At 70.1% G+C, this 55,717-nt stretch carries 50 protein-coding genes, 4 pseudogenes and 1 riboswitch (1 of these 55 cut by a window edge); of the genes and pseudogenes, 23 read left to right on the top strand and 31 right to left on the bottom strand.

Translation table 11 applies throughout. The features are described 5' to 3' along the window. Positions 1–170: 170 nt before the first annotated feature. The 4 genes from ACFYX0_RS27630 to ACFYX0_RS27615 form a co-directional block, all read right to left on the bottom strand. The gene (locus ACFYX0_RS27630) at positions 171–584 is read right to left on the bottom strand and encodes a heme-binding protein (RefSeq protein ID WP_388974022.1); all 414 of its coding nucleotides are present in this window, start codon (positions 582–584) and stop codon (positions 171–173) included. A 130-nt stretch (positions 585–714) separates the two neighbouring features. Continuing rightward, a complete protein-coding gene (locus ACFYX0_RS27625; protein WP_388974020.1) occupies positions 715–1,926 on the bottom strand; it encodes an MFS transporter in 1,212 nt (403 codons plus the stop codon). Between the two features lie 167 nt (positions 1,927–2,093). After that, positions 2,094–2,597: an SMI1/KNR4 family protein gene (locus tag ACFYX0_RS27620; protein WP_388974019.1), complete on the bottom strand. Its 504-nt coding sequence runs from the start codon at positions 2,595–2,597 to the stop codon at positions 2,094–2,096. 337 nt (positions 2,598–2,934) lie between these two features. Then, complete coding sequence (locus tag ACFYX0_RS27615; RefSeq protein ID WP_355923045.1) at positions 2,935–3,426, bottom strand: helix-turn-helix domain-containing protein; 492 nt, start codon at positions 3,424–3,426, stop codon at positions 2,935–2,937. Between the two features lie 108 nt (positions 3,427–3,534). Between ACFYX0_RS27615 and ACFYX0_RS27610 the strand changes: the two genes are divergently transcribed. The 3 genes and pseudogenes from ACFYX0_RS27610 to ACFYX0_RS27600 all read left to right on the top strand — a co-directional run bounded on the left by ACFYX0_RS27610 (position 3,535) and on the right by ACFYX0_RS27600 (position 5,926). Then, positions 3,535–4,233 carry an SDR family oxidoreductase gene (locus ACFYX0_RS27610; protein WP_355923047.1) on the top strand — a complete coding sequence of 233 codons (699 nt, stop codon included), beginning with the start codon at positions 3,535–3,537 and terminating at the stop codon, positions 4,231–4,233. A gap of 141 nt (positions 4,234–4,374) precedes the next feature. After that, positions 4,375–4,935, top strand: a pseudogene (locus tag ACFYX0_RS27605) (SMP-30/gluconolactonase/LRE family protein); the annotation flags it as partial. Next, positions 4,932–5,926, top strand: a pseudogene (locus tag ACFYX0_RS27600) (sugar kinase). The pseudogenes ACFYX0_RS27605 and ACFYX0_RS27600, both read left to right, overlap by 4 nt. Before the next feature lie 36 nt (positions 5,927–5,962). On the opposite strand, the gene ACFYX0_RS27595 reads toward ACFYX0_RS27600, so the two are convergent. Continuing rightward, positions 5,963–6,835 (bottom strand): MBL fold metallo-hydrolase, encoded by an 873-nt coding sequence (locus tag ACFYX0_RS27595; protein WP_388974017.1) that lies wholly within the window; start codon positions 6,833–6,835, stop codon positions 5,963–5,965. 12 nt (positions 6,836–6,847) lie between these two features. Next, positions 6,848–6,917, bottom strand: a riboswitch (guanidine-III (ykkC-III) riboswitch). Between the two features lie 97 nt (positions 6,918–7,014). Between ACFYX0_RS27595 and ACFYX0_RS27590 the strand changes: the two genes are divergently transcribed. From ACFYX0_RS27590 to ACFYX0_RS27580, 3 genes are all read left to right on the top strand, one after another. Beyond that, complete coding sequence (locus tag ACFYX0_RS27590) at positions 7,015–8,157, top strand: ATP-binding protein (RefSeq protein WP_388974015.1); 1,143 nt, start codon at positions 7,015–7,017, stop codon at positions 8,155–8,157. Positions 8,158–8,374: 217 nt separating this feature from the next. Further along, the gene (locus tag ACFYX0_RS27585) at positions 8,375–10,198 is read left to right on the top strand and encodes an APC family permease (RefSeq protein ID WP_388974013.1); all 1,824 of its coding nucleotides are present in this window, start codon (positions 8,375–8,377) and stop codon (positions 10,196–10,198) included. A 60-nt stretch (positions 10,199–10,258) separates the two neighbouring features. Further along, positions 10,259–11,098 (top strand): LLM class F420-dependent oxidoreductase, encoded by an 840-nt coding sequence (locus tag ACFYX0_RS27580; protein ID WP_388974011.1) that lies wholly within the window; start codon positions 10,259–10,261, stop codon positions 11,096–11,098. Positions 11,099–11,114: 16 nt separating this feature from the next. Here ACFYX0_RS27580 and ACFYX0_RS27575 read toward each other — a convergent pair whose 3' ends face one another. Further along, positions 11,115–12,257, bottom strand: a complete 1,143-nt coding sequence (locus ACFYX0_RS27575; RefSeq protein ID WP_388974009.1) for a MalY/PatB family protein — start codon at positions 12,255–12,257, stop codon at positions 11,115–11,117. 294 nt (positions 12,258–12,551) lie between these two features. Here ACFYX0_RS27575 and ACFYX0_RS27570 point away from each other — a divergent pair, with 294 nt between their 5' ends. The 4 genes from ACFYX0_RS27570 to ACFYX0_RS27555 all read left to right on the top strand — a co-directional run bounded on the left by ACFYX0_RS27570 (position 12,552) and on the right by ACFYX0_RS27555 (position 17,326). Continuing rightward, positions 12,552–13,970, top strand: coding sequence for an MFS transporter (locus tag ACFYX0_RS27570; RefSeq protein ID WP_388974007.1), 1,419 nt, complete (start codon positions 12,552–12,554; stop codon positions 13,968–13,970). Between the two features lie 156 nt (positions 13,971–14,126). Continuing rightward, positions 14,127–14,690, top strand: a complete 564-nt coding sequence (locus ACFYX0_RS27565) for a DUF2243 domain-containing protein (RefSeq protein WP_388974005.1) — start codon at positions 14,127–14,129, stop codon at positions 14,688–14,690. Next, positions 14,690–15,523, top strand: coding sequence for a cytochrome c oxidase assembly protein (locus ACFYX0_RS27560; protein ID WP_388974003.1), 834 nt, complete (start codon positions 14,690–14,692; stop codon positions 15,521–15,523). Before ACFYX0_RS27565 ends, ACFYX0_RS27560 begins: the two co-directional genes overlap by 1 nt. 165 nt (positions 15,524–15,688) lie before the next feature. After that, entirely contained in the window at positions 15,689–17,326 is a 1,638-nt protein-coding gene (locus ACFYX0_RS27555) for a TauD/TfdA family dioxygenase (protein ID WP_388973997.1), read from the top strand. 172 nt (positions 17,327–17,498) lie between these two features. On the opposite strand, the gene ACFYX0_RS27550 is transcribed toward ACFYX0_RS27555, so the two are convergent. The 6 genes from ACFYX0_RS27550 to budA all read right to left on the bottom strand — a co-directional run bounded on the left by ACFYX0_RS27550 (position 17,499) and on the right by budA (position 21,572). After that, positions 17,499–18,284, bottom strand: a complete 786-nt coding sequence (locus ACFYX0_RS27550) for a GntR family transcriptional regulator (RefSeq protein ID WP_388973996.1) — start codon at positions 18,282–18,284, stop codon at positions 17,499–17,501. 143 nt (positions 18,285–18,427) lie between these two features. Then, positions 18,428–19,240: a CAP domain-containing protein gene (locus ACFYX0_RS27545; protein WP_388973994.1), complete on the bottom strand. Its 813-nt coding sequence runs from the start codon at positions 19,238–19,240 to the stop codon at positions 18,428–18,430. A gap of 254 nt (positions 19,241–19,494) precedes the next feature. Beyond that, positions 19,495–20,118: a nitronate monooxygenase gene (locus ACFYX0_RS27540; protein WP_388973992.1), complete on the bottom strand. Its 624-nt coding sequence runs from the start codon at positions 20,116–20,118 to the stop codon at positions 19,495–19,497. Between the two features lie 18 nt (positions 20,119–20,136). Beyond that, complete coding sequence (locus tag ACFYX0_RS27535) at positions 20,137–20,406, bottom strand: nitronate monooxygenase (protein WP_388973990.1); 270 nt, start codon at positions 20,404–20,406, stop codon at positions 20,137–20,139. 21 nt (positions 20,407–20,427) lie between these two features. After that, the gene (locus ACFYX0_RS27530) at positions 20,428–20,646 is read right to left on the bottom strand and encodes a nitronate monooxygenase (protein WP_388973988.1); all 219 of its coding nucleotides are present in this window, start codon (positions 20,644–20,646) and stop codon (positions 20,428–20,430) included. Between the two features lie 116 nt (positions 20,647–20,762). Next, entirely contained in the window at positions 20,763–21,572 is an 810-nt protein-coding gene (budA, locus tag ACFYX0_RS27525) for an acetolactate decarboxylase (protein WP_355923751.1), read from the bottom strand. 541 nt (positions 21,573–22,113) lie between these two features. Here budA and ACFYX0_RS27520 point away from each other — a divergent pair. From ACFYX0_RS27520 to ACFYX0_RS27510, 3 genes are all read left to right on the top strand, one after another. Further along, complete coding sequence (locus tag ACFYX0_RS27520; protein ID WP_388973987.1) at positions 22,114–22,611, top strand: GNAT family N-acetyltransferase; 498 nt, start codon at positions 22,114–22,116, stop codon at positions 22,609–22,611. A 106-nt stretch (positions 22,612–22,717) separates the two neighbouring features. Continuing rightward, positions 22,718–23,341 (top strand): DinB family protein, encoded by a 624-nt coding sequence (locus ACFYX0_RS27515; RefSeq protein ID WP_388973986.1) that lies wholly within the window; start codon positions 22,718–22,720, stop codon positions 23,339–23,341. 103 nt (positions 23,342–23,444) lie between these two features. Continuing rightward, positions 23,445–23,798: a VOC family protein gene (locus ACFYX0_RS27510; RefSeq protein ID WP_388973985.1), complete on the top strand. Its 354-nt coding sequence runs from the start codon at positions 23,445–23,447 to the stop codon at positions 23,796–23,798. A gap of 182 nt (positions 23,799–23,980) precedes the next feature. On the opposite strand, the pseudogene ACFYX0_RS27505 reads toward ACFYX0_RS27510, so the two are convergent. Next, positions 23,981–24,221 (bottom strand): annotated as a pseudogene (locus ACFYX0_RS27505) (IS5/IS1182 family transposase); the annotation flags it as partial. A 535-nt stretch (positions 24,222–24,756) separates the two neighbouring features. On the opposite strand from ACFYX0_RS27505, the gene ACFYX0_RS27500 reads away from it, so the two are divergent. Further along, a complete protein-coding gene (locus ACFYX0_RS27500) occupies positions 24,757–25,323 on the top strand; it encodes a hypothetical protein (protein ID WP_388973984.1) in 567 nt (188 codons plus the stop codon). Between the two features lie 143 nt (positions 25,324–25,466). On the opposite strand, the gene ACFYX0_RS27495 is transcribed toward ACFYX0_RS27500, so the two are convergent. The 3 genes from ACFYX0_RS27495 to ACFYX0_RS27485 all read right to left on the bottom strand — a co-directional run bounded on the left by ACFYX0_RS27495 (position 25,467) and on the right by ACFYX0_RS27485 (position 27,219). After that, positions 25,467–25,976, bottom strand: a complete 510-nt coding sequence (locus ACFYX0_RS27495) for a GNAT family N-acetyltransferase (RefSeq protein WP_388974028.1) — start codon at positions 25,974–25,976, stop codon at positions 25,467–25,469. A 186-nt stretch (positions 25,977–26,162) separates the two neighbouring features. Then, a complete protein-coding gene (locus ACFYX0_RS27490) occupies positions 26,163–26,702 on the bottom strand; it encodes a GNAT family N-acetyltransferase (RefSeq protein ID WP_388973983.1) in 540 nt (179 codons plus the stop codon). Positions 26,703–26,775: 73 nt separating this feature from the next. Beyond that, positions 26,776–27,219 (bottom strand): MarR family winged helix-turn-helix transcriptional regulator, encoded by a 444-nt coding sequence (locus ACFYX0_RS27485; protein ID WP_388973981.1) that lies wholly within the window; start codon positions 27,217–27,219, stop codon positions 26,776–26,778. Positions 27,220–27,345: 126 nt separating this feature from the next. Between ACFYX0_RS27485 and ACFYX0_RS27480 the strand changes: the two genes are divergently transcribed. Further along, positions 27,346–27,738, top strand: coding sequence for a nuclear transport factor 2 family protein (locus ACFYX0_RS27480; protein WP_388973980.1), 393 nt, complete (start codon positions 27,346–27,348; stop codon positions 27,736–27,738). Between the two features lie 45 nt (positions 27,739–27,783). Here ACFYX0_RS27480 and ACFYX0_RS27475 read toward each other — a convergent pair whose 3' ends face one another. From ACFYX0_RS27475 to ACFYX0_RS27450, 6 genes are all read right to left on the bottom strand, one after another. Continuing rightward, positions 27,784–29,850 (bottom strand): phosphocholine-specific phospholipase C, encoded by a 2,067-nt coding sequence (locus tag ACFYX0_RS27475; protein ID WP_388973978.1) that lies wholly within the window; start codon positions 29,848–29,850, stop codon positions 27,784–27,786. Positions 29,851–30,138: 288 nt separating this feature from the next. Then, positions 30,139–31,155 (bottom strand): MASE1 domain-containing protein, encoded by a 1,017-nt coding sequence (locus tag ACFYX0_RS27470; RefSeq protein WP_388973976.1) that lies wholly within the window; start codon positions 31,153–31,155, stop codon positions 30,139–30,141. Continuing rightward, positions 31,152–32,483, bottom strand: a complete 1,332-nt coding sequence (locus tag ACFYX0_RS27465; protein ID WP_388974026.1) for a PP2C family protein-serine/threonine phosphatase — start codon at positions 32,481–32,483, stop codon at positions 31,152–31,154. Before ACFYX0_RS27465 ends, ACFYX0_RS27470 begins: the two co-directional genes overlap by 4 nt. Beyond that, positions 32,483–32,953 carry a hypothetical protein gene (locus tag ACFYX0_RS27460; protein WP_388973975.1) on the bottom strand — a complete coding sequence of 157 codons (471 nt, stop codon included), beginning with the start codon at positions 32,951–32,953 and terminating at the stop codon, positions 32,483–32,485. Before ACFYX0_RS27460 ends, ACFYX0_RS27465 begins: the two co-directional genes overlap by 1 nt. Positions 32,954–33,370: 417 nt before the next feature. Next, positions 33,371–34,105 (bottom strand): carbonic anhydrase, encoded by a 735-nt coding sequence (locus ACFYX0_RS27455; protein WP_388973973.1) that lies wholly within the window; start codon positions 34,103–34,105, stop codon positions 33,371–33,373. A 212-nt stretch (positions 34,106–34,317) separates the two neighbouring features. Next, positions 34,318–35,679 carry a glycoside hydrolase family 3 N-terminal domain-containing protein gene (locus ACFYX0_RS27450; RefSeq protein WP_388973971.1) on the bottom strand — a complete coding sequence of 454 codons (1,362 nt, stop codon included), beginning with the start codon at positions 35,677–35,679 and terminating at the stop codon, positions 34,318–34,320. Positions 35,680–36,469: 790 nt separating this feature from the next. Here ACFYX0_RS27450 and ACFYX0_RS27445 point away from each other — a divergent pair. Beyond that, positions 36,470–38,236 carry an ABC transporter permease gene (locus ACFYX0_RS27445; RefSeq protein WP_388973969.1) on the top strand — a complete coding sequence of 589 codons (1,767 nt, stop codon included), beginning with the start codon at positions 36,470–36,472 and terminating at the stop codon, positions 38,234–38,236. 35 nt (positions 38,237–38,271) lie between these two features. Beyond that, the gene (locus ACFYX0_RS27440) at positions 38,272–39,738 is read left to right on the top strand and encodes a nitrate/sulfonate/bicarbonate ABC transporter ATP-binding protein (RefSeq protein ID WP_388973967.1); all 1,467 of its coding nucleotides are present in this window, start codon (positions 38,272–38,274) and stop codon (positions 39,736–39,738) included. A 21-nt stretch (positions 39,739–39,759) separates the two neighbouring features. On the opposite strand, the gene ACFYX0_RS27435 is transcribed toward ACFYX0_RS27440, so the two are convergent. Beyond that, on the bottom strand, positions 39,760–40,173 hold the full coding sequence (locus ACFYX0_RS27435; RefSeq protein ID WP_388973966.1) for an ArsR/SmtB family transcription factor: 414 nt from the start codon (positions 40,171–40,173) through the stop codon (positions 39,760–39,762). 215 nt (positions 40,174–40,388) lie between these two features. Here ACFYX0_RS27435 and ACFYX0_RS27430 point away from each other — a divergent pair, with 215 nt between their 5' ends. The 5 genes and pseudogenes from ACFYX0_RS27430 (at position 40,389) to ACFYX0_RS27410 (ending at position 45,816) form a co-directional block, all read left to right on the top strand. Next, a complete protein-coding gene (locus tag ACFYX0_RS27430; RefSeq protein ID WP_388973964.1) occupies positions 40,389–41,540 on the top strand; it encodes a magnesium and cobalt transport protein CorA in 1,152 nt (383 codons plus the stop codon). Between the two features lie 329 nt (positions 41,541–41,869). Beyond that, positions 41,870–44,116 (top strand): annotated as a pseudogene (tap, locus tag ACFYX0_RS27425) (telomere-associated protein Tap). A gap of 13 nt (positions 44,117–44,129) precedes the next feature. Then, a complete protein-coding gene (gene tpg, locus ACFYX0_RS27420) occupies positions 44,130–44,684 on the top strand; it encodes a telomere-protecting terminal protein Tpg (protein WP_388973962.1) in 555 nt (184 codons plus the stop codon). Between the two features lie 226 nt (positions 44,685–44,910). Next, positions 44,911–45,657, top strand: coding sequence for a hypothetical protein (locus ACFYX0_RS27415; protein WP_388973960.1), 747 nt, complete (start codon positions 44,911–44,913; stop codon positions 45,655–45,657). A 24-nt stretch (positions 45,658–45,681) separates the two neighbouring features. Continuing rightward, a complete protein-coding gene (locus ACFYX0_RS27410; RefSeq protein WP_355920840.1) occupies positions 45,682–45,816 on the top strand; it encodes a hypothetical protein in 135 nt (44 codons plus the stop codon). Here ACFYX0_RS27410 and ACFYX0_RS27405 read toward each other — a convergent pair. From ACFYX0_RS27405 to ACFYX0_RS27385, 5 genes are all read right to left on the bottom strand, one after another. Further along, positions 45,792–46,373 carry a hypothetical protein gene (locus ACFYX0_RS27405; RefSeq protein WP_388973958.1) on the bottom strand — a complete coding sequence of 194 codons (582 nt, stop codon included), beginning with the start codon at positions 46,371–46,373 and terminating at the stop codon, positions 45,792–45,794. The two genes, ACFYX0_RS27410 and ACFYX0_RS27405, sit on opposite strands and share 25 nt — an antisense overlap. A 200-nt stretch (positions 46,374–46,573) precedes the next feature. After that, the gene (locus tag ACFYX0_RS27400) at positions 46,574–47,515 is read right to left on the bottom strand and encodes a DUF6924 domain-containing protein (RefSeq protein ID WP_388973957.1); all 942 of its coding nucleotides are present in this window, start codon (positions 47,513–47,515) and stop codon (positions 46,574–46,576) included. A gap of 165 nt (positions 47,516–47,680) precedes the next feature. After that, a complete protein-coding gene (locus ACFYX0_RS27395; RefSeq protein ID WP_388973955.1) occupies positions 47,681–48,769 on the bottom strand; it encodes a barstar family protein in 1,089 nt (362 codons plus the stop codon). Between the two features lie 72 nt (positions 48,770–48,841). Beyond that, positions 48,842–49,450, bottom strand: a complete 609-nt coding sequence (locus tag ACFYX0_RS27390) for a DUF6817 domain-containing protein (RefSeq protein ID WP_388973953.1) — start codon at positions 49,448–49,450, stop codon at positions 48,842–48,844. Beyond that, complete coding sequence (locus tag ACFYX0_RS27385) at positions 49,450–50,343, bottom strand: ketopantoate reductase family protein (RefSeq protein ID WP_388973951.1); 894 nt, start codon at positions 50,341–50,343, stop codon at positions 49,450–49,452. The genes ACFYX0_RS27390 and ACFYX0_RS27385 overlap by 1 nt, the downstream gene beginning before the upstream one ends. A 187-nt stretch (positions 50,344–50,530) precedes the next feature. On the opposite strand from ACFYX0_RS27385, the gene ACFYX0_RS27380 reads away from it, so the two are divergent. Next, positions 50,531–51,433 (top strand): LysR family transcriptional regulator, encoded by a 903-nt coding sequence (locus tag ACFYX0_RS27380; protein WP_388973949.1) that lies wholly within the window; start codon positions 50,531–50,533, stop codon positions 51,431–51,433. A gap of 12 nt (positions 51,434–51,445) precedes the next feature. Here the strand turns inward: ACFYX0_RS27380 and ACFYX0_RS27375 are convergent, their stop codons facing one another. The 3 genes from ACFYX0_RS27375 to ACFYX0_RS27365 form a co-directional block, all read right to left on the bottom strand. Next, positions 51,446–52,333 (bottom strand): maleylpyruvate isomerase family mycothiol-dependent enzyme, encoded by an 888-nt coding sequence (locus ACFYX0_RS27375; RefSeq protein WP_388973948.1) that lies wholly within the window; start codon positions 52,331–52,333, stop codon positions 51,446–51,448. Positions 52,334–52,338: 5 nt separating this feature from the next. After that, positions 52,339–53,217, bottom strand: a complete 879-nt coding sequence (locus ACFYX0_RS27370; protein WP_388973946.1) for an NlpC/P60 family protein — start codon at positions 53,215–53,217, stop codon at positions 52,339–52,341. Positions 53,218–53,426: 209 nt separating this feature from the next. Next, positions 53,427–55,717, bottom strand: partial view of a helix-turn-helix domain-containing protein gene (locus ACFYX0_RS27365; RefSeq protein ID WP_388973944.1) — the 3' portion only. Its footprint extends 1,594 nt past the window's final position; the window shows 2,291 of its 3,885 coding nt (coding positions 1,595–3,885); its start codon lies beyond the right edge, outside the window — the gene reads right to left on this strand; it ends in the stop codon at positions 53,427–53,429.

The raw sequence follows: 55,717 nt of genomic DNA, 5'->3' as shown, positions 1-55,717 counted from the left end.
GGGGGCGGTGCGATCATGCCCTGACCGTTACACCGGGCGCCCGACACCTCTGACCCCCCGGGGGGGGGGGTCGGGGAATAATGTTCGGCCCGGACCCCGCCGTCACGCTTCCGCGTCACCGCAGCCACGCGTCACCGCAGTTCAGGCGGTGCGTCGCGGTGGGGTGCGAGTCAGACGAGCGACTCGACGGCCGACGTGGCGAAGGAGTGGTCCTGCTCCGGGGCACCGCCGCCGACACCGATGGCGCCGATGAGCCGGCCGTCGCGGTGGACGGGGAGTCCGCCGGCGATGAAGAGCAGCGGCTGGCCCAGGGCGGTGGGCAGGGTGTGGAAGGGTCCGTCGGGCTTGACGGCGTCCACGAGGTCGGCGGTGGGGGCATTGAGCTGGAGGGCGGTGTACGCCTTGCGGGTGCTGGTCTCTCCGGAGATCAGCACGGCCTGGTCGTCGCGGCGGAAGGCGAGGAGGTGGCCGCCCGCGTCGAGGACGGTGATGCTGACGGTGACTCCGGCGGCCTCGGCGGCACCGCGGGCGGCAGCGATCAGGGCCTCGGCGTCCTGCGTGGTCAGCGGCGTGACGGTGCTCATAGGGGTTTCACTCCACGGGTTGTAGATCGGTGACGGGGTGCCAGATCGCTGAGTGGTGATCTGCCGTCGGTGAACGGGTGGTCTGCGGCCCCGAGATTCAGGGGCTGGGTGAGGGGGAGCGCGACGACGCTCAGTGCATCGCGTCGGCCGGCGTATGTGCCGTGCTGCCGGATGCCGCCACGAGGCGGGCGGAAGCGCGTGTGCGTCGATTGAGATGGGCGGCCAGGAAGGACAGCAGGAGCGCGGTGCCGGACAGCAGGGCGCCGACCCAGTTGGGCGAGGTGTAGCCGAGGCCCGCGGCGATGACGATGCCGCCGAGCCAGGCTGCCAGGGCGTTGCCGAGGTTGAAGGCGCCGATGTTGGCCGCCGAGGCCAGGGTGGGCGCGGCCGAGGCCTGGTCGAGGACCCATTTCTGCAGCGGCGGTACGGTGGCGAAGCCCAGGGCGCCGATCAGCGTCAGCGTGATCGCGGCCAGGATCTTGTTGTGCGCGGTCACCGTGAACAGCAGAAGCGTGAGGGCCAGGGCGCCGAGCGAGGTGAACAGCATGGGCATCAGGGCGCGGTCGGCCAGCCGGCCGCCGATGGCGTTGCCCAGGAACATGCCGATCCCGAAGAGAACCAGCAGCCAGGTGACCGCGGCCTCCTTGTAGCCGGCCACCTCGGTCATCATCGGGGTGATGTAGGTGATCGCGGCGAACACTCCGCCGTAGCCGAGCACCGTCATGGCCATGGCCAGCCATACCTGCACGTTCCGGAAGACCGCGAACTCGGTGCGGATGCTCTCGGTCTCGGGTCGGCCCATCGCCGGCACCAGCTTGGCCACACCGAGGAGTCCGACCACGCCGAGCGCTGCCACGACGGCGAAGGTGGTCCGCCACCCGAGGGCCTGGCCGATATAGGTGCCGCCCGGCACGCCGACGATGTTGGCGACGGTCAGTCCCATGAACATCAGGGAGATGGCCGAGGCCTTCTTGTGCGGGGCGACCAGATCGGCGGCGACCACGGAGCCGATGCCGAAGAAGGCGCCGTGTGCGAGCGAGGCGATGACTCGGCCGATGAGCATGGTGCCGAAGGTGGGGGCGAGGGCGGTCAGCGCGTTGCCCACGATGAACAGGCCCATGAGGTACATCAGCATCTTCTTGCGGGAGATGTTGGTGCCCAGCACGGTCAGGAGAGGTGCGCCGATGACGACGCCGAGGGCGTAGCCGGACACCAGCCAGCCTGCGGTCGGGATGGAGACCCCGAAGTCGCCCGCGACCTGAGGCAGGACGCCCATGATCACGAACTCGGTGGTGCCGATTCCGAAGGCCCCGATGGCCAGAGCCAGGAGCGCGATAGGCATGGGAAAACAGCCTTCCAGATGATTGCGCGAGGGATTTACGTGCGAACACAATAATTGCAGACGCGGTATGAATCAAAGCCGAACATGTGGAGTTCGCTGTATATCTTCGTCTGCAACTATCTCAGCGTGCAAGGGTTACGCAACGTGGTCGGGTGTATCCGCGTCGTCTAGCAGTCGGGGCAGTCCGTGGGCGGCGGCTCGGGGGAGGTCCGGTTGCCGTCCAGCCAGTCCGTCAGCCACTGGGCCAAGGTGAACCGCGCCGGGAAGAAGCGGTGCCGCTCGCAGCGGGCGTTCGGTTCCCAGCCCCACATGCGACCTTCTGGCGTGCTGAAGTCAACGAACCACCAGACGGCGCAGCCTAGGGTCGTGAGTGGCACCGTGTGGCGCGGGGGATGCGGAGGTTCCGGCTCGGCCGGCCCGAACGCGCGCGCGAGCTGGAGGAGGGACTCCTCGTCGCTGTACCACCGGCCGGTGTCGGTGAGGGACAGGACTCTGCTGCTGGGGCCGAATCCGCCGTCGGCGACTTCGAGATACAGGCGCCGCAGCAGGGTGGGCATGGGCCACCCGATGATGGCCTCCAGCTCCGCGACTGCCTCCGCGGGTGCTGGGGGAGGCAGTTCGCGCTCCTGGGCGAAGGCCCGAACGCGGTCGATGAGTTCGTCCTCGCTCACCGCCTGATCATCGAGGCGGCGACTTCGCCCTGTCCACTGGGCGACCCCGGCGGTCGGCCTGCAACGGGCCTGTTGCCGGGCCCGGTTGCCTCATACCACCCGACCGTGTCGGCCGCTCACCGCCGGGTTCGTTCGTACCCACCAGGCTCAGCCGTAACCACCGGACTCAGCCATGGTCGCCGGACTCGGCCCTGGCCGCCAAGTTCAGTCGCAGTCGCAGGGCTCGGCCGTAGTCGCCGGACTCGGCCGTGGTCGCCAGCCTCAGTCGTGGTCGCCGGACTCGGCCCTAGCCGCCAAGTTCAGTCGCAGTCGCAGGGCTCGGCCGTAGTCGCCGGACTCAGTCGCTGTCCGGGCTCGTGTGGATCAGGCCCGGCCCGCGGTCCACGACCGTGTCCCCGTACGTGATGTCGTGGCCGTTCTCGCACTGGAGAACCGCGTGGACCGGTGCGCCGCACTCGTCGTGGCGTACGACCACCGAGGGCCCCTTTTCGCTCGCGGCCCAGGTGTCGCCCCACTGCCGCAGTGCCATGAGCACGGGCAGGAAGTCGCGGCCCTTCTCCGTCATCTGGTAGGCGTAGCGGGTCCGCTGGCCGGGCTCCCGGTAGGGGACGCGTTCCAGCAGTCCCGCGGCGGTCAGTTCCTTCAGGCGCGCGGAGGTGGCGGGCTCGCCGATGCCCACGCGCTTGGCGAAGTCGTCGAAGCGGCGAGTGCCGAAGAACGCCTCGCGCATGATCAGCAGCGCCGACTTGGTGCCGACGATCTCCAGGGCGCGGGCGATGGAGCAGTTGGTCGTGGACCAGGCGTCGCGTTCCGTCAGCAGATCAGTCATGCCCTAACACTAACCTGACTTGCTTCATGCGTAGCCAGGCGGTAGCGTCCCAGCTGACTTTTCAAAACATTAGCCAGCTTCGGGGTGCTCCCCCCGGCAGGAGGAATCATGGACATCAGCACAGCCACCGCCCTGGTCACCGGTGCCAACCGCGGACTCGGCAGGAGGATCGCCCAGGAGCTGGCCGCCCGTGGCGCCACCGTGTACGCCGCCGCCCGGAAGCCGGAGACGATCGACCTGCCCGGTGTGAAGGCGATCCGGCTGGACATCACCGACCCCGACTCCGTGGCCGCGGCGGCCCAGGAGGCCGGTGACGTCAATCTGCTGGTCAACAACGCCGGCACCTCGACCGGATCTGATCTGCTGACGGGCAGCTGGGACGACGTCCGCCTCGAGGTGGAGACCCACTACCTGGGCACCCTGCGCATGATCAGGGAATTCGCTCCGGTCATCGAGGCCCGCGGTGGCGGCTCGATCCTCAACATCCTGTCCGTCCTGTCGTGGATCAGCTATCCCGCCGTGGGCCCGTACGCCGCCGCCAAGTCCGCGGAGTGGAGCATGACGAACGCCCTGCGCCAGGAGCTCGCCCCGAAGGGCATCAGGGTCGCCGGACTCCACGTCGGCTACATGGACACCGACATGGCCGCCCATGTGACGACGCCGAAGAGCGACCCCGCGGACGTCGCCCGCGCGGCCGTGGACGGCATCGCCGCCGATGCGTACGAGATCGTCGTCGACGAGGTCAGCCGCAAGGTCCAGGGAGGCTTCCCCGGCGGAATCACGGCTCTGTACCCGCAGCTCGGCTGAGAAGGGGAGTCCGTGCCGGCCACTCCTCCGTCCGCCACGCCGTCGCGCCCGGGCCCGCCCGGGCCCGCCCGGGCGCGACGGCGGCGAACCCAGCGCAGACCCGATCTCCCCGCACCCGCCCCTCCCGGCTCGCCCCGGCCGTCACGCTTGATAGCGTTCGCGACCCCCAACTTCCTGATCCAGGAACAGAGTCGGGGCATCCACTTCAACAAGGACGCCGATCTGCTGTCCTATGTGATCGGCCCCGAGCCGTTCCGCTTCGTCGACGGACACGCACAGCGCGGCGAGATACGCGGCCTCGGCATCACCGTCGACGAGGACGCCGTACGCGCCGCGGACCGCACCGGCGACGCCTGGCGCAATCCGGTGTGGCGGCACGACGACGGCAGCCCCGACGGTATGGCGGTCGACGTCGAGGGCGCGCTGTGGGTCGCCGTGTGGGGCACGGCGACCGTGCGCCGCTACCGGCCGGACGGCACGCTCGACCGTATGCTGCACCTCCCTGCGGCCCGGCCGGCCGGAGTGTGCCTCCAGGGCAGCACGCTCCACATCACCTCGGCCCGCGTGGGCCTGGCCGCACCCGGCCCGTCAGACGGCGGGGTCTTCGGGGTTCCGGTCGACGTACCGGGCCCGCCCACGCCCGCGTTCCGGCCCGATCCGGCCTGGCGCCTGCCCGCGCCGGTCGCGCAGGAGCCCGTATGACGTCCCCATGGTGTCCGCGGGCCGGACGGGTCGTCTTCGTCGGCGAGACCATGGCGGCCCTGACTCCCGACCCGCCCCGGCCGCTGGCCGACGCCGGGACCCTGCGCCTGTCCGTGGCGGGAGTGGAGTCGAACGTGGCGATGTGCCTCGCCGATCACGAGATCCCCTTCAGTTGGCTCTCGGCCCTGGGGGACGATTCTCTGGGGCACCGCGTGCGCACCACCGTCGCCGACGCCGGGGTCGATGTCTCCCAGGTCCGCACCGATCCCCACCGTCCCACCGGCCTCCTGGTGAAGGACCCGGGTCCAGGCGGACACGCGTCCACTACTACCGACGCGGCTCGGCCGCCTCGGCGCTGGGCCCCGGGCTGCTGGACCAGGAGCCGGTGACCACGGCCGCGCTCCTGCACCTCACGGGCATCACTCCCGCGTTGTCCGCCTCCTGCCGGAGCCTGGTGACACAGGCCCTGGCCGTCCCGGCGGACGAGCGGCCGTACGCGGTCAGCTTCGACGTCAACCACCGTGCCGCCCTGTGGCCGGACGGCACGGCCGCGTCCGTGCTGCGTGAGTTGGCCGATCGGGGGGACGTCGTCTTCGTCGGCCTCGACGAGGCCCAGGGCCTGTGGGGCGCCGACGTGACGGTCCCTGGCATACGGGAGTTGCTCCCGCATCCCCGGATCGTCGTCGTCAAGGACGGCGCCCGCGCCGCGACGGCCCTCACCGCCGAAGGGATGTGCACGGTCCCCGCTCTGCGCACGACGGTGGTCGAGCCGGTCGGCGCCGGCGACGCCTTCGCGGCCGGGTTCCTGGCGGGGCTGCTCCGGGGAACGACCACCGTGCGCGCGCTGCGACTGGGACACATCACGGCCGTCAGCGCCCTCCAAGTGACCGGAGACCACGGTCCGTTGCCCGACCCGGCCGAGATCGAACGCCTCCTCGCCCTCTCAGCCGGTGCGTGGGAGCGGCTCAATGAGCTCCGGGCGGACGCGTGAACGTCATCCGGTGCTCGGCACGCCCGCGGACCGGGTTCACGGGCACAGGATGAAGTCGGGAAAGGCACGTCGAGCGGGCCGGTCACCGACCTCCGCGAGCGCCGCGCGGATCTCACGCAGATGGCGGGTGGTCATCTGCAGCGGGGGCTCGTCGGGCTGGTAGGTGGTACGGATCGGGTAGTCCACGCCCGGTTCACGGGTCATCTCGATATGGCAGCCGAGCACATGGGTGACCGGCCGTCCGTCGCTGAACTCGATCAGGCGGTCGATGGTCCGGGTGAAGGCGACCCAGTCCTGGATGTAGAGCCTGCCGGGGTAGACCGTGTCGCCCGTGAGCAGGAACCCGGTCCACGGGTCGTAGAAGGTGACCGCCGCGTCGTGATGACCCGGGGTGGCCAGACACTCCAGCACCCGGCCGCCCAGATCGATCCGCGCCACGGCGCCGGGGTCCTCGGTGAACCCGAAGTACTCCCAGGCGGTGGACCGGTCCGCAGCCACCACCGTGGTGGCGGGACGGTCGGCGAACTGGGCGTCGCCCGCGACGTGGTCGCCGTGTGGGTGGGTGTGCAGGACCAGCAGGCCGTACCCGTCCCGGGGGTTCCGGGTGAGCCACTCCGCGACGAGTTCGTCGACGGTCCGGCGCAAGGGGAAGTACTCCGCGGAGGCGGTGGCACCGGTGTCGATCAACACCGCCCGATCATTGCCGAACAGCAGAAACAGGAAAGGCGCTTCATAGTTGATCGCCATGTTCTGCCGCAGGATGAACGTGTGCTCGTCGTAGCCGTGGACCTGGATGTCCGGGTCCGCGTTGTGCTTGGCCGACGGCGAACCATGGATCCACGGGACGTCGAGCGCACGCGGCTCGGGAACCCCTGCGGCGAAATCGACCCACGACGTGCCCGTATCCATGACGACTCCTTCGGTGCGTCGTCTTGGCAGGCCGGGTACGGCGCACATCTCGTCCGGGGCAGGCACGGTTACGAGCCGCCGCGGCGAAGCTACCACGAGGCCGACCGACTGATCATGACAATGACAGGCGGCCGGGTCGGCGCCGCGTCGGCGCACGGCAGACGGCGCTTGTCGGCCAGGTGCTCGTACGAGTCCAGGCCGGTGGGGTGAATCCGCTGGACACCAAGATCCAGGCGGGCAAGGCCGCTCATGCGCAGAGCCGGCTGCCCGCGGTGCTCGGCCTGGACCTCGCCGGCGAGACCACGCTGGAGGCGCTGCTGGAGAGGGTCCGCGAGACCTTCGGCATGGAGTCGGTTGCGCTGCTGGAGCGCACCGGCGAGACTGCGCCCTGGACCTGCGCCGGCAGTGTGGGACCCGAGCCCGCGGGCGTCCCGGAGGACGCGGACGTCGACGTACCGGTCGGCGACCACATGGCGCTGTCCCTGCGCGGCCGGGTGCTGCCGGCCTCCGACCGGCGGGTGCTGGCCGCGTTCGCCGCGCAGGCCGCCGTCGTCCTGCACCGCCAGCGCCTGCAGCACGAGGCGGACCAGGCCAAGGAACTGGCCGAGGGCAACCGCATAAGGACCGCGCTGCTCGCCGCCGTCAGCCACGACCTGCGCACCCCGCTCGCCGGCATCAATGCCTCGGCGACCTCGCTGCGCTCCGACGACGTCGAGTGGTCCGAGGAGGACCGGGCGGAGCTGCTGGCCGCGATCGAGGAGGGCGCCGACCGCCTCGACCACCTCGTCGGCAACCTGCTGGACATGTCCCGTCTCCAGACCGGCACCGTCACCCCGATCATCCGGGAGACCGACCTCGACGAGGTCGTGCCCATGGCGCTCGGCGGGGTCCCCGAGGACAGTGTGGAACTGGACATCCCCGAAACCCTGCCCATGGTCTACGTCGACCGGGGCCTGCTGGAGCGGGCCGTCGCCAACGTCGTCGAGAACGCCGTCAAGTACAGCCCGCCGGGGGAGAGCGTCCTGGTGTCGGCGAGCGCCCTCGCCGACCGGGTGGAGGTGCGGGTCATCGACCGGGGCCCCGGGGTCCCGGACGAGGCCAAGGACCAGATCTTCGAACCCTTCCAGCGGTACGGCGACTCGCCTCGCGGTGTCGGCGTGGGCCTCGGTCTGGCGGTCGCACGCGGGTTCGCCGAGGCCGTGGGTGGCACGCTGCATGCCGAGGACACGCCCGGCGGCGGCCTGACCATGGTGCTCACCGTTCCGACCTCACCGGAGGGGCGGCCGGAGTGGCCGAACGTGTCGGCGGCGGCGATGTCCTGAGGACCAGGCGTCGGGCGACACGTCTGACGCTCCGTTCCCTGCCCTCCCAGCCGACGTGACCGGCCTGCTCCCTCCCGGCTCCCCGGCGGAAGCAGGCCGGTCCTCCCGTATCCACACCGACCGACCCGCCCGGGCCGCACTGGGAAGCGGACGCCCGCCCCACGGCGGAGACTGACTGCGACCGTTCGACTGTCCGACCGGCCCTGACGAGGTCCCGATGGCGTATGGCCTGGCACGACGTGAGCTGAGACCGAGGGTCCCGCTGCGTCCCGGCGAGGGCGAGAAACACCACCTCACCAGCCTGGAAGGGCTGGCCGCGCTGTCACTGGACGCGCTCAGCTCGGTGGCGTACGGCCCCGAGGCGATCGTGCTGGCGCTCGTGGCCGCGGGCACCGGGGCGCTGAGCGCGACCCTGCCCATCACGCTGGCGATCACCTTTCTGCTCGCGGCACTGGTCATCTCGTACGGCCAGGTCATCGCCGTACACCCGGACGGCGGAGGCGCCTACGCCGTCTCGAAGGCCGAACTGGGCCCGACCTCCAGCCTGCTCGCCGCCGCCAGCCTGGTCGTCGACTACGTGCTCACCGTGGCCGTCAGCCTGGCCGCCGGCGGCGACGCGCTGGCCTCCGCGTTCCCCGCCCTCGCCCATGACAAGCTGCTCATCTGCCTGATGGGCCTCGCTCTGCTGACGGGTGTGAACCTCCGCGGCGTCACCGAGAGCGCCCGGGTGCTGATGCTGCCCACCGTGCTGTTCATCGTGGCCATCCTCGGAGTCGTCGTCCTCGGCCTGCTCCGCCCACATCCCGCGGCCGTCGTCGGCATGGCCCAGTCCTTCCCGGCGCACGAGACGCTGGGTCTGCTGCTCATCCTCAAGGCGTTCTCCTCCGGCTGCTCGGCCCTGACCGGCGTGGAGGCCATCGCCAACGCCGTACCGACCTTCCGTACCCCCAGGTTCAAGCGCGCCCAGCGCACCGAACTCATGCTCGGTGCGCTGCTGGGGATCATGCTGGTCGGCCTGGCCGTGCTGATCCGCCGCGACCATGTGGCCCCGCGCGGCGGCGTCACCGTACTGGCACAGCTCACCGCAGGCGCCTACGGCACCGGCTGGGCCTACTACGCCACCAACATCATCGTCACCCTGGTGCTGCTTCTCGCCGCCAACACCAGCTTCGGCGGACTGCCGGTGCTGATGAGCCTGCTCGCCCGCGACCACCGGCTGCCCCACCTGTTCGGACTGCGCGCCGAACGCCCCGTCTATCGCTACGGCGTCGTCGCCCTCGCCCTGATGGCCGCCCTGCTGCTCATCGCGGTCAACGCCGACACCCACCGGCTGATCCCCCTCTTCGCCATCGGCGTCTTCATCGGCTTCACCCTCAGCCAACTCGGCCTAGTCAGGCACTGGGCCAGGCAGAAGCCCGAGGGATGGAAGCGGCGCGCGCTGATCAACGGCACCGGGGCACTGCTGACGACCCTGGCCGGCGTCATCCTCCTCACCACGAAGTTCCTGGAAGGGGCGTGGGTGGTCGTCATCGCGGTGCCGCTGATGATGCTGCTGTTCGCCCGGATCCAGCGGTACTACACCGAAGTGGGGAAGGAGCTGGGACTCGGCCGTATCCCCGGCCCACCCGACCGGCGTACAGCGAGCCTGGTCATCGTTCCGCTCGGTGACGTCAGCAAACTCGCGCGGCACGCCATCGGCGCCGCCCTCGCCCTGGGGGACGAGGTGGTCGCCGTCGCCGTCCAGGCCGACCCCGACAAGACCCGTGCTCTGCGGGAGGCGTGGGAGCGATGGGACCCCGGTGTCCGGCTCGACATCATCGACAGTCCGCACCGCTCACTCGTACAGCCGATCGTCGACTATGTGCAGCGCGCGGCTCAGGACGGAGACGGACGCCAGATCGCCGTCCTCATCCCCGAGGTGGAACCCCGCCACCGCCGCTACGAGATCCTCCAGAACCAGCGCGGACTGCTCCTCGCCACCGTCCTGCGATCGCGCACGGACGTGGTGGTGTGCATGCTCCCCTACCGACTACGCCTCTGAGCCGGGCGACGCCGCGGAGTGCCCCTGGCACCGCTTCGCTCGCTTCCGTAGCGTGGCGTGATGCGCTTCGCCTTCAAGACGTCACCGCAGGGAACCACCTGGAACGCTCTGCTCGATGTGTGGCGGGCAGCCGACGAGATGGAGGTCTTCGAGTCCGGATGGACCTCCGACCACTTCCAGGCCATGCACGGAACCGACCCGACGACCCCTCGCCTCGAAGGCTGGATCACCCTGGCGGCACTCGCCCAGGCGACACGACGACTGCGCCTGGGCACGCTGGTCACCGGCATCCACTATCGGCATCCGGCGGTGCTGGCCAACATGGCGGCCACGCTTGACGTCATCTCAGGCGGTCGGCTGGAACTCGGCATCGGGACCGGCTGGAACCAGGAGGAGTCCCACGCCTACGGCATCGAACTCGGCACCCCCCGACAGCGCAGCGACCGCTTCGAGGAGGCCTGCGAGATGCTGACCGCCCTGCTCGGACCCGACCAGAGCACCACGTTCAAAGGCGCGTACTACGAGCTGACCGACGCTCGCTGCAACCCCAAGCCGATCCAGCGACCTCACCCCCCTCTCTGCATCGGTGGCAGCGGGGAGAAACGCACCCTACGGACCGCGGCCAGGTTCGCCCAGCACTGGAACTTCGACACCGGAACACCCGAACAGTTCCGCAGAGCACGCGACGTGCTGCACCAGCACTGCGGCAGCGTCGGACGCGACCCGGCGGAGATCCGGCTCTCCGCGCAGGTGCGCCACACCGGAGACCCCGCGCGGACCGCCGCGGACGCGGCCGCATTCGCTGCCGAGGGTGCCGAACTCGCCGTCGTCTACCTCCCGTTGCCCTACTCGCCGCACGTCCTCCAGCCGCTGGCGGACGAACTGGCCGGCATGGCCTGACCGGAAGCGCCGTCCGTCACAGATTGCGCAGCGCGCGGCCCATTCTTGTCAGGGCCTCGCGCAGTACGGCTGGTGACGTCGCGAAGTTGAGCCGTACGCACCCGGCCCCGCCGGAACCGAAGACATGGCCGGAACTGAGGGCTACTCCGGCCTTGTCCAGGAACATCCTCGCCGGCCCGGCCACATCACTCACCACCCCGGGACCATCGGCCCGCTGGTCGCCGTGCAGTCCCAGCTCCGTACAGTCCAGCCAGGCCAGATAGGTGCCCTGCGGCGGGCGGTAGCGAACGGCGGGGAGGTGTTCCTCGACGAGTTGCCCCAGCAGACGCCGGTTGGCGTCGAGGCCGAGCAGCAGTTCGTCGAGCCAGTCCCCTCCGTCGCGAAACGCCGTGGCGTGGGCGATGACCCCCAGATGGCTGGGGCCGTGGCTGACCTCTTCGGGCATACGACGAAGGTCGTCGGCCGCCTCGCTGCCGGCGATCGCCAGCGCGGCCTTGAGACCGGCGAGGTTCCACGCCTTGGACGCCGAGATCAGCGCGAAGGCGTTCTCGGAGCCCGGAACGCAGAGAAAGGGCGTGAAGGCTGCTCCGGGCAGCACCAATGGGGCGTGGATCTCGTCGGACACCACCCGTACGCCATGCTTCCGGGCCAGCTCGGCGACGGCTCGCAGCTCCTCCCGGGTGTGGACGACTCCGGTCGGGTTGTGCGGGTTGCTCAGGAGGAACGCCGCACGGCGGCCCCGGCTTCGGGCTCGTACGAAGGCGTCCTCCAGGGTGCCGAGATCGATCCGGAGATCCTGTCCGAGCCTTGCCTCGACGACCTCCCGGTCGGCGTGGGTGATGAACGCGTAGAAAGGCGGATACACCGGCGAGCACACGACCACGGTCTCCCCCGGGTCGGTTGTCAGCCGGAGCACTTCGACGATCCCCATCATGACGTCGGGCACGATCGCGGTGCGGGCGATGGGCAGGTCCTCCCAGCCCCATCGCACGCGGGCGAACTCCGCGAGCGCCTCGGCGTAGGCGCTTCCATGCGGGTAGCCGGTGTCGCCGAGGTCGATCGTCGTGTGCAGCGCTTCGACGATGGGCGGCGCGAGAGGCACATCCATCTCCGCGACCCACAGCGGGAGCACATTCTTGGGGTACACGCGCCACTTCATGCTCGTACGCTTCTGCAGCTGCTCAAGGGACAACTGTGTGAGGGGATTCGCGCGACCGCTCCTCGCGTCGTCGAGACCCGCGCTCTCCCTGCGATCCATTGGTCTGCGCTCCCGTGGCCGTGTAGAAGCGTGCTCGTGAGTTCGTGGGCACTCTCATAGTGGCCCCGCCGGGCGCCTCCTGCTCCTCCGCGTGCCGGCACCTCTCCGCCGAACCCATCCGCAGTATGAGATATGTGTCCCTTAGCGTGGCTTTTGTGCAGGCGGGATCTTCGTGAGCGGAAGGGAGCTGGGGACGTGGCGTTCGCGGAGTCTGCCGGTGGCGGTGAGCCCCCGCTCCCTCCTGTGTCGGTCCCGCGGGCCGGGCGGCGGTCCCCGGCACCGCTGCTGGCGGTGTGCTCCGGGTACTTCATGGTGATCCTGGACGTGACGATCAGCAACGTCGCCGTGCCGGTGGTCGGCCGGGACCTGTCCGCCTCGCTCACCGGCATCCAGTGGATCACGGACGGATACACCATGGTCTTCGCCGGGTTACTGATGACCGGCGGCGCGCTGGGCGACCGGCTCGGCAACCGTCGGATCTTCTGCTCGGGCGTGGCGGTGTTCACCGTGTCCTCCGCCGCGTGCGCGTTCGCGCCCACGGCTCCCTTCCTGGTGGCGGCCCGGCTGGTGGAGGGGCTCGGCGCGGCGCTGATCGTGCCCGGCTCCCTGGCCCTGCTCCAGCAGGCCTACCCGGCGCCGGCCGCACGCTCACGAGCCTTCGGCCTGTGGGGCTCGATGGCGGGCATCGCGGCCTCGGCGGGACCGCTGCTGGGCGGGCTCCTGGTCTCGACCGTGGGCTGGCGCTGGGTCTTCCTCATCAATCTGCCCGTCGGCGTGGCGTGCCTGCTGCTGACACTTCGGCACGTGGCACCCTCGCCCCGGAACGCCGACCGGGCTCTGGACCGGCCGGCGCAGTGCGCCGTCGTGGCGGCCGTGGGGTTGCTGACGGCCGCGCTCAACGAGGCCGGACGACGTGGCTGGTCCGACCCCGCCGTCCTCGCCGGGTTGGGCCTGGCCGCCTCGGCCGCCGTGGCGTTCGTGCTGCGCGAGCGGCTCGCCCGGTCGCCCGCCCTCCCGCTGAACCTGCTGCGCTCACGCGCGATGAGCGGCGGGGCCGGCATCGGTCTGCTGTTCAACTTCGCCTTCTACGGCATGGTGTTCACCGCCAGCCTCTCCTTCCAGCACCAGCGCGGCTTCAGCGCCCTCGCCACCGGGGCGGCCCTGTTCCCGGCGGTGGCGATGACCATGTTCGCCTCCGTGCTGTCCGGGCGGCTGAGCCGCCGCACGGGCGATCGTCCGCTGGTCGTCTCCGGCATGCTGCTGGCCGCCCTCGGACTGGCCGGCTGGGCCGCGGCGGGAGCCGCTCCCGCCTACCCGCTGCTCGTGGCACCCATGATGGCCGCCGGGTTCGGTACGTCCTTCGCCCTCACCGGCTCGACCGCCACCGTGATGGGTGCCGCGTCACCGGCATACGCCGGGGCCGCCTCCGCCCTGTTCAACACCACCCGCCAGATCGGCAGCGCCACCGGCGTGGCACTCGGGGGAAGCCTCCTGGCCACGCACACCGACTACGGCGCCGGGCTGCGCACCAGCATGGCCATCGGCGCCCTCGCCTATCTGACCGCCGCCTGCCTCGCATGGCAGTGCGTGCCCACGGACTCCGAAGTCCCGTAGGCCCTACCGGGGCTGCCGAACGGGCCGGAGCGGTCCGCGTATGCGCGTAGGCCGTGCGGAGGAACCGGCCGCTCCGGGGGCACCAGGGCCGCCCGGCCGGGAAAGCACACAGGGGGAGGACCGGCAGACCCGCACGGACGAGACGGAGACAGGGCGATGGCGACCACCACCGCGAGCGAGGCCCGGACCGGTCTGGAGCCGGCCAGTCTTCAACTGCCGGGCATCGTGCTGGGGGTGGGGCTGGGCGGGTTCCTCGACGGCATCCTGCTGCACCAGCTACTGCAGTGGCACCACATGCTCAGCAGCACCAACCACGACCGCATCGGCGTCAAGTACTACAACCCCCACACCGTCTCGGGGCTGGAGATGAACACCCTCTGGGACGGCATCTTCCACATCGTGTGCTGGATCGCCGTCCTCATCGGCCTCGCGATCCTGTACTCCCGGGTCACCCACAACCGCCGCCGGGTGTGGACGTCCCGGGTGCTGTGGGGCTGGATCCTGGTGGGCTGGGGTCTCTTCAACCTCGTCGAAGGCATCCTGGACCACCACATCCTCGGTATCCACCATGTCCGCGGCGGCCCCCACCAGGTCTGGTGGGACATCGCCTTCCTCGTCCTGGGCGCGCTGCTGGTCGCGGGCGGCTGGCTCCTCCAGCGCAGTGGCCGGCCCTTCGACCCCGAAGCCCCCGCCCCCCGTCTCGCGGGATCACCCGCGTAATGGGTCACGACACCCATCACCTCCACCACGGCGCCGGAAGCGGCCTGCCGGAGATCCTGCTGCCGGTGCTCGCCCTGCTGGCGTGCGCGGGCATCTACCTTCGTCTCGCCCGCCTGGCCCGGCTCCGGAACCCGGTGCGGGGCTGGAGCCCCTGGCGTACGGCTTGCTTCACCATCGGCCTGGCCCTGCTGGCAGCGGCGATCCTGCCGCCGCTCGCACCCCTCGCCCACACCGACTTCCGCGGCCATATGGCCCAGCACCTGCTGATCGGCATGTACGCCCCGCTCGCCCTGGTGCTCGGTGCCCCCGTCACCCTTCTGCTGCGGACGCTGCCGGCACACCGCGCCCGCCAGGTCACCGCGGTCGTGCGCAGTCGGCCTGCCCGCCGGTCGGCCCATCCGGCCGTCGCCCTGCTGCTGTCCGCCGGCAGCCTCGCGATCCTCTACTTCACCCCGCTCTACGACACCGCCATGGCCCATCCGGCCGGGCACTGGCTGCTGCACGCCCACTTCCTGATGTCGGGCTGCCTGTTCGCCTACGTCATCGCCGGCCCCGACCCGGCCCCCGCCCGCCCCGGCGTCCGCGCCCGGCTGGTCTACCTCGGCTGCGCCATCGCCCTGCACGCCGCCATCGCGCAACTGATGTACGGCGGCATCTGGGTCGACATTCACGCCCCCGTCCCCGAGGTCCAGGGCGGTGCGGAAATCATGTACTACGGCGGCGACATCGCCGAGCTCCTTCTCGCCGCCGCCCTCGTGACCACCTGGCGCCCCGAACGCCGGTCCCTCCCGGCCGCGAAGGACTACCCGTCCTACCGTCCCGCGCGGACATGACGCCCACCGGTTCGCGGCGTCCGCCAAGGACGGTGACGCCGCCGGCCGCGATCCCTTGCGCGAGGGGCGGGATTCGCCTCGCCGCCATCTTCGAGCCACTCCCAGGACGTGTCCGGCTGTGACGGTCGGGGAAGTTGGCTATACAACTTTGCCCGAGGAGTGAACGTGTCCCCCCTGCCCGCTTTCCCGATCGGCGACCTGCCGGTGATGTGGCTCCGCGACAACTGCCCCTGCACCCAGTGCCGCGATCCGCGCTCCGGCCAGAAGCTGTTCCAGATCGGCTCCCTTCCGGACGGGCTGCGGGTCGCCGCGGTGGCCGCCGCCGACAGCGCCGGGGCGCCGGCCGTCGAGGTGACCTGGGGCCCCGACGGGCACCGCTCGACGTACCCGCAGGCCTGGCTGGAGGCCCATCGGCCCGGGCGACCGGAGCGCCGGGACCGGCGCACCGAAGCCGGCAAGGAACTGTGGACGGCTCGCGATCTGACCGGCCGGGTGCCCACGGCGGACTGGGACGAGTACCTGGCCGAGCCGGCCCTGCGGGCGCGGATGCTGGAGTCCGTGCTGCGGCTGGGCTTCATGGTGCTGCGCGGGGTGCCCGAGCGCGAGGGCCAGGTGCTCGCCGTGGCGGAGACCTTCGGCTACGTCCGTGAGACCAACTACGGCAAGCTCTTCGACGTACGCGTCGAGCCCGACCCGAACAACCTCGCCTTCACCTCGGTCGCCATCACACCACACACCGACAACCCGTACCGGGACCCGGTTCCGACCGTGCAGCTGCTGCACTGCCTGGTCAACGACGCGGACGGCGGGGACTCAGGCCTCGTCGACGGCTTCGCCGCAGCCGCGCTGCTGCGGCGCGAGGACCCGGAGGCGTTCGAGGTGCTCACCCGTACACCTGTACCGTTCGTCTTCCGCGACGCGGGGACCGAACTGCGCGCCGACCGCCCACTGATCGACACCGACCCGCTGGGCCGCGTACGCGAGGTGCGCTTCAACAACCGTTCGATCGGCACCCTGCGGCTGTCGGCCGACGCACTGGAGGCGTTCTACACGGCCTACCGCACCTTCGCGGAGCTGCTGGAGCGCCCGGAGCTGCGTCTGGACCTGCGCCTGGTGCCCGGCGACTGCCTGGTGTTCGACAACACCCGGCTGCTGCACGCCCGCACCGCGTTCGCCAAGGACGGAGCACGTCACCTCCAGGGCTGCTACGCCGACCTGGACGGGCTGGCGAGCACCCTGGCCGTGCTGCGCCGAGCGGACACCCTGGAACCGCTGGTCCAACTGTTCGCCGGGGCCGGGACGACGGAGTACCTGGGCGAGCCGGTCTCCATGGCCCAGCACATGCTGCAGGCCGGGGCCAGGGCCGAGGCCGCGGGTGCCCCGCCGCATCTGGTGGCCGCCGCGCTGCTGCACGATGTCGGGCATGTCGAGGACGACGTCGTCACCGGCCGGGAGCTGATGTCCGGCAACGACAACCGGCACAGCCACACCGGTGCCGACGCACTGGGCCGCTGGTTCGGGCCCGAGGTCACCGAACCGGTCCGGCTGCACGTGGCCGCCAAGCGCTATCTGTGCGCGGTGGAACCGGGCTACCACGACCGGCTCTCGGAGGCGTCGAAGTACACGCTCGCGGTCCAGGGCGGGGTGATGACTGCGGCGCAGGCGGACCGGTTCGCCGCGCTGCCGGGAGCGGCCGACGCGGTCGCCGTCCGCCGCTGGGACGACGAGGCCAAGGACCCGGACGCCGTCACCCCGCCGTTCGAACACTTCCTCCCGCTGCTGACCGCGCTGCTGCGCGGCTAGTGCTGCGGCCGGAAAGGTTTGCCGGAAGGCTCGCGGCGTCCGGTGCTGGGGCAGTGGGGGAGCGTCGCAAGGCGGAGCATCGCCCGTGTACTGGATGTACTCGGGTGATGCGACAACGCGGCGAGGTGCCGTGCCGGGCGTCGCGAGCCGTTGAACCTTTCCGGCCGCAGCTCTAGGTCCCAGGGGTTGCCGTGCCGGGCCGGAGGCGGCGGCCCAGGGTGGAGGTGGCCACGGAGTTGTGCACGGTGAAGGCGATGGTGCCGGGCAGGTAGCGGTCCTCGGACCACTCCACCGGCACCCCCGCCGGATCCGTCGTGCGGCGCCGCTCGCGCAGCAGGACCTGCCCGGGCGGGCACTCCAGCAGCCGGGCGTCGTCGCTGTCGGCCCACGCGAGGTCGATGGTGTGGTCGGCGTCGGTGAAGAGCACCCCGTGGATGACCAGGGCCTCGGTGTGCGAGACGACGTCCGGCGGCAGCTCCGCCACCAGCTCGCCCACCCGGGCGGGGTAGAGGGACCGCTCGACCATCACCGGCTCCCCGGACAGGGTCCGCAGCCGCAGTACCAGATACACCTCCGTCCCCGGCTCCAGGCCCAGTTGCCCGGCCTCGAAGGGCTCGGCCGGCCGGCGCACCACGCGGTCCAGCCGGCCGCCCGGCGTCTCGCCGATGGAGCGCGCCCAGTTGGTGAAGCTCAGCAGCTCCGAGAAGCTCTGCGCCCGGGGACCGCCCAGCACCGTGCGCGGGGTGCCGCGCCGGGAGGTGACCAGACCGTCCGAGCGCAGCACGGCCAGCGCATGCCGGATCGTGCCCCGGGAGACGCCGTAGCGCTCGGCCAGGGTCCCCTCGGGAGGCAGCTTCGCGCCGGTGGCGTACTCGCCCGCGATGATCGCCTCGCGGAGTTCGGCCGCGACCCTCCGGTAGCGCAGCTCGCTGTCCGGGCTGCCGTGCTCCTGCCGCACCGTGTCTCCTGGGCCGCTCATGGTCGTGCGGGCCGGAAGCCCGGCCCGCAGCAGACCCTACCGGCAGGGGAGGGGCCGGACCGGGGCCGCGGCCGATGAGCGGTCCCCCCACGGCGTGCCTCGGCCAGGGTGAAAGGATCTGCTTACTGGGCGGTGCCGAAGTCCTGGGTCCAGTAGCTGTTGGGCTGGGCGAGACCGACGCCGATCTCCTTGAAGTCGCAGTTGAGGATGTTGGCCTTGTGGCCGGGGCTGGCCATCCAGCCCGCCATGACCTGCTCGGGAGTGGCGTAACCGTAGGCGACGTTCTCGCCGTAGGTGCTCCAGATGTAGCCCGCCCGGGTGATCCGGTCGCCGGGGGAGGAGCCGTCGGAACCGGTGTGCGACATGTTCTGGTGGGACGCCATGTCGTCGCTGTGAGCCTGCGCGACCTTGGTGAGGGTCGCGTTCACGGTCAAGGCCGAGCATCCGACCTTGGCGCGCTCGGCGTTGACGAGTTCGACGACGCGGGCGGTGACCCCGGAGGCCGTGGGGGTGGCTGCGGGCGCCGTGGGAGCGGCGGCAACTGCCGTGGCGGTCGCCGTGGGGGTGGGGGTGGCGCTGGCCTTCGGGCTGTCGGCGGGTGCCTGGTGCTGCTGGGCGGCCTCGGTCTGCGTGGCGCGGGGACGCACGGGAGCCTTGCGCTTGGGCGCGGCCTTAGGAGTGCGCTTGGTGGCCGTCGGAGTCTTCGACGGCGTCACGCTGGGCACGATGTTCACTTCGCCGTAGAGGAGGTGCGGCCGGTCCGGGTGGCTCCAGGAGACCGAGGTCGAGGCCTTCGCGTCGTTGTGGGTCTGCTTCCCACCGCCGCCCTGCCAGTCGACGCACGCCAGAGCGGCGCTCGGCGCGCCCACGGCTCCCACGGCGACGGCAGCCATGATTATTCGCCGGTAGCGGCTGTCCTTGCGATGCTTTCCCATGCGTGACCTCAAGATCCGCTCCTGAACTGCGGCGACCTTCTGCCGGACGATTCTTAGGACCGCGCCATAGCGAGAGCAAAGAGGCTTCTTACTAGGCCGCTTAGTAGGGCAGGACGGCCCTTGCGGCGGGCGTGAGGGCATGCTGGTCCGGCCGGGGTGGCCTTGAAGCAGGTCTGCTATCGCGTCAGAAGGCCGCCGCATTTGCGGAATGAGCGCAAGGGCCGAGCGAGTGCAACACCTCAGGGCCCGGCCTGTCATACGCCGGGCTCAAGCCGGACAAATTCCGTTTTGTCGGCAAGGTGCTCTCTACTATCGGGCACGTGTAGATCGCCAATTGCTGTGAGGGATATCACCGAACCCTCCAGCCCGGCCCGAAGAAGTCGTTCAGCGTCCCGCAGCTCGGGCCAGGGCGTGGTCGGCCTGAGCGGCCAGTGCGGCGACGAGAGCAGCCGCGGGAGGCCGGTCGGTGACGAGGTCGACGCCTTCACCCGCCCACACCGGCAGCGGCGGCACAGGGCCGCGTGCCACATCGGCCCGGTAGGTCTGCCGGGCCCGGGGTCCGCAGCGAGTTCCGCTTCCCGGCCCCGCCGGCGATCGAGGTAGGGATGGCCGAGCGTGCGAGCCGTGTACTCGGCCGGCCATCCGGATTCCCGGGCGATGTCGAGGACGCTGCTGCGTTCCGTGTCCTGCCCGCGCCCGCGGATGATCGCCTCGGTGATCGAGGGGTCGACCGGGGCTTCGGCCGTGGACTGGAAACGTGTGCTGATCAGCGCCCCGGCAGCCCCGAGAGCCAAGGCGGCGGCCACGCCCCGGCCGTCGGCGATCCCACCGGCCGCGAGCACCGGCACCGGTGCCGCAAGATCCACCACGACCGGCACGAACGGCAAGGTGGCCCTTCAGCGCCGAGCCCCGTGCCCGCCGCTCTCGGTGTCCTGCGCCACGATGACGTCCGCCCCCAGGCCCACCGCCCTGCGGGCCTCCTCTTCGTCGGTGACCTGGGCGATCACCGCCGCACCGGCTGCGCGGACGCGCTCGACGAACGGGCTCGGGTCGCCGAAGGACGGCATCACCGCCACGGGGCCGTGCTCCAGGGCCTGCTCGGCCGCGCCGACACCGGCCGACCAGCACAGGAACCCGGCCCCCCACGGCTTCCCGCACCCGGCCACGACCGGCAACTCGCGGGCCAGTCAGTCCCGGTCCCCGCGCGCGCCGCCCAGCAACCCCAGCCCGCCGCCGCGCGACACAGCAGCGGCCAGCGCGCCGCCGGCCGACCCACCCATGGGCGCCAGCGCGATCGGGTGCCGCACACGGAACAACTTCGTGAACGCCGTCGACAGTGCCATGACCGTCATCGTCGCCCTGCTGCCGCCCCGGGCGATGCCGTTGATGACGCCGAGTTCGGCCACGCCGTGGGTGACTTGATGCCCGGGTGCCCTCGACGGCGCTACTCGAGCACGCCCTCGTGCAGTTGGGCGAAGGGGGCGGTGTTGTGGCTGTAGTCGACAGGGACGTTCAGAGACGTTCATTCTCCTTCGGCTTGGCGGATTTTCTCCGACAAGTCGGACGAGGTCAGATCGGAGTCGAGGAACTCAGGGGTGTTCGGCAGGCTGAGGTGGAGTTCGGGCCGGGCGGCGATCTCGATCCTTCCCTTCGTGATGCGGAATTCGATCGAGTGTCCGCCATGGGTATGTGTTTCATCGAGAAAATGCAAATGATAGCCCGCCACTCCGATTCCCTGTTCGTAATCCGGCGTGCGATATCCGGCGAGCGTCCCGGTTATATCGGTGAACGTCGTCTCGGCTTGTCCCCGGGTCGCATCCGTAAGCGGTGGATATGGCGGTGTCTGCTCGCGGACCGTGCGTGTCCGCACTTCAGCGAAATGGCCGGTGATCCGCACGGCGTACATCAGGTTCTCGCTACGGATCAGTTCGTCGATGAACGCCGTCAGTTCGGCACGATTCATGCTCGAGGACACATGGGCGGTCTGTTCGGTGCTGAACCACGTCAAGGCGGCGAACGGGGTCAGATCGCTGCCGTCGGCTACCTCCACCGAACCGTCGGCCCGCAGGTGGTAGCAGACGCCGCCCAGGACCAGCATTTCGCCGTCGAGGTGATTGAAGGTCCCCACCCCGAAGTCGCCATGGCGGAGCAGTTCGCCCACGGTGACGTCGCCGTCGTACACGCCCTCCATGAGCGCCCCCATGGTGGAACTCTGATAGACCTCCCGCGCTCGTTCCGCGTCCTGGTCGGCGCTGTGACCGCCCTTGCGATGGGCCAGGACCGTGCGGGCGAACCGTCGGAAGAGGTCGCGTGAGGATTTCTCGTCTCCCATGCCTCTTCCCTCCAATATCTCGGGTGTCGACATCTGCAGGAGGCCTGGTGTGGCGTGTGCTGTCGACAAGGGCAGGAGCCGACGAAAGGACGCACGTCCGTACGCGGCGTCCGGCGCCGCCAGTCGGATCGGGCACCCGCCTTCCATGTCGAGTCCTCTGTCCGGCCTGCAAGGGGGACCCCTGCTTCAACATGCTCTCGTCCCTGCCAGGGGGCGCAACCCGAGATCTGCGGACGCTCCCCGGCGGCCCCCGCCCCACCCCCGCGCGGACATCGGCCCGCCCCGCCTCCGGTCCGGTGCGCGCGGGCCGGGCGGAGGCTTGCTCAGGCTGATCAGCCGAAGCAACCGGGGACTTGGCCGGGCGGGCTCCGGCAGCCCGGGGCGTTGCGGCCGTTGCCCGCGCTGCGCGGAGTGGGTCTGATGCCTCATCACCACCCCACCGAACAGACGGGTCAGGCCGGGTCGGGCCAAGCTGGAACTCCTCGAGCTCCGCCTTCAATCTTGGTTGCGGGTAGAACCGGTCCTGGTACATCGTCTTGGCATGATCGAACTGAGTTCTCTGGGCCCGGATGACTGGCCGGTGTGGCGTGAGCTGCGGCTGGCGGCGCTCACCGAGGCGCCGTATGCCTTCGGCTCGACGTTGGCGGAGTGGCAGGGGCAGGGCGACCGGGAGGAACGTTGGCGGGCTCGTCTCGGGATTCCCGGCTCTCGCAACATCGTCGCAGTCCGGCGGGACGGGCCGGTCGGTATGGTGAGTGGTGTCCCGGCCGAACATCCGGATGTCGCGGAGTTGATCTCTTTGTGGGTCAGTCCCACGGTTCGCGGTCAGGGGGTTGGAGACCTCTTGGTCGAAGATATCGCACGATGGGCTGTGCGGAGGGATGCCAAGACCTTGCGGTTGTCGGTTATGCCGGACAACCGTGCCGCCATCGGGCTCTACGAGCGTCATGGCTTCAAGGACACCGGAGAACTGGGCGACCTGACGCCGGACGGCGTGCGCAGAGAACTGGTCCTGGCGAAGGTTCTTGATTCCGCATAGGCGTTGCGGGACGTGTGAAGCGGCATCGGAAATTGAGCCGCGGCTGTGGGCCGGCTGTGGCAGGGTGGCGGATCGTCCCTGGGCCCGTTCGACACAGGAGCGTCCGATGACGACACCGCCCCGCCTGTATTCCCTGCTGGAGCAGTTCGACTTCGCACGCAAGCGTCTTGCCGACCGTATGACCGGGCCGGTGATGGACAGCGGCGACGGGGCGGCCACGGAGGTCGGTGGCCCCATGACCGACGAGGAGTACCTCTGGGAACCGGTGCCCGGCTGCTGGTCGGTACGGCGGCGCGTGGACGGGCCGGGGTCGCGCGCGACTCTCCTCGCGGGCACCGGCGACTGGGGACGCGACGCCGCCTCCTACCCGCACCCGTGGCCACCGCCCTTCACCACCATCGCGTGGCGCCTGAGCCACCTCAGCGAAATGCTGGCCCTGCGCGCCGACCACACCGCCGGCAACCACGCGCTGACCCGGGACGACTACCCCGTCAGTGGGGACGCCGCGGGGGCGGTCGTGGCCTTCGACACCGCCGCCGCGGCCTGGCGGACGGCCCTGCTGAGCGTTGACGACGCCGCACTCGACACCGTCGGGTACTGCACTTACCCGCACGGCAGCGACCCGGAGGAGCCGCTCATCGACATCGTGTGGTGGGTCAACCAGGAGTTGCTGCACCACGGGGCTGAGATCGCCCTGTTGCGCGACCTCTACCGAGCCCGACCGCAGTGACGCCTTCGCCGTCCGACGAGTCCTCCACGATGGACATGGAGGTATGAAGTGGGCGATGGTGTGGTGACGGCCCGCCCGATCGCCGTCCTGGCAAGATAGGCACATGGAACGTGTGCTTGGAATCGGCGGACACTTCATGCGAGCCGCCGACCCTGCGGCCTTGAATGCGTGGTATCGCGAATGCCTGGGCCTGGACGCCGATGAGCATGGCCTGTGGCATCAGGAGGCCGGGGCGACGGTGTTCGCGACGTTCGAGTCCGAGACCGAGTACTTCGGGTCCCGCACCCAGCAGACCATGCTCAACTTCCGAGTCCGCGACCTGGAGGCGATGCTCGCGCAACTGCGCGCCAGGGGAGCGGACGTGGCCCAGGAAACTCAGGAGATGGAGGGCATCGGTCGATTCGGTTGGGTGACCGATCCTGAGGGCAATCGGATCGAGCTGTGGCAGCCCGCCTGACCATGACTGACGTGTTCGCCTGCGCCGAGGCCCAAAACGTCACGCTGCCGAACGACGGCGCAGGGGCACGCCCAGCGCTCCGCTGGGGGTGTCCGGCCGAGCGCGAGCCGGCGTCGATGGAATCCTGCGCTCGCCGAATGAACAGCCGGCGCTGAAATCGACACAGTGCGCCTTTTCCAGCCTCAGTCTGAGCCTGCCAGATGCAGGCAGGGGACAGCTTGGACGAGACTCGTGATGCGGGTGGTCGAGCACCGGAGTTTGCGAAGGAGCCGCCAGGAGTGTGCCTCCGGCGCCCTGGTAGCCCTCGTCGGCCCAGCAGGCGACTTCGGCCTGGTCGAGAGCCTCGACGATGCCAGGCTCACGAGTAGCCCGGACGTCATGGACGGCTCCGGGCAGGGCCGGTGAAGCCCAGCGCAGTCGGCCAGAGGCGCCGTCACCGGGAACCGAGCTCCCGGCGGTGCTGACGCCGCTTGGTGGACAGGAGGCGGTGGGCAGAGTTGGACACGTCGATGCCGGACGGGTAGGCAAGCGCACGAAGACTGTGGTGGAGACGGATTTCTTGGTCAAAACCCCATCCACCAGGGGCTTCGCCTGTCTGCCAGCCCGAGGTGCGTTCCCGCATGTTGGCCATCGTGTTCACGGGGTTGGCGCCGACCACGGGCCGGGCATCGGCAGCGGACTTCTCGTGATCGCACTCCACCGCGGGTAGAGGCTGTCAACCGCCCGCTGTCGGCGACTCGCCGGCAACCGCGCCATCCGAAACTGCGGCACCCACCGATCTGACGCTGCGCCAGTTGAGGTGGCCGGATTCTGCCCGCAGCGCCTTCGAATCCTCACATCATCTACGCGCGACCCTCACAAACGGCTACGCTCCTCGCGCACTCCGTGAGCGGGGTGCGCGTAGGCCGCATTTGACATGCACCTGACCTGTTCTGAAGGTCGAAAGGAGTGTCTTCGCATGACACGAACCAAGTGGGCTTCTCGCGGTCGTCGCCGCTTCCGGGCCGGCCTCGCCACGGCTGGGGTCGCAGCGGCCCTCTTCACGGCGATGCCTGCGGCTTCGGCCGCTGCCGCACCGCACGCTCTGTCCGGGGCCGTGATGATCGAGAGCGGCACGTTCCACGGCTATGTGCTGTGCGCCAGTCCCACGGATGAATCGGTCTGGCTCAAGCCGATCAACACCGGCGACCCGTACTGCTCGTGGATGGCATTCGGCCCTGCCTCGCAGTTCACGTTATTCAATCCGGCCAAGGGACAGGTGATGGCCTACACCGGTGGCAACGAGGGCGCTGTGGTGATGGAGGCCCCCGGGACCTCAAGTCTGGGTGCGAACGGCGAGCTGTGGTCGTGGGGAGGACAGGAAGACTGGGGTGCGGCAGCGCTGCAGTCCTTCTGGGACAGCGGACAGAACGTCGATGCCAAGTCCCCGAACGGGGACTCCCCTCGCACCGACCCGGTCCGCACCCGTGGGTGGCGCCACGGCTACCAGCGTGAACTGACCTGGAACGCGATCACCGTGGGCTGACCTCCGCCAGGTCCACGACCAGTTCGAGCCGGGCGCGAGGCGCTCGGCTCGAACTGCGGGTTCAGCCATGGTGCTCCCACGCACGGGACAACGCTCAACGGACCACCCAGGCACCTTCCGCAATGCGGATCCACCTCATCGTGTCAGCCTTTGTAAGACGACGCCCGGCCAACCCGCTCGGGCCACCCCCGGTGCTCGAACCAGCCCGGTGCGAGGATCGACATCAGGGCGGCATCCACCCGCTCGCCCTCCCACAGCAGCGCGTCCCGCAGAACCCCCTCCGGCACGAAGCCCACCTTCTCGTAGACGCGGCGGGCTCGCGGATTGAACGCGTACACCTCGAGCGAGATGCGGTGCGGCCCCAGCCTCTCGAAGCGGTAACGGACGATCAGCCGGGTCGCCTTGGTTCCCAGCCCGCGTCCGTGCGCGCCGGGCCCGAAGGCGATACGGCAGTTGCAGCCCTCGTTGCCCGCGTCCCACTCGTTGGGGACCGCCTCGCCGACGACGTCCCCAGTCGCCTTCTCCACCACCGCGAGGTCCAGACGGCCATCGTGGTCGGCACGTGTGCCGTACCAGGCCCGTAGCCGTGCTTCGTCGGGCTCGCCCTCGGCGTGGTGGCCGGTCAGCCGCATCGTCTCCGCGTCCTGGAACATGGGCAAGAGCGCGTTCGTGTCGTTCACCGTGACCGGTCGCAGCGCTGCCAGTCTCCGTCCAGCGTGGGCTTGAAACGGAAGCCGGCTGCCGGAACGGCTCCATCATGATCAGCCATTCCCGCAGTGTGTCCGGCCGACGGACCTGTCGTCACCGAGTTATCGGGAAGAGCTTCCTGGGGGGAGACGTCACATCCGTGGACCGCGGCGGATGCGGTAGAGCACGTTCGAGCGCAGTGGTCCTTCGGGTGCGGTGGGGTCGTCGAAGTCGTCGGCCGGGTTCCGGGTCATGCCGATCCGGCGCATCACCGCCTGCGAACGGAGGTTGGCGGCCGTGGTCACGGCAAGGATCTCGGGAAGCTCAAGCGTCTCGAAGCCGTGGGCCAGGACAGCCCGTGCGGCCTCGGTGGCGTAGCCCTGGCCCCAGGCCGGGCGGGCGAGCCTCCAGCCGATCTCCACTCCGGTGAACGGCATGTCGTCGTCCACCCGGTCCAGGCCCGAGAAGCCGATGAACTCGCCCGTGGCCCGCACCTCGACCGCCCACCATCCGTAGCCTCGTAGGTCGAACTCGGCCCGGAACCGTGCCACAGACGCATCGCTCTGTTCGCGGGTGAGTAGGTCGCCCAAGTGCTCCCGGACCGCGGGATCGGCATTCATCGACGCCCATGGTGCAAGGTCCGAGTCACGCCATCCGCGCAGGGTGAGGCGATCGGTGTGCAGTTCCGTCATGCGCTCAGCCAACGGGAGCCCCGGTCTTGAGGCAATCTCTTTTCTTCGCTCCGAGGTCCGGACGGGACGATCTTCAGGCGAACGGTCCGTCGTCGACGAAGCGCCGGAGGTGGTCGGCGAAGGTTCGGGCTTCGTCGGCCGACCATGAGGCGAGGCTGGCCTCGATGTGGGTGGACAGGCGTTGGCGCAGGATCTCCACCGTCCGCTCGCCCTCGCTCGTGAGGGCGAGCAGCGTCGCGCGACGGTCCGCGGGGTCCGGTTCACGTCGTACGAGCCCTGCCTCCTCGAGCCTGGAGGCACGACGGGTGACGCCGGAGCGGTCGAGTCCGGCATCCGGGGCCAGATCGGCGGCGCTTCGCGGCCCGGTCCTGGCCAGCCCGCTGAGCACCGGGTAGGTCAGTTCGTCCACGGCATCCCCCATGCCGGCGGTCAGGGTTCGGTACAGCTCCACACGGGTGCTGCGTTTGAGCAGTACGCCCAGGGCGTCGGCGATCTCGTGCCCCACATCGTTCTTCATGCCTCCCAGATTAGCGTGCGTGGCGCACGCGTATGGGCTACAGTGATGCAAGAAGCGTGCGTCGCGCACGTACTTCGGTTTGGGGTACCCCTTGGACGCCCCTTGGACACCACAAAGGATCGCGTTATGAACCGCACCGGCATCGCCGCCGCACTGGCCGACCTGCTCCTCGACTCCGGCCTTGACCTTCGTGAGGCTGCCGGCCGGCACTTCGCCCCCGACTACCGGCAGCGCACGGACGGCCGGTGGGACGACCGCGACGGCTTCCTGGAGCACATCGCCCACCTCCGTACGGTCGTCGCCGAGGTGTCCGTCGAGGTCCACGACGAGATGTACGACGGCACTCGCTACGCCGACCGCCACACGGTCCACGTCACGAAGCGGGACGGATCCACCGTGCGTACGGAGGTCTACCTGTTCGGCGAGTTCGCATCCGACGGGCGCTTTCGCCGTATCGAGGAAGTCACCCTCATGCTCGAAGGCTCCGACACGGATCGGAACCTGGGCAGCGCTCGCTGAGGATGGGGTTCGGTCCGCACCCTGGGCGGGGTGCGGACCGATGACTCAGCCGGTGACGCTGGCCGCACCCGTCTCGATGTGGCCCACGAAACGCCGCGAGAAGGAGCTGTCGGCGCCGACCGTGACGGTGAAGTCGTACCAACCGCCGTTGTACGCCACGGCGTTGAAGTAGTCGTCCGTGAACTGTCCGGCGACTACCCGATAGGTCCAGGGGCCGTCGCCCCGATAGTTGTTCGACGTGATGGTGAAGGTCACGTCCGCGGCGGTCTGGTTCGTCATACGGAACCAGACCGCCTGCTTACCGGTGTTCGGGGCCGGGGCGTAGAAGCAGCCGACCTCGATGTCCTTGGCCGGGCCGAGGGCATTGCCGGTGAACCGGCGCAGGAAGCGGTTGGGGCCGAGGACACTCAGGTCGTAGAGGCCGTTGCCGTAGCCGCTGCCGACGTTGATGTAGTCCTCCACCTGGCCATCGGTGTGCGTGGCGGCGTTGTAGGGGTCGACGGTGTACTGCCACGGGCCGCCGCTGCGGTAGGCGTTGGCGTAGACCGAGAAGTGCACCGCCTCGGTGGCCTGAACGCCCTGGTTCGCCAGGTCGATCCAGGCCAGGACCTGACCGTTCGCGTTGTAGTCGAACCGGCCGATGTAGGCGTTCGGCTGGTACGGCAGGGCCCGGGCCGGCTTGGTGCCCGGCTCCTGCGCGGGCAGCGCGTTGGTGTTGGAGTTCGGGTTCGGCAGCAGATAGCAGTGGACCTGGCCGATGACCGTACTGGTGGAGGGCAGGGACGGCATCCCGTAGACGGGGGAGGTGAAGTCGAAGCAACTGGTCAGGTCGCCGGTCACCTTGCGACGCCAGGCGCTGATGCTCGGGCAGCGCGCGGGGGTGCCGAGTGCCGTCGTCCAGGTCTCCAGGAACTGGATGACCGACGTGTGGTCGGTGACCTGGGAGTTGACCCAGCCGCCGCGGCTCCAGGGCGAGATCACGAACATGGGCACCCGGAAGCCGAGCCCGATCGGCGCTCCGTTGACGAACTCGTCCGAGGTTCCGGTCGGGGGGACCGGCGGCGGCACATGGTCGAAGAAGCCGTCGTTCTCGTCGTAGTTGACGAACAGAACGGTGGAGTTGAAGACGGCCGGATCCGCGTCGAGCGCCTGCATCACCAGGTTGATGAAGTGTGCACCGTCGTTCGGCGGGGCGGAGGGATGCTCCGAGAAGCCCTGGTTGGCGACGACCCAGGAGACCTGCGGAAGCGTGCCGTTCTGTACGTCGTGCCGGATGGCGGCCGCGATGTCGTCAGGCGTCGAGCCGGTGGCTCGCGGCACCGACGCCATGCCCCGGTCGTACAGCGGGTTGCCTGGCGAGGCGTTGGCGAACACGGAGAAGTAGGCGAGGCCGTTGTCGCCGAAGTTGTCGCCGGCGTTCTGGTAGACCTTCCAGCTCACGCCCGCGTTCTGCAGCGCCTCCGCGTAGGTCTGCCACTTCAGGCCGGACTCGTCCGCGCCGTCGTACGCGGGACCGCCGACGGTGCCGTTGGGGTCGATCATGCCGCCCCAGAGATAGGTGCGGTTGGGGCCCGTCGCGCTGAGGATCGAGCAGTGGTACGCGTCGCACAGGGTGTAGGCGTCGGCGAGGGCGTAGTGGAACGGGATGTCACCGCGGTTGAGGAAGCCCATGGTGCGGTTGGTGCCCTTGGCGGACACCCAACTGTCCATCTTGCCGTTGTTCCAGGCCTTGTGCTGCGAGGACCACCCGTGGTCGAGCGAGCCGTCGCACTGGGCGAGCCGCTCACCGTCGACGCCGAGCCAGGGGGATGTGGCGCTCATCGACCACGGGTACTGGCGCCCCGCTCCGGACGGCTGGTTGAAGACCGAATAGCCGCCCGGCAGCGTGATGGCGCTGCGGTCGGCGAAGCCCCGGACGCCCTTGAGGGCGCCGAAGTAGTGGTCGAAGCTGCGGTTCTCCTGCATCAGGACGACCACGTGCTTCACATCGGTGATGGCCCCGGATGCGGCTGATGCCGTTGAGTGGTCCGTGGCGGGCAGTGCGTCCAGCCCCAGAGCGGTGCCGACGACGGCTGCTCCTCTGAGGAACGTACGGCGGTCGAGCGGTGACACGTGGACCTCCGAAGGGCGGTGGGCGAGATGACAGGCAGGGTTACCTTCGATCCGTTGCGTGGCCGAGGGCCGAGGGCCAGCCAACATGGGCATGAACCTTTCAAATCCCTCTTGGACCAGACTCGTTACACAATCGAGATGAAGGGTGTCCGTGCACATCGGGGCGGGGCCGTCGCCGGACCGGACTCCTCGGTCGGCGTCGGCTGTCCGTGACGGTGCTGCGGTCGATCACAAGGGGATCGATCACAAAAAGATCGATTACGAGTGGATCGATTGCGAGTCGATCGATCACGACGGACGCGCAGGTCCGCCGTCCTCCCCCTCTTTGCCCCGGTCGACGGGAGGCGTCGACGGGCCACCTGTGTCCGGTGTGATCCGTGCCGTCATCTCGGCCAGCCGCCTACAGGTTTCCTCGATCTTCGCCTGGGCCTGGTTCCGTTCGGTGATGGCTGCGGAGAGCAGCAGCGCGGTCATCGAGGCGGCTCCGTTGAACGCCTGTAGGGCGACCATGTCGGTGAGAACGGTGTGACCGGCGAACGAGCCTGATCTGCGGGTGGCGGCGAGGATCGCCCCGGTGGATGCGGCCAGCGCGCAGGGTGCGGCTCCGGAGAGTTGGAAGCGGAAGGCGGCCCAGGTCACCAGGGGGAAGGCCAGGAAGATCAGCGGGACCGGAGCGTTTTCGAGGAAACCGACGCCGAGGGCGGCCGTGACGAGCACCGCTCCCTCTTCCCAGCGGATGGCTGGTGCGAGCTTCGGCCAGTGTGTCGAGCGCAGGACGAGCAGCACGGGTGTGACCACGAGAACGCCCATCGTGTCACCGGTCCACCAGACCCACCACGTGGACCAGAACCCGTTGGTGGGAAGCGCGTGTGCGAGGTGCAGGGTGACGCTGCCCACCGTCGCGCTGATCAGCATGCCGGTGAGCCCGCCGAGGAAGACCAGTGCGAGCGCGTCGCGGAAGCGGTCGACATCGGTGTGGAACCCGGCGCAGCGCAGGAGCGCGTACGAGCACAGGGGCGCAAGGGTGTTGCCTGCCGTGATCGCGAGCACGGCGGGGACCGATGGCCCGAGCGAGATGTTGATCAGGAACGCGCCGAGTGCGATTCCGGGCCAGACCCTCAGGCCGATCAGGAGCAGGCCGGCCACGGCGATGCCGGTCGGCGGCCACAGCGGGGTGACCTGGCCGCGCACGAGTTCCTGAAGCAGCCCCAGCCTGCCGGACGCGTAATAGAGCGCGGCGACGGTGCAGATCTGCAGAACGCTCATGCCGCCGCGCCGCAGCCTGTCACGGTGAGCGGCGGTCATCGGGGGGTCCGCAGGGCGAGGATGGCCATGTCGTCGTGCCCGTCGCTGGGGTGGTGGTCGGCCAGGGCCCGGACGAAGTCCTGCAAGGGCAGGGCCGCGTACCTGATGGACAGTTCGGCCAGTGCGGCAAGGCTTTCGTCGATGGGGTGGTCGGGGTGTTCGATGAGCCCGTCGGTGAAGAAGACCACGGTGGAGTCCGGAGGCAGGGGGTGGGTGTGGTCCGGGCGGTCGTGTCCGCAGGCGACGTTCAGCGGTAGTCCGGGCTCGGCGGACAGGTACTGAGCCCGGCGGTCGGGGGTGATCAGCAGAGGTGGGACGTGGCCCGCGGTGCTCCAGTGCAGCCTCCAGGCGGACCCGGCGGGTTCGATACGCGCCAGGCTGGTGGTGGTGACGGGGTTGTCGGTGATGGCCTGCAGGGTGCGGTCGAGCTGGGCGAGGATCTCGCTGGGCGGAGTGCGCAGGTGGAACAGCAGAGCGCGCAGCATGTTGCGGGTGGAGGCCATGGCGGCCGCGGCGTGCAGGTCATGGCCGACCACGTCGCCGATCACCACCGCGGCAGCGCCGTCGGGCAGCAGAATGGCGTCGTACCAGTCGCCGCCGAGCGGGCTGGGTTCGGTGGCCGGTCGGTAGATGGCGGCCGCGTCAAAGGGCCGCATGTCGGGCAGCGTGGGCAGCAGCAACCGCTGGAACTGTTCTGATCCGGCACGATCCTGTTCGAAGAGGCGGACGTTGTCGATGGCGACGCCGGCGGCGCTGGCGAGGGCGATGACGATGTTCTCGTCGTAGACGTCGAAGGGCTGTCCGTCGCGTCGCTCGGAGAGGTAGAGGTCGCCGTAGATCTCGCTGCGGATGCCGATGGCGACGCCGAGCAGGGTGCCCAGGTGTGGGTGGCCGGGCGGGAACCCGACGGAGGCCGGGTGGGAGGCGATGTCGTCGAGCCGCAGGGGCTCGGGGTGGTGGATGAAATGTCCGAGCACGCCCATGCCGCGCGGAAACCCCACCTTGGCCAGGGCCGCGCGTTCCCCTTCGGACAGGCCGACGGCGATGAACTGCTCAAGGTGCTCACCGGACTCGTCGAGTACGCCCAGTGCCCCGTAGCGGGCGCCGACCAGATCCATGGCGGTGGTCACGATGCGGTGCAGTACTGCGGGCAACTCCATCTCCCTGGTGATGGCCACCACCGCGTCCAGCAAGTCCTGGATCCGGTCCTTCGCAGCGGCCAGGGCGCGCAACTGCTCGTCGATCCGGCTCAGTTCGGCGTCCAGACGCAGCAGCAGGTCAGAGTGGGGCGGCCGCCTCGGCGCCTTCCCCCCCTCGCCGCCCGTCATCACGACGGCCCGGTGGAGCGGTACACGCTCTCGGTGGCCCTCTCGTCCGGGGCCGGGCAGCCGAACTCGTCCAGGCGCAAGTGGCCGATGGTGCTGAAGCGGGCGATCACCGAGCTGAGGTGCATGGCGGCCCCGGCCTCCTTCGTACGTGAAGACTGCACGGGTCGCATCGACGCGGTCTCGGGGTGCTCGGCGGTCCTCGCGGGGCTCATGCGCTCGTGCCCTTCTGGTTCACGGTTCTGGTGGTCGGCTTCGACGGCCGGTCGTACGTGGCCGGGTCCGGCAGCGGACGCGGAACCGCCGGTGGACGGCGCCTTGCACGCGGCGAGATGACCTTTGCCGCCGCGGGGATGGGTCTCATGCTCGCGGGCGCCGCGATCCGTCTCCAGGGTTTGGTTGTCAACGACCTTGCGGGCTTGGAGGGCCACCAGATCGGTGCCGGCCGATCCGAACTCGTGTGCGTCCTGCATCCCGGCGATGACGGCGGCGGCCGGGAACTGGCCGCGCAGCAGCGGAACCTGTGGCTGCTGCGTACTCCGCCCAGCACCTCGAACGCCTCGACCTGCCCTCGTCCGCCGACGCCCGCGCCTTCGCCACGGCGTTCCAGGTCGCTCGGTTGCTCCGGGCCGACACCTGAGCCGAGACCTCGGGGTCCGCCCTGCGGTCACGACGTATCCGCTTGTACAGCCACTCATCGGAGCGGTACACCCCGGCCTCCTGACACGACCGTGATCAAACGAGGCCACAGCGTGACACGGCCGAACAGTCCAACCCGCTCATTACTCCGCAAGCGGCATGCCCTGTCGGCAGCTTGGGGATGCCTCGGTGCGGTGGTCCGGTCCCGTTCGCCCGCCCCGCAACGACTGTCCGCTTCCTCCGATGGGTCATCAGGAGGGCGCGCCGTCCAGGACCTCCACCTTGCCGGTGTCGAGCGAGTAGTAGGAGCCGACCACGGCGAGGGCGCCCTTGGCCACGAGCGGTGCGAGGTCATCGTTGGAGCGCAGCGCCTTCGCGGTCAACTTGACCTGAGCACGGGCCATCGTCTCGACCGGGTCCGTGCCCCCTTCCCGTACCGCCTGCTGGTACGCCGGCCGCAGGGCCCTGGCGATCGCCTGCAGATTGCCGGGCAGCCGCTTACCGTCCTGAAGGGCGCCGTACGCCGCCTTGACGGCGCCACAGCGCTGATGCCCGAGGACCACGACGAGCGGAGTGCCACTCGTCATGGGGCCGTACTCGACAGATCCGGTGACGACCGGGCCGGCCGCCGTCCCGCCGGTGCGCATCACGTAGAGGTCACCCAGGCCGGTGTCGAAGAGGAGTTCGGGAGGCACGCGGGAGTCGATGCACGACAGGATCGCTCCGAAGGGCTCCTGCTCCTGCGCCACGAGCTGACGCCGGTCCGGGTCCCGGTCGGGGTGTCGCAGATCTCCGCTCACCCAGCGCTTGTTGCCTTCCACCAGTCTGGCGAGCGCGGTGGCGGGCGAGGTCGGGCGTGCTTCCGGCGAAAGACTTTTCGCGGTCGGTGCCGTCCTGGTCGATGAACAGCTCGCGAGCATGATCGTCGCACCCGCAAGCCCGCCGGCGAGCAGGGTTCTGCGGTCCGGGCGTCCTGCTGTGTCCATCGGTCGTTCTCCTCAGCCGCTCAGACACGTCCGTACGTCTTGGCCGGGGTGATTGTGCAGGGTGGCGCGGGTGCCCCTGAGGCAGGCACGAGCGGCTGCGGGCCACGTTGCCACCGACGGCCCACAGAAACGCTGCCATCGGCTCTACGGGGCCCGTCAGGCCAGGGCCCGCGCCACCCATCCTTCGTCTTGGGCTGCGGCCCGGCGGGCGTTCAGCTGCAGACGAGCAGGCCCGCGTTCTGCTTGGCGGTGAGGATCCGACGCACACTGTCGTTGACCTTGGCGCGGAAGGCGGCGTCCTGCTGCATCCGGGTCTGGACCGCCTGCGCCATCGCCGGTACGACGTCCGGCCGCACCGTCAGGATCATGTTCCCGCCCGCCGCGATGAAGTTGACCGCTCGCTGGGCAGGGGTGAAGGACCGCACCGCCACCGCTTGGCCGAGGTCGTCCGAGATGACCACGCCCTTGAAGCCGAGCTGGGTGCGCAGCACTTGACCGATGACGGTCGACGAGAAGGCCGCCAGATGGTGTGAGTCGATCTTGGTGTACGTGGCGAGTGAGATCATCACGAACGGCGAACCCGCCCGGATGCCGTTACGGAACGGGGTGAGGCTCGCGCTGCCGGCGCTCGTCACCGAGTCCTTCACGTTCGCGGTGGTGTCGGTGTTGCCGAGCACCTGGCCCAGCCCGGGAAAGTGCTTGAGCGTGGTCATGACGCCCGCCTGTGCGAAACCACTGGCGAAGGCGCCGCTGTGGGAACTCACGACGTCGGGTGTGTGGCCGTACTCGCGGTAGTAGCGGCCGATCGGGCCGTTGCGGGTACCGAGGGAGGCCGGGACGACATCGGCGACCGGAGCCAGGTTGAGGTTGACGCCGGCGGCCTTCAACTGCTTGGCCCAGTCGGTCGCCCGGCTGCGGAGGGTCGTGGTCGACCAACTGCCCTGAGTCAGCCCGTTGGGTATGGTCGAGAACCCGGGGCCGCTCAGCACCTGCACCTGGCCGCCCTCCTGGTCGGTGGAGACGAACATGCCCACGCGATGCCCGCCGACCACGTCCGCCTGGCTCCGGACGCCGTCGACCACTGTCTTGGTCGCCCGTGTGCCGGCGGTGCTGCGTCCGGTCAGCATGATCGACCCCACGTGGTTGGCCCGCAGAGTACGCACTTGAGTCTGGTCGGCCCGGGCCGCGGAGACGCCCCCCATGAAGAGCTGTCCCACCCGCTGTGCGGTGGTCATGGCGGAGAAGTACTTGTCGACACAGGTGGCGGCGGCCAGGGGCGGGACGACGCTCGCGTTGGCCGGTGCGGTGAAGGTGGCACCCGAAGCGGCGATTGCGGCCGAAAGAGTGGTGGTGGCCGAGGTTCCCCCGGTGGGAGAGTAGCCGGGCAGAGAGCCGGTGGCGCCAGGAGCCAGCGCGCCAGGGCTGTCCGGGGCGGCTCTGACGGAGCCGGTGACACTCCCGTGCGCGGCTGCTTCGCCGCATGCGGAAGCGGCCAGCACCAGGGAGACCAGTGGGGCCGCGGTGCGCAGAGCCGTGGAGCGGCGTCTGCCGAGCCGCCGGGCGCGTATCGTCATCGATTCTTCTCCTGTCCTGGATGCACCATGGACCGTCCGCGACGGTGGGACCCACCTTGCTTCTGTTGCGCTGAACAGGGGGTGCCGCGTCACCTCGACCGCGCGCGCAGTACGTGAGTGCGGCGCTTCCTTCGGGGGGGTGGACGGTGCCGTGAAAGGAATGAGCTGGGGTGTGCGAACGCCGTAGGTGAGAGGCCGGGGGCCTGCCCCGGGACCCCGAGGCACCTGGCCCGTTCCGATGGATGGCGCCGCATGTCAGGATTGCGATCTGCCGAAGTCCTGGCCGGCCGGCAGCCGCTCCCTTCGGGCTTTATGGTCGGCTCGGCTCCATCCTGCGGACTACTGGTTGGCTTTGCAACCCTGGCGAGAGTGTCACTCGGGCGTGCGCCGGTGCTTCGGAGGCCGAGTTGCCGCACCCCCTTATTTGCGTATCAATGCAACAAGGGCCACACTCTTGGGGTCGGGTCCTGTGCATGCGCTGAGCGTGGCCGGGTCGGAGTCACATCACGAAACGGAGGCGGCCATGAGCGCAGACCCTCCCAGTCCGTGCTGCCTCCAGGGCATTCGCTGACACTTGCCCACCGGGCCGCTCGGCCCTGTTTCTCGCGCCGGGCACGACCTCAGTTCCGCTGAGGCGGCGGTGCCCGGGTGGGCCTTTCCCACTTCCCCTTCTTACTTACCTGTTTTTCCCATGCTGTCCGGGGTTGCCCTGCCCTGCCGTCGGCACGCCGGTGCGTGCGTGGCGGTCGGGCGTGTCGTCGTGCCCCGGTGGGGGGCGGAGGTTCTCGTGATGTCGATCCGTACGGACAACGAGCCGGCTGAGACGGCGGTGCGCATGCCGCCGAGGGCGAGGCTGCCCAGGCGCCTGTCCGGGTTCTCCTGGGTGGACGCGGCGGTGGCCGCGGCCGTGCTGGTGACGTTGTACGGGGTGCTGCGCGTGGGGCACGGCACCACCATCGCGTTCAACACCCACCAGAACGTGAGGGTCGACACCGATCCGGCGCGGCTGCCCTACGACGCTGCCCGCTCGCTGCTGCGGATGTTCGCCGCGTTCGCCCTGTCGATCGTGTTCACTTTCGTCTACGCCTATGCCGCTGCCAAGAGCAGAAGGCTGGAGCGGATCCTCCTCCCCGCCCTGGACATCCTGCAGTCGGTCCCGGTGCTCGGCTTCCTGACCGTGGCGGTGACCGGGTTCGTCGCCCTGTTCCCCGGCTCCATGCTGGGCCTGGAGTGCGCCGCGATCTTCGCGATCTTCACCTCTCAGGCGTGGAACATGGCCTTCGGGTTCTACTACGCCCTGACCTCCCTCCCGCGGGAACTGGACGAGCTGTCACGGTCGTTCGGCTTCACCCGCTGGATGCGGTTCTGGAAGGTGGAGGTGCCGGCCGGGATGATCGGCCTGGTCTGGAACGGCATGATGAGCTTCGGCGGCGGCTGGTTCTTCCTGGTCGCCTCCGAGGCGATCAGCGTCGACAGCCAGCGCTATGCCCTGCCGGGCGTCGGCTCCTACGCCGGCGCCGCGATCGCCGAAGGCGACCTGGGCAAGGTGGGCTGGGCGATCCTGGTCATGGCGGTCATGGTGATCGGCGTGAACTTCCTGTTCTGGCGGCCGCTGACGGCCTGGGCGGAGAAGTTCAAGAATGAGCAGTCCGAGGCGAGCGAGGTCCAGCGGTCCGTCGTACTGGGCGTCCTGCGCCGCTCGCACTGGCCGCAGTTGCTCGGGCGGGTACTGCGCCCGGTGGGGCACGGGCTGAGCAGGGCGGCCCGCGTCTTCGGCCGCGACGATCGGCCGCTGATCGTCGACCGCACCCGGCAGCGCGCCGGAGACATCGTCTTCACCCTCGTCGCGGGCGGCCTGATCATATGGGGTCTGATCGACCTCGGCCGCTATCTCTACGACCGCACGGGTCTCGATGTGTTCGACGAGCCGCTGCTGCTGGGCCTGGCCACGCTCGCCCGGGTGGTGGTGCTGGTCGCGCTGGCGACGGTCGTGTGGGTGCCGATCGGCGTGCGGATCGGCTTCTCGCCGCGGCTGACCCGGATCGCCCAGCCGGTCGTGCAGGTGCTGGCGTCCTTCCCCGCCAACTTCCTCTTCCCGCTCGCGGTGTGGTTCTTCCTGAAGACCGGGCTGTCCATCGACGTCGGCGGCACACTGCTGATGGCGCTGGGCGCGCAGTGGTACATCCTGTTCAACACCATCGCCGGTGCCATGGCGATCCCCAGTGATCTGCGCGAGGCCATGGACGATCTGGGCGTGACCGGCTGGCAGCGATGGCGCCGACTGATCATTCCGGGGATCTTCCCGTCGTACGTCACCGGTGGGATCACGGCCTCCGGCGGTGCCTGGAACGCCTCGATCGTCTCCGAGGTGGTCACCTTCGGCGGCACCACCCTCACCGCCACGGGCCTTGGCGCGTACATCGCGAAGGCTACCGAACACGGCGACCACCCGCATCTGATCGCCGGAGTGGCGGTGATGAGCCTGTACGTCGTCGGACTCAACCGGCTGCTGTGGCGCCGCCTGTACCGGTTGGCCGAGACCCGCTTCTCCCTCTGAACCTCCCGTTCCTCACAAGCATTTGGAGCACGTCCATGGTGCTGAACGCGCTGCGCGGCCTTCGCACGAACCGGCAGGCCCGGGCCGGCCTCGCCCACCTGACGGCCGACAGGCCTCGCCGCCCCGCCGACGGCGAACTGCTGCTGGAGACCGTCGAGCTGACCAAGTCCTACGCCGGCGCCGACGGCGAACTGCCCGTACTGTCCGGTATCGACCTCCAGGTCCGCGCCGGTGAAGTGGTCGCGCTGCTCGGCAAGTCGGGCTCGGGCAAGTCCACGCTGCTGCGCTGCCTGGCCGGGCTGGTGCCCGCCAGTTCCGGCACCGTCACCTACAGGGGCACGCCGCTGACCGGCGCCAATCCGGGCACGGCGATGGTCTTCCAGACGTTCGCCCTGCTGCCGTGGCTGACCGTGCAGCAGAACGTCGAGCTCGGTCTGGAGGCCAAGGGAGTCCCGGCCGCCGAGCGCGCGGACGCCGCCCGGCAGGCCATCGACCTCATCGGCCTGGACGGCTTCGAGTCCGCCTACCCCAAGGAGCTGTCCGGCGGCATGCGCCAGCGCGTCGGCTTCGCCCGCGCCCTCGTCGTGGAACCGGACGTGCTGATGATGGACGAGCCGTTCTCCGCCCTGGACGTGCTGACGGCGGAGAACCTGCGCGGTGAGTTGATGGAGCTGTGGGAGTCGGGCCAGTTCCCGACCCGCGCCATCGTGCTGGTCACCCACAACATCGAGGAGGCCGTGCTGATGGCCGACCGGATCGTGGTCCTCGGTGCCCGCCCCTACGGAACGATCCGCGAGGTCTTCGAGGTCGGTCTGGAGCGCCCCCGGGACCGTGACTCGGCCGCCTTCGAGGCGCTGATCAACCGTGTGTACCGCACCATGACCGGACGCCAGAAGGAGGGCCGTGTCCCCGGTCGCCACGAGCCGGCCGAGCTGGAGAAGCGCACCCCGGCCAACACCCCGCTGCCCCCGGCGAGCGTGGACGGACTCTCGGGGCTCGCGGAGATGGTGCTCCACCGGGGCGGCCGTTGCGATCTGGCCGACCTCGCCGACGAACTCGGCCTGGAGATCGACGATCTGATGCCTCAGGTCGATGCCCTGGACCTGCTCGGCTTCACCCGTCTCAGCGGGGACGACCTGCTCCTGACGGACACGGGTACCGCGTTCGCGGACGCGGATGTCCAGAAGTCGAAGAAGATCTTCGCCGAGGCGGTCCGGCACGCCCCACTGGTCACGCTGATCGCCAACAGCCTGCGGCAGAACTCCGGCGGCAGTCTCCGCGCCGGTTTCTTCCGCGATCTGCTGGCCCACCACTTCACCACCGAGCAGGTCACCCGCCAGCTGGAGACGGCCACCGACTGGGGACGCTACGCCGGGCTGTACGCCTACGACGCCGAGCCGCAGGAGTACCACCTCGATGAGAGCGACGCGAACGAAGAGCACGATGAGATCGACGCGAACGACGACATGCGCCTGGCCCTGACCGGCGAAGAGCAGGCCTGAGCCGGCGCAGAGGCGCCGGTCTCAGTGTTCGGCGGCGGTCCGCCGCACCCTGGTCAACCGTGCCGGGGCGTCCTGTTCCTGCACGGCGGCCGCTTCACGTGCCGTCGCCGCTTCCGTCCCCCCTGCGGCCACCACCTCGTCCGATGCCAGCACCGCACTCTCCAGCAGTGCCCGCACCTGCGGACCGGCGGCCCGGTAGAAGATGCGCGTGCCCTCGCGCCGAGAGGTCACCAGCCCCGCAGAACGCAGCTTCGCCAGGTGCTGGGAGGTGGCCGCGACATGCGCCTCGATCAGCTCGGCCAGGTGGCTGACCGGCAGCTCCCGTTCGCTCAGCGCCCACAGCAGCCGGTAGCGCGAGGGGTCGGCCACCGCCTTGAGCACCGCCACCGACCGCTTGGCCCGCTCCTCGTCCCACGACGCTACTTGCGCTTCCATGCAAATATGTTAACCGTTGGTGTGGCTGAGGCCTCGCGTCATCAAGAGGTCTGCACAGCCCCTGACCTTCGGCCCCCGCCCGTGAGCGCCGTCAGCGCCGGCGTGGTCGGCGTGCGCCTCCCGGTCACCGCTCATTCCGCCGCAGGCACCGGCTTTGACCCGGTCCTTACCCGCTGCTGGCACACTGCGCGGACCCGGCGAAGGAGAGCACCCCTATGTCCATGGTCGGCAACCTGCGCAAAGTGGCCAGCCTGACGCGTCGCAACCGCCGTCGCGTCGACCTCAGCCACCCCGCCCGCTCCCCGCTCGGCTCGGCCGTCGTCAACTGCGTCATCTACCGCGACGGCGTCCGCCAGGAGACCGCCCCCACCGTCGAGGAGTCCCTCGCCCGGGTCCGCAAACACGGTGACGGCTTCGTCTGGCTCGGCCTGCACGAGCCCAGCGAGGCGGAGTTCGCGCGCGTCGCCGAGTTGTTCGGCCTGCACCCGCTCGCCGTCGAGGACGTGGTGCAGGCTCACCAGCGGCCCAAGCTGGAGCAGTACGACGACGTGTTGTTCACCGTCCTCAAGACGGTCACCTACGTCGAGCACGAGCGCCTGACCGCGACCAGCGAGGTCGTCGACACCGGCGAGATCATGGTCTTCATCGGCCCCGACTTCGTCGTCACCGTCCGCCACGGACGCCATGGCTCCCTCGGCCCGCTCCGCGAGGACCTCGAGGCCGAACCCGAGCAACTGGCCAAGGGCCCCTCCGCGGTGCTGCACGCGATCGCCGACCACGTCGTCGACGACTACGTGACCGTCGCCGACGACGTCCAGGAGGACATCGACGAGGTCGAGACCGAGGTCTTCTCACCGAACGGCATCAAGACCGCCGACGCGGGCCGTATCTACCAGCTCAAGCGTGAACTCCTGGAGCTGAAGCGGGCGGTGGTCCCGCTCGGCCGTCCGCTGGATGTGCTCTCCACGACTCCGCCGCGCACCGTCGACCCGGAGATACGCGCGTACTTCCGTGACGTCGCCGACCATCTCGCCCGAGTCACCGAGCAGATCACCGGCTTCGACGCCCTGCTCGACTCGATTCTCCAGGCCCACCTGGCGCAGGTCGCGGTCGCCCAGAACGACGACGCCCGCAAGATCACCGCCTGGGCCGCGGTCATCGCCGTACCCACCATGGTCACCGGTATGTACGGCATGAACTTCGAGTACATGCCCGAGCTGCACTGGCGCTTCGGCTACCCCCTCGCGCTGGGCGTGATCGTCGTGGTCTGCGCCGTCATCTACCGCGGGTTCAAACGCAACGGCTGGTGTCCGGTCTCGGGTATCTCCGGGTACGGCGTTCCTCCGACCTGCGGTACCCGGACTTGAGTGAGACACCTTGCTCGTCCGGCGTCTTGGAGAAGTCCGGGTAGCAGCTCGTCCGCCACGCCGAGCTGCGAGCGCCGCAATACTCGGACCAGCACAGACATCGAACCGTGCCCGGACTTGTGCGGGACGTTGGTTGGATGCCCGGAGATCTCTGAGACTGCCCGGACTTCGCGGAGACCGGACAGCTGGCTCTGACCGGGCATCCGGCAGCCGTGGTAGGGCTTCCCGCGTGCCCGCGCCCGTCAGGCCGAGAGCGCGCACGCGAAACGCACGGCGAACGTACGCGATCCGTACGCCGCGCGACGTAGGATGGCGCGCGGGAGGTGCTGATGTCCGAGCTGTTCGACGCGGTCGACGCGCTGGTGGCGTCCCGGTCCCCGTTGCCGCCGCCGGAGGAGCGCAAGCGGCTGCGTTAGGCCCATGGGCTGACTCTGGACGAGGTGGCAGGGGCGCTGAAGGTACGGCGGGCGACGGTGTCCGGCTGGGGGTCCGGTAAGACCGAACCGCGGCCGCCGGAGCGCGACGCCTACGCGCGTCTGCTCAAGCAACTCGCCGCGATGTACCCCGCCCCGGCCGACCCCGCCCCGGCCGACCCCGCGCCTGCCGCCATCGGCGCGACGCCCGAGACCACCGACCGCGCGCCCGCTCCGGCGGTAGAGGCGCGCACTGTGCCCCGAGACCGGGCACGTGAGGCTGCGGCCACGGCTTCTTCCGGGACCACTGCACCCCGCCCCGCCGTTGGTGCCGTTGGGGCGGGTTTCGCGGTCGCCACTACGCCGTCGCCGGCGTCGCGCCGCCCGATCGGCAAGCAGGCGACACCGGCCAACGCCCCGGTGACCGGAACCGACCGGTTCGGCAACGGCCCCTTGCTCGTGATCGACGCCGACGACGACCGCCTGGTCACCGGTTACGGCATCGGCGGCCTGGTCCTGGACGTACCCGCCAAGTCGCTGCCCGCGCTGGTGGAGTGGACGCTGAAGGAGGCACAGCTGGGGGCCGCGAAGCTGCATGCCTCCGGCAAGGACGCCGACCCGCTGCTGGTGCTCACCGCGGCCGCCTGCGAGCGATACGGGCTCCCGGCCGCGCTGCCGGACTCCGAGCGGCTCGCCGGACGGCTCTCGGACGGACACAAGGTCCTCAAGTAACTGGACCGCGCCGACTGGCAATTGACGAAGCGCGGGTTCGGACCCTGGGCGCGGATCTACCGCCCTGCCCAGGGCCGGGTGCGACAGTGTGTGCAGCTGTGCATCCCGTCGTGGAACGCGCTCGACACCCGCACCTGGGGCCACGCCGCGCAGCTCGACGCGGCGGAACTCGCCCGGCTGCTGGCCACCTACGCGACCCGGGTGATGACGCCGCGGGGCTCCACCGCCGTCACCGGCCTGGAGCTGATGACCGCCCTCAACCCGCCCACCCGCGCGAGCGAGCCGGACGCGAGCGGCAAGCGGCACAAGGAGCACCGGCCCGGCTCACTGGGCGAGCACCCGATCGACTGCGCGCCGTGCGAGGCACCCGACGGTCACCCGCTGCTCGCCGACCTGCCCCGCTTCCACCAGCGGGGACCCGCGGAGATGCTGTTCGAGGAAGCGTACGACTGGGCCCGGGAACTGACCGACGCGGAGTGCATGCAGCGGTTCCTGGTCGGCATCGACGTCAACCTCGCCTTCGGCGCCGCTGCCAACGGCGCGGTCGTCGGACTGGCGACCCCGCCCGTGCACGTCACCAACCCCACCTTCGACCCGACGCTGCCCGGGGCATGGCTGGTCGACCTGTCCCACGTCGACCTCTCCCATGTCCTGGTCGGCAAGAAGTGGCGGCGACTGGAAGGCGCTTTGCTGCCCAGCCCGTTCACCCCGACCGGCGACCGGCCGACGGGCCCGGCCTGGTACGCGACCCCTACGGTGGCGTACGCGGTGGAACTCGGTTACGAGGTCGCCCCGATCGAGGCCTGGGTGCGGCGGGAGAAGGGCAGGTTCCTGGACGGCTGGTACAAGCGCTTGCGCAACGCCTACGTCGACACGATGGGCGACCTGGGCGTGGACGAGTCGCTGCCCCCGCAGCAGTTCCTCCAGGCCATGGACGGCTGCAAGCAGCGTGACCCGGAGACGGCGATCGTGCTGGACGCCGTCAAGTCCACGGTGAAGGGCGGTATCGGCAAACTGCGTGAGCGGGCGCGCGGCGGCGGCTGGAAGCCGGCTCAGGCATGGCCTGCCCTCGCACGGCCGACATGGCGGCCGGACATCCGCGCGGTCGTCATCGCCCGGGCCCGTATCAACATGCACCGCAAGATGGTGGCCCTTGCCGCGGCCACCGGCCGGTACCCGGTGGCGGTCCTGTCCGACTGCGCCGTGTACGCAGCCACCGGTCCGTCCCCGCTGGACGTCCTGCCGTACGACGCCGACGGCAAGACCGTGCCCGGCTCCTTCCGGCTGGGGGTGTCGCCTGGGATGGTCAAGCACGAGGGCACCCAGACCACCCTGTGGGCGGAGGAAGTGCGCGAGCAGTACGGCGAGGTCCTCAGCCTCGCCCGGTACATCAACACGGGCGAGGTCACCGCCAAGGACGACGGAGAGTAGGGGACGAGGACCGATGGACACGGTCGGGGACGGTCTCGACTCCGTACTGCAGAAGGCGTTCACACGCCCGATCCCGAAGAGCGCGGGTGCGCAGATGCGATATCTGGTCCGGCAGCTCAAGGGCACCAGGGCGGTGGCCGAGCTGCTCGGCGTCACCCAGCGCACCGTCGAGCGGTATGTGAAGGACCAGATCAAAAGGTCACGGCCGGAGTTGGCGCAGCGCATAGAGCGTGAGGTCAGGAAGCGGTGGCAGCCGCAGATCCGCGCCAAGGCCAAGGAGGCCGCGGCCACCACCGGCGGCATCGTCATCGACACCAGCGCCCGGTTCGGCTACTCCGCCGCCCCCGGCACCACCGACGACGCCCGGCTGCGCCACCTCACCGTGGCGCTGCCCCCGCAGTACGCCGCCCGCCTCTTCGAGACCAAGGACGCCGGCGGGACCGAGCAGCAGCTACGGGACATCGCGGCCGAGGGCCTCCAGAAGATCTACTTCAAGGACCACGGCCGCCGGGCCCAGGGCCTGCTGGTGGAGTTCACCGACGTGGAGCAGGTGGAGTTCGACCTGTAGGCACGCTGTGCCGGAGCGAGTCGCGGGCCATGCCGAGGGGAGCAGCGGGTCGCGCTGATCGTGCGCCCGGTCAAGGCGGTCGAGGCGCGGCACATCGTCGGGGGCGGGCCGTTCCGTCCCGGTGGCCCCGTCCCCGCTCCCTGCGGCCGGTGACACAGCCGTTAAGGTCACTCCGAGCAGGGGTTTCTCCTCCGGCACGTGCGAAACGGGAGCCATTGTGGCCGAGATGCCGATAACGACCACCTTCGTCACAACTCCGGCGATGGTGCTCCGCTCCTATCGGGCGTGTGCTCGGCGGGGGTACATCCAGCGCTTGGTGATCACCATCGGGCTTCTGGTCGTGGGCGGGGGCATGTGCGCGGCCGGACTCGCCGGGGTTCGCGGCGTTGCCCCTTTCGGCGCGGCATTGATGCTCTGGGGAGCGGGATTCTTCCTGTTGCGCGAGCGTTCGGTCCGGCGCCAGCTGGCGCCCTACCTGGCGGGTGAGCGGGAGGTCACGGTCACCATGACGGATACGGAGTACCGAACTCAGGGCGCGGACCGGTCCACGTCCCGGACGTGGACGACGTTCCGGAGTGTCTCGCGTGTCGGTGACTTCTGGGTGCTGCGCGTGTCACCGCAGATGGCCATGGGCTTGCCGGTCGCTGCTTTGAACGAGCAGCAGACAGCGGCTTTCCTCGAACTGCTCCGGGACAAGGGGCTCGACCGGACGATGTCCCCCCTGGCGGCAGACACGGCGATCGGTGGCCTGCGCATGCGCCCTGGCTGGGTCCCGTTCGTGACCGTCCTGCCGTGGACGGTGGCGCTGTTCGTCTTCCTCCGGCTGGGCATGGGCTACATCTGGCCGGTGAGTCTCGGAGTGCCGGCCCTGTACACGGTGTATGCCTGGGTGACGACGGCGCGATCCGTTCGCAGAAGGACCGCCGCTGAGCTTGCGGCCCGCTCAGCCGTCTCGGAGGACAGTGCCGCATAGTAGTTCCCCGCGGTACTTGTGCCCGTGAAGGGCGAACACGCCGCCACCGGCGCGGGATTGCCGTCGCTCTACGACATCCCCGCCGGGCACTGGCTCCATCTGTGGACGACCATGGTCAAGGCCATCAAGGCGTGTCAGGCGGACAAGTCGGTGGCGTAGCCGATCTCGGCGGCCGCAGCCGCGACGGTGCTCAGGGACACGGTGCTGTTCAGGGCACGGACCGTTTTCCGGTCGAGTGGGCGGAGGTCGTACACCCGGCGCACTGCGGCGATGTTCACAGGTATTTCGTAGTAGTCCTCGGCGAACTCCTTGAACTTTTCCGGCGTGGGGGTGGTGAGCAAGTCGAACAGCCAGTCGGCCCCATCGGGGTCCTGATACCCCTCGGGGAAGTCGATCTCTCCCGCTGCCCACCGATCGCTCCCCGCCTCCCGCCACAGGCAGGCGGTCACGCTGGGGATGCCCCCGTCCGTGAAAGCCGGCTCCAGGACGTGGTGCGCGAAGACCCGGGGAACCGAGTCCGCGACCCCCGGCCACGGGACGCCGTTGACATGGGGACTCATCGGCGACTCGTGGTCGAACCCCCGGACATACACACCCGCCTCGGAGAAGATGACGTCGAACTCGTCGCCGGAGCCGTTGCGCATCGACGCGATCTCCTCCGTCTCCGACCACTTCGCGCTGAACGAGTAGTAGCGCTCACCATCCGGATTGAGCACCGCCTCAACCATGGCCATCGACCGACAAAGATCCCGAAGCACCGGGACGTCGGGAAGTGATCGGGCTACATCATGAACAGTCATGAGGGCATCCAACCCGACGCCACTGACACTCTTCGCGCGCGCCTTGTGCACCCAGGCAGGTGATGGGTGGCAGCAGACCTGCCTGAGTGACAGCTGTCGGGCTTCGGCTCAGCCGATCACTCCTCCCACCACGGCTCGACGCCCTCCTCGGCGACGAATTCGTGGAAGTCCATGTTGCTGATGTCCAGATTGCACGCCATCGATCCGACGTTGCGGCACGGAAGGACGGCGGGCTGTCCCGGGATGTCGTACAAGTCGACGGCGGTCAGGGGGCGGCCCGGCTCCGCAAACGTCCTGGCGTCGGCGAGCGCGACGAGTGTGGTGTGCTCCTTGGGCGGGACCAGTGCCGGGACCTGGCCTGGCGTGAGGCCCTCGAAGGCTCGGTCGTCGACGACCAGCGCCGTCAGTGGGAACTCGTCCGGGTCGACTTCGTCGACGTCCACGTCCGAGCCGACCCAGCCGCTCTCGTCGGCACCGCCCAACTCGTCGAGCAGGGCGCGCCAGCCGTCCTCGTCGTCGAAGGAGGTTCGGACCAGCAGGACCGCGTCGGTGGAGGGCAGTACCGGGAAGGACCGGCGGGCCGGCGTCGTCGGCGCGGGGAAGGCCGGGCGGCCACCGTCCCCCTGGTACTTGCCGTACCTGTCCATGTCGCGCACCAGGTCGTCGAATGTGAGCGTGCCGCCCAGCAGAGCCGCCAGGGTCTCGTCGAGCCGTGCCGACGGAATCCGGACGCCGCGTCCGGGTATCGCCCCCAGGTCCACCAGCAACGGCCCGTCCCCGCCGTACACCACAGGGATGTCCGCCAGGACGACGACCGGCGGCAGAAGGTCGGAGCCCGGGACGAGCGCCGGCACGTTACCGCCGTGCAGGTAGTTCCACCCGCTGCCTTCGACCAGGTGGAGCCGCACCCCGCTGTCCCCGAGAACGAGTACGTCGTCTTCTCGGCGGCCCCCGATCTCGTCGAGCAGACTGCCCCACAGGGCCTTGTCCTCCTCGTAGCACGTGCAGATCAACAGCACTTCACCCGGCGCAGGCTGGGGAAGCTGGGGAAAGGACATGGCTCTCCTTCGGAGGACTGGCGCGAGCACCAGGACACTAGCTCACCGGTTCAGCCGATGTGCAGGCGAGTTGATCAGGTCGGGTCCGAAGGTTTACCCATGGGCCGATGGCGTCGACTCGCTTGGTCCGGACTCGGGCGCCGCGACGCTCGACCCGGTCGCGCGTCACGCCAGGGTGACGCGCATCCCGCCATCGGCCAGGGCGTCGAGGGTCTCGGTGAACAGGTCGAAGTGACGGCCGTCCGGTGTGAGCTTTCGGGACAGGTGCTCGCGCGCGGTCGCGGAGTTTCGCCAGAGCAGGGTTGCGGGGGCGGTGTAGCCGAAGGTGCCGCGCAGACAGTCGTCGAGGGCGGCCAGGCAGCCGCCGAAGTAGCCACCCGGACCGTTCACCGCCTCGCCGAGTGCCAGGTAGAGGCCAGGGACATCGGTGATGTGCCGGCCGTCGAGCTCGTAGGCGTGACCGGCCGGCCGGTCGTGGCGCTCGCGTCGGCAGATCCGCCGCCGGACGAGGTCGAGCCAGGCATCGCGTTCCCGTGTGTCGAGGTCCGACCAGGTGCCGAGGGTGCCCGGCGGCCCGGCAAGCCACCGCTCCCAGAGGGAACGTGCGTATTCGGGGACGGGTGCGAACTGCTCGCCGTCCAGTTCCAGGTCGATCAGATCCCTACCGTGGGCAGATGGGCGCCAGCCGCGGATGGTGGACCACAGCAGCAGTTGGGTGAGGGGCTCCCCCCGATCGTCCCGTAGCTCCAAGGCGACCTGCTCCAGGTCCAGCGCCCGCCGTGTGCCCTTCACCAGCGCCCGCCGCAGTTCCTCACCCGGGGCGAGACCACGCAGGACGAGCGGAGGCGCGGGCTGCTCGGACGGCACGATACGGGTGAATTCCTGGCAGGAGCCCAGCCATCGGTACTCGTCGTGGACCCGGACGAAGCCCCGGTATCCCTCGGGCGGACCCTCGTAGTCGTCCAGAGCGGTGAGCACCAGACCGTCCGCGCCGGGGCTCCGCTCATGGCTCTCCGTGTCCTCCAGGAGCCAGGGTTCCAGTGCCTGGTCCTCCGGGACCAGCCACAGATGGCTGCCCATCCAGGCGCCACGTGCCTCGGCACCTTCCGAAACCCAGCCGAACAGTTCGTACGTCCCCCGTCGGGGGTGCCCGAACAGCCCGTCCGCCTCGGCGCACACACCCCAGACATGGCCTTGCTCCCCGTCCGTCAGCGTGTAGCGCGCCTGTCCCCGATGGTCCCTGATCTCATGCACGGGGGAATCATGCTCGGAACGGCGTCAGAAGGTGAACTTCATTTCTCCTGGGTGGTCAAGTTCCTCTCAGGTTCACGCACTCCGGTCGGCGGACGGTGCCAACTCCGCGCACGACTGCCACGCCGCAGGGGACAGCAGGTCCCGTGTGTCGGCGAACAGCCCGTACAGGTCCGGGCCGTAGCGCTGTGCCAGTTCGGCGTTGTGTGTCAGCACGTCGAGCTCGTTCGCGGCCGTGATCTCCAAGAACGCGCGTATGTCGGGCTCAGGCGGTGTGTATTCAGCGTCCGTGAAGCGGTCGCGGAAGACGACCGGCCGTGCTTCGGACAGGCGCGGGTACACGACACCTCGGTCGCAGCTCGCGTAGAGGTGGACCAGCTTCTCGGCGCGGTCGCCGATCAGCTCGGCGAGCACGGGGCGCTCGGTGGTGCTCAGCAGTGTCTGATCGAACCCGGCGGTTCCGTACGACGCGTGACACAGCCCCGCGACCTGCACGTCCGGTTCGGCGCCCCATTGGTTCAACAGCCGTGCCACGCGGACCAGGTGTTGCAGAAGCGTGCCCCCGGGGTGGGGCATCCGGTCCGCGCCTCGGGCGGCCAGAAAGCTTGTGATCTCCGGCCGGTCCGGCGCGCCGTCGGGGCCGCCCGCAGGAGGATGTCCGTCGGGTGGGGGAGGGGGCTGCATCACACCTCCTGACGTGCCGCGCGAGCCACCTGCGCCACCAGGCGTGCCGTGACCGGGGTGTCGACGCCATGGGCGGCTGCTGCGCGCAGGACGGCTCCGCCGATGGCGTCGAGTTCGAGCGGGCGTCCGGCCTCGGCGTCGCGTTGCATCGAGGACTTCATCGTCTGCGGAGCGCGGTCGAAGAACGAGAGCACGGCATCGGTGGACGCGGCGGCGCCCGCCGCCTGTGCCACGGCGGTGATCTCGTCGAGGACGGCGAGCAGTTCTGCTCGATGCTCCGTGCGGACGGTACCGACATCGGTCCGGTGGCAGGTGGTCAGCAGGGCGAAGGGCGCGAGGAAGGTGAGCTTGTCCCAGAGCATCGCGCTCTCGTCGTCGCGCAGGGACACGCCGAGACCGGAGCGGCGCAGACTGTCCGTCAACTCCAGGACCAGACCGGCCAGTTCGATGTCGGCGAAGGGGCTGGTGTGGACGATGTGTCCGGGTGCGGTGCGGGTGGCCTCTACCCTGATCGTCCCGGCGACGACCCGGGCCTTCGGGTAGCGCGAGCGGATCACGGCGAGGTGGTCCAGGCCGTTGAGCAACGGAATCACGACCGCATCGCCGAGGACGTGGGGCGGCACACGGTCGAGCGCCGCCACGAGGGCGGTCTGTTTGACCGTCACGAACAGTACGTCCACCGGCTCGCGCAGTTGGGTGTCGGCCTCCACCGGCGCGGTGAACCCACCGTACGGCGTGCTCTCGATGCGTAGACCCTCCCGGCGCAGTACGGCCGCGGTCGCCTCGCCGGCCAGGCAGACGACGCGGTGCCCGTCGCGGGCCAGCAGCCCGCCGACCAGGGCGCCGATGCCGCCCGGGCCGAGGACGGCCACCGTCGGATGGGAAGTGCTCATGTGGGCTCCTGTCCTTGGGAGAACGATGTGTTGTGGGTCGGCACCCGCCCTGCCTCCGCGCGTCCGGACCGCGGTGGAAGCACGGGCGGGTTGCCGCCCTGGGCCCTGCATCGATGATCAAGCCCCCTGGAACCCCAAGTCAATCCAGGGGTTTGCTGGGGAGACCCCAAGCAATACCTTGGGTCTCGTGACACTCGACGATCTTCGCGTCTTCGCCGTGGTCTGCCGAACCGGCTCCCTGAGCGCAGCCGCCCGCGATCTGACCTGCACACAGTCCGCGGTCAGCCAGCATGTGAAGCGGCTCGAGCGCGAGATCGGCCTCAGTCTGCTGGAGCGCCGGCCACGGGGCGTCGTACCGACCCCCGCAGGGAGACGGCTGCACTCGGCGGTCACGGACGGTCTCGGGTGCATCGACCACGCCCTGCGGCAGTTGGAGGAACTCGCGCACGAGGACGGCGGATCGGTACGGGTCACCACCGGGGCCACCACCGTCCGGCACTTCATGGCTGCCGCGGTCGTCGACTTCCGTCGGCGCTTTCCCCAGGCCAGCCTGGAGTTCCAGACCGAACCCTCCAGCCGTGGCTGCTTCGACGCCCTCGCCGCCGGCAGCGCCGACCTCGCCTGGGTCACCCTCGGGCCCTCGATCCGTTCCGCCGAGCAGCACCCCGTCGTCGAGCTCCCCTGGGCGCTCGCCGTCACAGCGCGGGACCCGCTGGCGGGCAGAGCGTTCATCGAGCCAGCCGATCTGCAGGACGCCCGGCTCATCGGGCTCCCGGAGAACTCGACCGCGCGCGCCCAACTCAGCTCCTGGCTCGCCGAGTCCGGGATCCGGCCGGTCTTCGACACCAGTGTCACCGACTGGGACACGGCCATCCTGCTCGCCGAGCTGGGGCTCGGTCATGCCGTCGTCCCGACGTTGCCCGACTGGAGCGGCCCCGGACATCCGGACCTGCGGCTGATCCCGATCCCCGCGCTCCCGCCGCTCGCCGCGGGCTGGGCGGTGCGTCGCTGGGACGCCCTCTCCCCGCTCGCCCGCGCCTTCGCGGAAGGCGTCGCACGCCACTGCCGGAAGCGGCCCGGCATGCCGTGACCAGGGCGTGCCTCAGGACCAGCCAGGGGCCGGAGGGAGCGGCCACGCCGGTGGGGTCGGCAGCGGCAGCTCCGAGCGGAGGGCCGTGTCCCCGCCACGGCCGGAGAGCCAGGCGAGGAGGGCATGGCCCGAACCGGTGACCGTCTGGCCGGTCGGAGCGAGGGACCAGGCACGGTCGAGGTCGGGGGCCTCGATCCGCGCGAGGGGGAAGTCACGTGCGGTCAACGCGGCGACGGTGTCGTCGAGAGCCCAGACGACGAAGTCGACGGGCCAGTCGGCGGTGGTGTGGCCGAGGGACAGATCGGCGTGGTGGATTTCGAGTTCGCGTCGCGCGCGGTGGAGGGTGAACCATGCGGGGTGGCGCCAGCCGGCCAGGGCGGTGACCAGGGTGGACCAGCGCCCGGTGGGCATGGCGGTGGCCTCGTCGAGCAGCCGGTCCATGCTGTCGTGCAGATCGGCGACGAGCGTGGCGGCGTCGCGTCCAGCCCCGTCGCGCAGTGCGCGCGCCAAGGCAGGGCCGTCGGCGCGGGGCCCGGGCTCGATGCCGGTGCGGGCCAGGTGGAGCAGCCACCGGTAGGCGTCAGCGCTGCGCGCGACATGGGTGATGACGTGTCCTCGGCTCCAGTCGGCCAACGCGGACGGCTCGCGGGCCTGAAGGTCTGTCAGCTCGCCGAGACCGGCAGCCAGACGTGCGGCGGAACCCCGGACGGAATCGAGGAGAGCGGTCAGGTCTGCTCGGGTGAGGTAGGTGGTCGCGGTCACGGGCCGGTACTCTACGGCGGCCCGGCACGTGCCGACGCTGTAGAGCCGGACCGATGCGCACACGGCGTCGTGGGCGAGGCGGCGCGGCGCGGCGCCCTCGCGGGCGCCGCGCCGGGCAGCTTGCGCTGCCGTCGTCACTCGGTTCAGGACGCGCAGGTGGGCACGCCGTCGAGCCAGGCCGGGCCCTGGATGTAGATGTTGGTGACCCAGGCCCGGTAGTCGGGCAGATAGGACCAGGCGTCGTTGGTGTATCCGTCGACGGTGACGAGTTCCGCGTGCTTCTGGCACTCGACCCGGATCGTGGTCGGACCCGGGAAGGCGTACACCCGTGTCGCCTTCGTGGACGGCTGGTCCTTCGTCCAGACACCGGTGCCCCACGTGTGGAGCACATGCCCGGTCACCGCACCGGTGTTGACGCGCAACGCCCCGAAGTAGTCGCCGTTCAGGCGGACATTACTGACCATCAGTTTCGTGCCCGACTGCCGTGCCTCGACCATCTTGCCCGCGCCCAGGTAGATCGCGATGTGGTGGAGGTCCTGCGACGTGCCCCAGGCGAGCAGGTCGCCGGGGAGCAGCGGGGCGAGACCCTGAGCGGCCGTGAAGCGGGCGGCGGCGCGGGGCGTGTAGTACTGGGCGCTGGCGTCGCCGTTGAGGATGTCGGACCCGGCGGCCTGTGCGTAGGCGTAGCGCACCAGCCCCGAGCAGTCGAAACCGCGCTGCTCCGGGTCGTGTTCGCTGGCCGGGTCGGTCGGGTCGACCTGGCCGTAGGTGGCGCCGGGCTGCGCGCCGTGGCCGCCGCCCCAGCTGTACCAGACCCCTGCCGCCACCTGCGCACAGGCCGCCGTGATCGCCTGCTCGGCCGCCGCGGAGGCGCCCGGTGCCAGGACGGCGCACCCTTCGTCGGCTCGTGGAGCGGTGGTGGCGGGTGTTCGCTCGGTCGCCAGGGCCGACGGCGCGGACACCCAGGTGACAAGGGTGAGTACGCCGATGATTACGCCGATGAGACCGGTCCTGTCGCGCATGCCGGTACCCCGTTCGTGTCGTGGATGTGCTGTGGTCGCGAGCGGATCCCCGCCGCGGCGCAGGCCGTTCGTGGCGCCGGTGTGCGGGTCCGCATCGGCGTCCAGGCTGCCGATCGGCGGCCCTGCCGGTCGACGCCGACGCGGCACCCTCTTCGGGAAGGCGACGGGAAACCCTTGGGAAACCCCCGCCCGTCACGGCGGACGGAGGCTCAGGTGTGGCAGCAGGCCTGCCGGACCGACACGCCGGAGTCGGGTGTGAGCCCCGCACTCGAGTTGCGGCCCGCGGACTCGAGCAGCCGGCAGACCTGGGCCAGCCGCGCGGAGAGGTCCAGGTCCCACAGCCGTACCGTTCCGTCGTTGCTGCTGCTGGCCACCGTCCGCCCGTCCGGGGAGAAGACCACGCCCCACACCGCGTTGGTGTGACCGGTCAGGGCGGCCCAGGCGTGTCGCCCCCGTACGTCCCACAGCCGCACCGTCCGGTCGCTGCCGCTGCTCGCGAGCAGACGGCCGTCCGGTGAGAAGGCGATGCCCCGCACCGCCCCGGCATGGCCGGTCAGGGACACCTCCGGTCGCCTTCGGCGCAGGTCCCACAGGCGTACGGTGCCGTCGTTGCCGCCGCTGGCCAGCGTGTGCCCGTCGGGGCTGTACGCCACCGCGCGCACCGCACCGGTGTGGCCGGTGAGCGTGGCGGTGGGACGGTGGGTGGCCACGTCCCACAGCCGCACGGTCAGATCGTCGCCGGCGCTGGCGAGGGTGCGTCCGTCGGGACTGAAGGCGACGTCGTTGACGTAGTCGGTGTGCCCGGTGAGTACGGCGAGGGGGCGCTGGGTCGGCACGTCCCACAGACGTACGGTGCGGTCGGATCCCGCCGATGCCAGCGTGCGGCCGTCGGGGGCGAACGCCACGAACACGCTTCCGCGGTGGCCTTCGAGCGTGCCGAGCGGGCGGCGGTCCGCAACGTCCCAGAGGCGTACGGTGCCGTCGGATCCCGCCGACGCCAGCGTGCGGCCGTCGGGAGCGAACGCCACCGAGACCACGCTCTCACGATGGCCGGTCAGGACGGCCAGCAGCCGTCGCCGGGCCACATCCCACACCCGTACCGTGTGATCGGTGTCGGCGGTGGCCAGCAGCGTGCCGTCCGGGCTGTAAGCGGCGTGCGAGACCTCGGTGAACGGCGGTGCGGCGAGCGCCCGGCCCCTGAGGTCCCACAGCACGACGGACTGGTCGAAGCCCGCGGTGGCCAGCAGGGTCCCGCTGCCGTTCACGGCCACACCGAGGACGTAGTCCGTGTGCCCGGCCAGTGTCGCGGTCGGCCGTCCGCTGCGTACGTCCCACAGCCGCGTCGTGCCGTCGCCCCCCGCGCTGACGACGCTCGCACCGTCGGGCGTCCAGGCGACCCCGTTGACGTCGTCACCGTGTCCGGTGAGTGTCGCGGTCAGCCGGCGCGTCGCCACGTCCCACAGCCGTACGGTCCGGTCCACACCTCCCGTGGCCAGGCTGTGCCCGTCCGGTGAGAACGCCACGCCCAGCACCTCGTCGGTGTGGCCGCGCAGGTCGGCCAGGGGGCGGCCCGTGTCGGTGCTCCACAGCCGTACGGTGCGATCGGATCCGGCCGAGGCGAGCGTACGGCCGTCAGGGGCGTACGACAGCGCGGTGACGGTTCCGGAGTGACCGCGGAGGACCGCACCGGCCCGGTGGCCGGGCCCGGTGTCCCACAGCTGCACCGTGCCGTCGAGGCCCGCGACGGCGAGCGTACGGCCACGGGGATCGAAGGCCACCGCACGGGCGCCCGCGGTCTGTTCGGGCAGCACGGTCTCGGTCCGTCGGCCGTCCGTGAGCCACAGCCGCACGGGACCGTCCGTCGAACTGGCCGCGAGAACACGGCCGTCGGGGCTGAAGGCGACCGAGCGTACCCGCCCGGGCAGGGCGAGCGTCGCGATGATGCGGTGGTCGGACAAGCGCCGCAGCTTCACGGTTCCGTCGGAACTCGCCGTGGCCAGCAGCCGGTCGTCCGGCGAGAAGGCGAGAGCGTTGGCCGGCCCTCGATGGCCGCCGAGCCGACTGGCGAACGGCTGGGCCTGGGTGCTCAGGAGTGCGCCGCGTGCCTCGGCCGTGGCGCGGGCCCGGTAGGCCGCGACCGCCAGCAGCATCGAGGCCTCGGGCCGGCCGCCGGCCAGTGAGGTGGACTCCAGGGCGAGGGCCTGTGAGCGGGAGAAGTGCTCCTGGTTCAGCGCTGCCGTGCGCTGCTGATAGGCGAGGCCGCCCGCGGCCAGGGCGAGTCCGAGCAGGACGACGAGCGTGGCCAGCATGGCATCGCGCAGCCGCTCCTGACGCCGGGCCCGCCGCCGCCGGGCCTCCTCCTCGGCGCAACTCGCTCGCAGGAACGCCTTCTCCGCACGGCTCAGGCGGCTCGAACCGTCCAGTTCATCGGCCCATGAGCGCGCCGTGTCCAGCCGGGTTCCCCGGTACAGCGCGGAGGCGTCGCAGCCCTCGCGCTCCC

This window comes from Streptomyces sp. NPDC002573 (assembly GCF_042889625.1).
Taxonomy (GTDB): Bacteria; Actinomycetota; Actinomycetes; order Streptomycetales; family Streptomycetaceae; genus Streptomyces; species Streptomyces gibsoniae.
The sequence above is the reverse complement of the archived record's forward strand: the minus strand, read 5'-3'. Positions and strand labels throughout refer to the sequence as shown.

What these genes read in the sequence shown, in the direction of transcription:
- budA (WP_355923751.1), bottom strand. Translation starts at nt 21,572, where the DNA reads ATGGGAGACGAGAAATCCTCACGCGACCTCTTCCGACGGTTCGCCCGC.
- ACFYX0_RS27385 (WP_388973951.1), bottom strand. Translation starts at nt 50,343, where the DNA reads ATGAGCACTTCCCATCCGACGGTGGCCGTCCTCGGCCCGGGCGGCATC.
- ACFYX0_RS27565 (WP_388974005.1), top strand. Translation starts at nt 14,127, where the DNA reads ATGGCGACCACCACCGCGAGCGAGGCCCGGACCGGTCTGGAGCCGGCC.
- ACFYX0_RS27430 (WP_388973964.1), top strand. Translation starts at nt 40,389, where the DNA reads ATGTCCATGGTCGGCAACCTGCGCAAAGTGGCCAGCCTGACGCGTCGC.
- ACFYX0_RS27580 (WP_388974011.1), top strand. Translation starts at nt 10,259, where the DNA reads ATGCGCTTCGCCTTCAAGACGTCACCGCAGGGAACCACCTGGAACGCT.
- ACFYX0_RS27495 (WP_388974028.1), bottom strand. Translation starts at nt 25,976, where the DNA reads ATGTTCCAGGACGCGGAGACGATGCGGCTGACCGGCCACCACGCCGAG.
- ACFYX0_RS27560 (WP_388974003.1), top strand. Translation starts at nt 14,690, where the DNA reads ATGGGTCACGACACCCATCACCTCCACCACGGCGCCGGAAGCGGCCTG.
- ACFYX0_RS27520 (WP_388973987.1), top strand. Translation starts at nt 22,114, where the DNA reads ATGATCGAACTGAGTTCTCTGGGCCCGGATGACTGGCCGGTGTGGCGT.
- ACFYX0_RS27470 (WP_388973976.1), bottom strand. Translation starts at nt 31,155, where the DNA reads ATGACCGCCGCTCACCGTGACAGGCTGCGGCGCGGCGGCATGAGCGTT.
- ACFYX0_RS27455 (WP_388973973.1), bottom strand. Translation starts at nt 34,105, where the DNA reads ATGGACACAGCAGGACGCCCGGACCGCAGAACCCTGCTCGCCGGCGGG.
- ACFYX0_RS27400 (WP_388973957.1), bottom strand. Translation starts at nt 47,515, where the DNA reads ATGTCCTTTCCCCAGCTTCCCCAGCCTGCGCCGGGTGAAGTGCTGTTG.
- ACFYX0_RS27480 (WP_388973980.1), top strand. Translation starts at nt 27,346, where the DNA reads ATGAACCGCACCGGCATCGCCGCCGCACTGGCCGACCTGCTCCTCGAC.
- ACFYX0_RS27435 (WP_388973966.1), bottom strand. Translation starts at nt 40,173, where the DNA reads ATGGAAGCGCAAGTAGCGTCGTGGGACGAGGAGCGGGCCAAGCGGTCG.
- ACFYX0_RS27515 (WP_388973986.1), top strand. Translation starts at nt 22,718, where the DNA reads ATGACGACACCGCCCCGCCTGTATTCCCTGCTGGAGCAGTTCGACTTC.
- tpg (WP_388973962.1), top strand. Translation starts at nt 44,130, where the DNA reads ATGGACACGGTCGGGGACGGTCTCGACTCCGTACTGCAGAAGGCGTTC.
- ACFYX0_RS27585 (WP_388974013.1), top strand. Translation starts at nt 8,375, where the DNA reads ATGGCGTATGGCCTGGCACGACGTGAGCTGAGACCGAGGGTCCCGCTG.
- ACFYX0_RS27445 (WP_388973969.1), top strand. Translation starts at nt 36,470, where the DNA reads ATGTCGATCCGTACGGACAACGAGCCGGCTGAGACGGCGGTGCGCATG.
- ACFYX0_RS27440 (WP_388973967.1), top strand. Translation starts at nt 38,272, where the DNA reads ATGGTGCTGAACGCGCTGCGCGGCCTTCGCACGAACCGGCAGGCCCGG.
- ACFYX0_RS27390 (WP_388973953.1), bottom strand. Translation starts at nt 49,450, where the DNA reads ATGCAGCCCCCTCCCCCACCCGACGGACATCCTCCTGCGGGCGGCCCC.
- ACFYX0_RS27575 (WP_388974009.1), bottom strand. Translation starts at nt 12,257, where the DNA reads ATGAAGTGGCGCGTGTACCCCAAGAATGTGCTCCCGCTGTGGGTCGCG.
- ACFYX0_RS27460 (WP_388973975.1), bottom strand. Translation starts at nt 32,953, where the DNA reads ATGCAGGACGCACACGAGTTCGGATCGGCCGGCACCGATCTGGTGGCC.
- ACFYX0_RS27485 (WP_388973981.1), bottom strand. Translation starts at nt 27,219, where the DNA reads ATGAAGAACGATGTGGGGCACGAGATCGCCGACGCCCTGGGCGTACTG.
- ACFYX0_RS27370 (WP_388973946.1), bottom strand. Translation starts at nt 53,217, where the DNA reads ATGCGCGACAGGACCGGTCTCATCGGCGTAATCATCGGCGTACTCACC.
- ACFYX0_RS27415 (WP_388973960.1), top strand. Translation starts at nt 44,911, where the DNA reads ATGCCGATAACGACCACCTTCGTCACAACTCCGGCGATGGTGCTCCGC.
- ACFYX0_RS27500 (WP_388973984.1), top strand. Translation starts at nt 24,757, where the DNA reads ATGACACGAACCAAGTGGGCTTCTCGCGGTCGTCGCCGCTTCCGGGCC.
- ACFYX0_RS27625 (WP_388974020.1), bottom strand. Translation starts at nt 1,926, where the DNA reads ATGCCTATCGCGCTCCTGGCTCTGGCCATCGGGGCCTTCGGAATCGGC.
- ACFYX0_RS27510 (WP_388973985.1), top strand. Translation starts at nt 23,445, where the DNA reads ATGGAACGTGTGCTTGGAATCGGCGGACACTTCATGCGAGCCGCCGAC.
- ACFYX0_RS27610 (WP_355923047.1), top strand. Translation starts at nt 3,535, where the DNA reads ATGGACATCAGCACAGCCACCGCCCTGGTCACCGGTGCCAACCGCGGA.
- ACFYX0_RS27545 (WP_388973994.1), bottom strand. Translation starts at nt 19,240, where the DNA reads ATGGGAAAGCATCGCAAGGACAGCCGCTACCGGCGAATAATCATGGCT.
- ACFYX0_RS27490 (WP_388973983.1), bottom strand. Translation starts at nt 26,702, where the DNA reads ATGACGGAACTGCACACCGATCGCCTCACCCTGCGCGGATGGCGTGAC.
- ACFYX0_RS27595 (WP_388974017.1), bottom strand. Translation starts at nt 6,835, where the DNA reads ATGGATACGGGCACGTCGTGGGTCGATTTCGCCGCAGGGGTTCCCGAG.
- ACFYX0_RS27450 (WP_388973971.1), bottom strand. Translation starts at nt 35,679, where the DNA reads ATGACGATACGCGCCCGGCGGCTCGGCAGACGCCGCTCCACGGCTCTG.
- ACFYX0_RS27630 (WP_388974022.1), bottom strand. Translation starts at nt 584, where the DNA reads ATGAGCACCGTCACGCCGCTGACCACGCAGGACGCCGAGGCCCTGATC.
- ACFYX0_RS27465 (WP_388974026.1), bottom strand. Translation starts at nt 32,483, where the DNA reads ATGACGGGCGGCGAGGGGGGGAAGGCGCCGAGGCGGCCGCCCCACTCT.
- ACFYX0_RS27615 (WP_355923045.1), bottom strand. Translation starts at nt 3,426, where the DNA reads ATGACTGATCTGCTGACGGAACGCGACGCCTGGTCCACGACCAACTGC.